The 57,134-nt window shown below is 74.6% G+C and carries 46 protein-coding genes and 1 pseudogene (1 of these 47 running past the window's edge); 26 read left to right on the top strand and 21 right to left on the bottom strand.

All coding sequences use genetic code 11. The features are described from left to right. Window positions 1-830: the 3' portion of an alpha/beta hydrolase fold domain-containing protein gene (locus AB4039_RS07010; protein WP_442270282.1), read on the top strand. 85 nt of this gene lie to the left of the window's left edge; only the last 830 of its 915 coding nucleotides appear in the window; its start codon lies beyond the left edge, outside the window; its stop codon occupies window positions 828-830. Here AB4039_RS07010 and AB4039_RS07005 read toward each other — a convergent pair. Beyond that, complete coding sequence (locus tag AB4039_RS07005; protein WP_266837021.1) at window positions 827-1,546, bottom strand: class I SAM-dependent methyltransferase; 720 nt, start codon at window positions 1,544-1,546, stop codon at window positions 827-829. The genes AB4039_RS07010 and AB4039_RS07005 overlap by 4 nt on opposite strands. A 178-nt stretch (window positions 1,547-1,724) precedes the next feature. Between AB4039_RS07005 and AB4039_RS07000 the strand changes: the two genes are divergently transcribed. Together AB4039_RS07000 and AB4039_RS06995 are read left to right on the top strand one after the other, a co-directional pair. After that, on the top strand, window positions 1,725-3,887 hold the full coding sequence (locus AB4039_RS07000; RefSeq protein ID WP_266837023.1) for a SpoIIE family protein phosphatase: 2,163 nt from the start codon (window positions 1,725-1,727) through the stop codon (window positions 3,885-3,887). Window positions 3,888-4,525: 638 nt separating this feature from the next. Further along, window positions 4,526-5,932 (top strand): APC family permease, encoded by a 1,407-nt coding sequence (locus AB4039_RS06995; protein ID WP_266837025.1) that lies wholly within the window; start codon window positions 4,526-4,528, stop codon window positions 5,930-5,932. Window positions 5,933-6,022: 90 nt separating this feature from the next. Here AB4039_RS06995 and AB4039_RS06990 read toward each other — a convergent pair whose 3' ends face one another. Together AB4039_RS06990 and AB4039_RS06985 are read right to left on the bottom strand one after the other, a co-directional pair. Further along, window positions 6,023-7,819, bottom strand: a complete 1,797-nt coding sequence (locus tag AB4039_RS06990; protein WP_266837027.1) for a glycoside hydrolase family 15 protein — start codon at window positions 7,817-7,819, stop codon at window positions 6,023-6,025. A gap of 91 nt (window positions 7,820-7,910) precedes the next feature. After that, complete coding sequence (locus AB4039_RS06985; RefSeq protein ID WP_266837029.1) at window positions 7,911-8,486, bottom strand: DoxX family protein; 576 nt, start codon at window positions 8,484-8,486, stop codon at window positions 7,911-7,913. Between the two features lie 112 nt (window positions 8,487-8,598). On the opposite strand from AB4039_RS06985, the gene AB4039_RS06980 reads away from it, so the two are divergent. Next, window positions 8,599-9,063, top strand: coding sequence for a MarR family transcriptional regulator (locus tag AB4039_RS06980; RefSeq protein ID WP_266837031.1), 465 nt, complete (start codon window positions 8,599-8,601; stop codon window positions 9,061-9,063). Window positions 9,064-9,079: 16 nt separating this feature from the next. Beyond that, window positions 9,080-9,376: a YkvA family protein gene (locus AB4039_RS06975; protein ID WP_266837033.1), complete on the top strand. Its 297-nt coding sequence runs from the start codon at window positions 9,080-9,082 to the stop codon at window positions 9,374-9,376. Between the two features lie 120 nt (window positions 9,377-9,496). Here AB4039_RS06975 and AB4039_RS06970 read toward each other — a convergent pair whose 3' ends face one another. Next, entirely contained in the window at window positions 9,497-10,144 is a 648-nt protein-coding gene (locus AB4039_RS06970; protein ID WP_442270281.1) for a fasciclin domain-containing protein, read from the bottom strand. Between the two features lie 155 nt (window positions 10,145-10,299). Next, entirely contained in the window at window positions 10,300-11,871 is a 1,572-nt protein-coding gene (locus AB4039_RS06965; RefSeq protein WP_442270280.1) for a molybdopterin-dependent oxidoreductase, read from the bottom strand. 147 nt (window positions 11,872-12,018) lie between these two features. On the opposite strand from AB4039_RS06965, the gene AB4039_RS06960 reads away from it, so the two are divergent. After that, window positions 12,019-13,308: an SUKH-4 family immunity protein gene (locus AB4039_RS06960; RefSeq protein ID WP_266837039.1), complete on the top strand. Its 1,290-nt coding sequence runs from the start codon at window positions 12,019-12,021 to the stop codon at window positions 13,306-13,308. A 37-nt stretch (window positions 13,309-13,345) separates the two neighbouring features. Here AB4039_RS06960 and AB4039_RS06955 read toward each other — a convergent pair whose 3' ends face one another. The 3 genes from AB4039_RS06955 to AB4039_RS06945 all read right to left on the bottom strand — a co-directional run bounded on the left by AB4039_RS06955 (window position 13,346) and on the right by AB4039_RS06945 (window position 18,740). Beyond that, window positions 13,346-16,165, bottom strand: a complete 2,820-nt coding sequence (locus AB4039_RS06955) for an ATP-binding protein (RefSeq protein WP_442270279.1) — start codon at window positions 16,163-16,165, stop codon at window positions 13,346-13,348. A gap of 275 nt (window positions 16,166-16,440) precedes the next feature. Further along, complete coding sequence (locus AB4039_RS06950; RefSeq protein ID WP_442270278.1) at window positions 16,441-17,793, bottom strand: cytochrome P450; 1,353 nt, start codon at window positions 17,791-17,793, stop codon at window positions 16,441-16,443. Window positions 17,794-17,807: 14 nt separating this feature from the next. After that, window positions 17,808-18,740 (bottom strand): terpene synthase family protein, encoded by a 933-nt coding sequence (locus tag AB4039_RS06945; RefSeq protein WP_266837044.1) that lies wholly within the window; start codon window positions 18,738-18,740, stop codon window positions 17,808-17,810. A 542-nt stretch (window positions 18,741-19,282) separates the two neighbouring features. On the opposite strand from AB4039_RS06945, the gene AB4039_RS06940 reads away from it, so the two are divergent. The 4 genes from AB4039_RS06940 (at window position 19,283) to AB4039_RS06925 (ending at window position 21,649) form a co-directional block, all read left to right on the top strand. Beyond that, window positions 19,283-19,555: a hypothetical protein gene (locus AB4039_RS06940; RefSeq protein ID WP_266837046.1), complete on the top strand. Its 273-nt coding sequence runs from the start codon at window positions 19,283-19,285 to the stop codon at window positions 19,553-19,555. Next, on the top strand, window positions 19,552-20,556 hold the full coding sequence (dhaK, locus tag AB4039_RS06935; protein WP_266837047.1) for a dihydroxyacetone kinase subunit DhaK: 1,005 nt from the start codon (window positions 19,552-19,554) through the stop codon (window positions 20,554-20,556). The genes AB4039_RS06940 and dhaK overlap by 4 nt, the downstream gene beginning before the upstream one ends. 62 nt (window positions 20,557-20,618) lie before the next feature. Beyond that, window positions 20,619-21,245 carry a dihydroxyacetone kinase subunit DhaL gene (dhaL, locus tag AB4039_RS06930; protein WP_266837048.1) on the top strand — a complete coding sequence of 209 codons (627 nt, stop codon included), beginning with the start codon at window positions 20,619-20,621 and terminating at the stop codon, window positions 21,243-21,245. Continuing rightward, window positions 21,242-21,649 carry a PTS fructose transporter subunit IIA gene (locus AB4039_RS06925; RefSeq protein WP_266837050.1) on the top strand — a complete coding sequence of 136 codons (408 nt, stop codon included), beginning with the start codon at window positions 21,242-21,244 and terminating at the stop codon, window positions 21,647-21,649. Before dhaL ends, AB4039_RS06925 begins: the two co-directional genes overlap by 4 nt. A 216-nt stretch (window positions 21,650-21,865) precedes the next feature. On the opposite strand, the gene AB4039_RS06920 is transcribed toward AB4039_RS06925, so the two are convergent. Next, the gene (locus tag AB4039_RS06920; protein WP_266837051.1) at window positions 21,866-22,273 is read right to left on the bottom strand and encodes a S4 domain-containing protein; all 408 of its coding nucleotides are present in this window, start codon (window positions 22,271-22,273) and stop codon (window positions 21,866-21,868) included. A 133-nt stretch (window positions 22,274-22,406) separates the two neighbouring features. Here AB4039_RS06920 and AB4039_RS06915 point away from each other — a divergent pair, with 133 nt between their 5' ends. The 4 genes from AB4039_RS06915 (at window position 22,407) to AB4039_RS06900 (ending at window position 26,809) form a co-directional block, all read left to right on the top strand. Continuing rightward, a complete protein-coding gene (locus AB4039_RS06915; protein ID WP_266837052.1) occupies window positions 22,407-22,802 on the top strand; it encodes a helix-turn-helix transcriptional regulator in 396 nt (131 codons plus the stop codon). A 132-nt stretch (window positions 22,803-22,934) separates the two neighbouring features. Continuing rightward, window positions 22,935-23,741 carry a molybdate ABC transporter substrate-binding protein gene (gene modA, locus AB4039_RS06910; RefSeq protein WP_442270313.1) on the top strand — a complete coding sequence of 269 codons (807 nt, stop codon included), beginning with the start codon at window positions 22,935-22,937 and terminating at the stop codon, window positions 23,739-23,741. Window positions 23,742-23,874: 133 nt separating this feature from the next. Further along, window positions 23,875-25,845, top strand: coding sequence for an ABC transporter permease (locus tag AB4039_RS06905; protein ID WP_442270277.1), 1,971 nt, complete (start codon window positions 23,875-23,877; stop codon window positions 25,843-25,845). A gap of 304 nt (window positions 25,846-26,149) precedes the next feature. Further along, window positions 26,150-26,809 (top strand): DUF4328 domain-containing protein, encoded by a 660-nt coding sequence (locus tag AB4039_RS06900; RefSeq protein WP_442270276.1) that lies wholly within the window; start codon window positions 26,150-26,152, stop codon window positions 26,807-26,809. Window positions 26,810-26,835: 26 nt separating this feature from the next. On the opposite strand, the gene AB4039_RS06895 is transcribed toward AB4039_RS06900, so the two are convergent. Beyond that, window positions 26,836-28,902: a SpoIIE family protein phosphatase gene (locus AB4039_RS06895; RefSeq protein WP_442270275.1), complete on the bottom strand. Its 2,067-nt coding sequence runs from the start codon at window positions 28,900-28,902 to the stop codon at window positions 26,836-26,838. Between the two features lie 65 nt (window positions 28,903-28,967). Beyond that, complete coding sequence (locus tag AB4039_RS06890) at window positions 28,968-30,299, bottom strand: DUF6777 domain-containing protein (protein ID WP_442270274.1); 1,332 nt, start codon at window positions 30,297-30,299, stop codon at window positions 28,968-28,970. A 135-nt stretch (window positions 30,300-30,434) separates the two neighbouring features. Here AB4039_RS06890 and AB4039_RS06885 point away from each other — a divergent pair, with 135 nt between their 5' ends. After that, the gene (locus tag AB4039_RS06885) at window positions 30,435-31,709 is read left to right on the top strand and encodes a streptophobe family protein (protein WP_266837061.1); all 1,275 of its coding nucleotides are present in this window, start codon (window positions 30,435-30,437) and stop codon (window positions 31,707-31,709) included. A gap of 67 nt (window positions 31,710-31,776) precedes the next feature. Here the strand turns inward: AB4039_RS06885 and AB4039_RS06880 are convergent, their stop codons facing one another. Genes AB4039_RS06880 through AB4039_RS06870 form a run of 3 tightly spaced genes read right to left on the bottom strand, consistent with a single transcriptional unit; the run spans window position 31,777 to window position 35,747 of the window. Beyond that, complete coding sequence (locus tag AB4039_RS06880) at window positions 31,777-32,730, bottom strand: serine/threonine-protein kinase (RefSeq protein ID WP_442270273.1); 954 nt, start codon at window positions 32,728-32,730, stop codon at window positions 31,777-31,779. Continuing rightward, window positions 32,730-33,365, bottom strand: coding sequence for a hypothetical protein (locus AB4039_RS06875; RefSeq protein ID WP_266837064.1), 636 nt, complete (start codon window positions 33,363-33,365; stop codon window positions 32,730-32,732). Before AB4039_RS06875 ends, AB4039_RS06880 begins: the two co-directional genes overlap by 1 nt. A 9-nt stretch (window positions 33,366-33,374) precedes the next feature. Next, window positions 33,375-35,747, bottom strand: a complete 2,373-nt coding sequence (locus AB4039_RS06870; protein WP_442270272.1) for an FHA domain-containing protein — start codon at window positions 35,745-35,747, stop codon at window positions 33,375-33,377. A 160-nt stretch (window positions 35,748-35,907) separates the two neighbouring features. Between AB4039_RS06870 and AB4039_RS06865 the strand changes: the two genes are divergently transcribed. The 5 genes from AB4039_RS06865 (at window position 35,908) to AB4039_RS06845 (ending at window position 41,125) form a co-directional block, all read left to right on the top strand. Continuing rightward, window positions 35,908-36,936: a cation diffusion facilitator family transporter gene (locus AB4039_RS06865; protein WP_266837068.1), complete on the top strand. Its 1,029-nt coding sequence runs from the start codon at window positions 35,908-35,910 to the stop codon at window positions 36,934-36,936. Between the two features lie 29 nt (window positions 36,937-36,965). Next, a complete protein-coding gene (locus AB4039_RS06860; RefSeq protein WP_442270271.1) occupies window positions 36,966-37,448 on the top strand; it encodes an NUDIX domain-containing protein in 483 nt (160 codons plus the stop codon). Window positions 37,449-37,496: 48 nt separating this feature from the next. Beyond that, entirely contained in the window at window positions 37,497-38,753 is a 1,257-nt protein-coding gene (locus AB4039_RS06855; RefSeq protein WP_266837071.1) for a Tm-1-like ATP-binding domain-containing protein, read from the top strand. 141 nt (window positions 38,754-38,894) lie between these two features. Beyond that, the gene (locus AB4039_RS06850; RefSeq protein WP_442270270.1) at window positions 38,895-40,520 is read left to right on the top strand and encodes a serine/threonine-protein kinase; all 1,626 of its coding nucleotides are present in this window, start codon (window positions 38,895-38,897) and stop codon (window positions 40,518-40,520) included. Next, window positions 40,517-41,125, top strand: coding sequence for a hypothetical protein (locus AB4039_RS06845; RefSeq protein WP_266837075.1), 609 nt, complete (start codon window positions 40,517-40,519; stop codon window positions 41,123-41,125). Before AB4039_RS06850 ends, AB4039_RS06845 begins: the two co-directional genes overlap by 4 nt. 375 nt (window positions 41,126-41,500) lie before the next feature. Here the strand turns inward: AB4039_RS06845 and AB4039_RS06840 are convergent, their stop codons facing one another. Further along, the gene (locus tag AB4039_RS06840; RefSeq protein ID WP_266837077.1) at window positions 41,501-42,790 is read right to left on the bottom strand and encodes an ATP-binding protein; all 1,290 of its coding nucleotides are present in this window, start codon (window positions 42,788-42,790) and stop codon (window positions 41,501-41,503) included. A 244-nt stretch (window positions 42,791-43,034) separates the two neighbouring features. On the opposite strand from AB4039_RS06840, the gene AB4039_RS06835 reads away from it, so the two are divergent. Continuing rightward, window positions 43,035-43,805 (top strand): serine protease, encoded by a 771-nt coding sequence (locus AB4039_RS06835; protein WP_266837079.1) that lies wholly within the window; start codon window positions 43,035-43,037, stop codon window positions 43,803-43,805. Between the two features lie 4 nt (window positions 43,806-43,809). On the opposite strand, the gene AB4039_RS06830 is transcribed toward AB4039_RS06835, so the two are convergent. The 5 genes from AB4039_RS06830 to AB4039_RS06810 all read right to left on the bottom strand — a co-directional run bounded on the left by AB4039_RS06830 (window position 43,810) and on the right by AB4039_RS06810 (window position 49,125). Then, window positions 43,810-44,298: an NUDIX hydrolase gene (locus AB4039_RS06830; protein WP_266837081.1), complete on the bottom strand. Its 489-nt coding sequence runs from the start codon at window positions 44,296-44,298 to the stop codon at window positions 43,810-43,812. Between the two features lie 37 nt (window positions 44,299-44,335). Further along, window positions 44,336-45,985 (bottom strand): apolipoprotein N-acyltransferase, encoded by a 1,650-nt coding sequence (gene lnt, locus AB4039_RS06825; protein ID WP_266837083.1) that lies wholly within the window; start codon window positions 45,983-45,985, stop codon window positions 44,336-44,338. Window positions 45,986-46,107: 122 nt separating this feature from the next. Further along, window positions 46,108-46,623, bottom strand: a complete 516-nt coding sequence (locus AB4039_RS06820) for a hypothetical protein (RefSeq protein WP_266837085.1) — start codon at window positions 46,621-46,623, stop codon at window positions 46,108-46,110. Window positions 46,624-46,944: 321 nt separating this feature from the next. Beyond that, on the bottom strand, window positions 46,945-48,261 hold the full coding sequence (locus AB4039_RS06815; protein ID WP_442270269.1) for a hypothetical protein: 1,317 nt from the start codon (window positions 48,259-48,261) through the stop codon (window positions 46,945-46,947). A gap of 63 nt (window positions 48,262-48,324) precedes the next feature. Further along, window positions 48,325-49,125: an aspartate/glutamate racemase family protein gene (locus AB4039_RS06810; RefSeq protein WP_266837089.1), complete on the bottom strand. Its 801-nt coding sequence runs from the start codon at window positions 49,123-49,125 to the stop codon at window positions 48,325-48,327. Between the two features lie 609 nt (window positions 49,126-49,734). On the opposite strand from AB4039_RS06810, the gene AB4039_RS06805 reads away from it, so the two are divergent. The 5 genes from AB4039_RS06805 to AB4039_RS06785 all read left to right on the top strand — a co-directional run bounded on the left by AB4039_RS06805 (window position 49,735) and on the right by AB4039_RS06785 (window position 56,195). Beyond that, window positions 49,735-50,988: a glycosyltransferase gene (locus AB4039_RS06805; RefSeq protein WP_442270268.1), complete on the top strand. Its 1,254-nt coding sequence runs from the start codon at window positions 49,735-49,737 to the stop codon at window positions 50,986-50,988. A gap of 271 nt (window positions 50,989-51,259) precedes the next feature. Continuing rightward, window positions 51,260-51,793, top strand: a complete 534-nt coding sequence (locus AB4039_RS06800; protein ID WP_266837093.1) for a DUF6643 family protein — start codon at window positions 51,260-51,262, stop codon at window positions 51,791-51,793. 73 nt (window positions 51,794-51,866) lie between these two features. Further along, window positions 51,867-52,694, top strand: coding sequence for an MOSC domain-containing protein (locus AB4039_RS06795; protein ID WP_442270267.1), 828 nt, complete (start codon window positions 51,867-51,869; stop codon window positions 52,692-52,694). Between the two features lie 285 nt (window positions 52,695-52,979). Continuing rightward, entirely contained in the window at window positions 52,980-53,591 is a 612-nt protein-coding gene (locus tag AB4039_RS06790) for an Rv1733c family protein (protein ID WP_266837097.1), read from the top strand. A gap of 144 nt (window positions 53,592-53,735) precedes the next feature. Then, window positions 53,736-56,195 (top strand): right-handed parallel beta-helix repeat-containing protein, encoded by a 2,460-nt coding sequence (locus AB4039_RS06785; RefSeq protein WP_442270266.1) that lies wholly within the window; start codon window positions 53,736-53,738, stop codon window positions 56,193-56,195. Here AB4039_RS06785 and AB4039_RS06780 read toward each other — a convergent pair. Continuing rightward, window positions 56,146-57,134 (bottom strand): annotated as a pseudogene (locus tag AB4039_RS06780) (hypothetical protein); the annotation flags it as partial. The gene AB4039_RS06785 and the pseudogene AB4039_RS06780 overlap by 50 nt on opposite strands.

The following is a 57,134-nucleotide window of genomic DNA, read 5'->3' as shown; positions in this document are numbered from 1 at the left end:
GGGCGAAGGTGGCGCGGTCGGCCCGCCGGCCCGCTTCGCACCTGCCGCCGCGCTCGCTGGGGCGGGTGGCCGAGGTGTCGCGGACCTTCGTCGGGGCCTGGCCTGTGTACGACGTGTCGCCTCGCGGGACCGAGCCGGTGGCGCGGGTCCTGTACGTGCACGGCGGGACCTTCGTCGACGAGCTGGTCCGGCCGCACTGGTCGCTGATCCGGACCCTGGTGACCCGGGCGGGCGCGCGGGTCGTCGTACCGGCGTACGTACTGGCGCCGCGCGGGACCGCCGACCGTACGGTTCCGGTCGCCGCCGACCTGCTGAGCGGTCTGATCGAGAGCGGCGGCGCGGGCGGCACCGTCCTGGTGGGCGACTCGGCCGGGGCCGGGCTGGCGCTGGCGGCCGCCCAGCGGCTGCGCGAGCGCACCGGGGCGCAGCCGTCCCGGATCGTGCTGATCTCCCCTTGGCTGGACGTCAGCATGAGCCACCCGGGCCAGGCGGCCATCGAGCCGGCCGACCCGGTGCTGACCCGCGCGGGCCTGGCCGAGGCGGGCCGGCTGTACGCGGGCACCCTCCCCTTCGACGACCCCCGGGTGAGCCCGCTGCACGGCTCCTTCGAGGGGCTGGCGCCGCTGACGGTGTTCACCGGCACCCGGGACGTGCTGAGCACCGACAGCCGCGAGCTGCTGCGCCGGGCGCGGGCCGCCCGGGTCGAGGTGGAGTGGCACGAGGAGCCGGGCCTGCCGCACGGGTACCCGTTGCTCCCGGTCCCGGAGGGGCGCGCGGCCCGGGAGCGCATCGTCGAGCTCGTCACGGCGGCAGCGGCCGATCCGCTCTAGGCGGTGCAGGTCATGAGCGAGCTGACGGGCCAGGCCCGGTACGCGCTCCAGTAGGCCTCGTCGCGCGCCGGGTCGGCGGGCGGGGTCCGGCTGGGCTGCCAGCCGACGGTGGTGAAGCCGGCGTCGACGGCGGCTTCGGCGAAGTCGGCGTGCGCCCATTCGCGGTACTCGAAGTGCTGCGGGGGCTCGGTGAGGAACTGGGCCTTCAGCAGCGGTGCGTCGCCCTCCGGCACGCGGTCGAGGATGCGGACGCCGTACGGGGACCAGTCCACGCGCGGGAAGGCGCCCGGGTTGCGCACCAGCGTCAGCAGCCGGCCGCCGGGCCGCAGGTTGGCGCGGATCCCGCGGAACATGGCGTGCAGAGCCTCCCGGTCGGGTGCGTGGCTGAACAGGTAGACGGCGGTGGCCAGGTCGAAGGGACCGAGCTGGGGCATGTCGGCGGCGTCGGCGAGGACGTACTCCACCGCGGCCGAGCCGGAGGCCGCCGCCCGGGCGCGGCGCAGGCGGTCGGGGCAGCTGTCGACCCCCACGGCGCGCCGGGCTCCCCCGTCGGCGAGCAGGGTGACGGTGCCGCCGTGACCGCAGGCCACGTCGAGGGCGTCGAGGTCGCGGACCCCGCCCAGGGCGTCCAGCGCGGTGCGGAGCGTGTAGGCGTCGGCCGCGGTGAAGGCGGCCCGGGGCGCCGGGTGCGTGGACGTGTCGTAGGGCTGGTACATGCCGGCATGCCTCCCCGGTACGGGTGCGGGCAACGGCCCGCGCGCCGGTCCGTCCCCCGGACGGGGGAGGCGTTCGGGTCAGTGGTTACGGCGTCCGGTCGCCACGGGCCCGGCGGCGGCCCCGCGGCCGGGCCCGTCCGCCCCGCGGCCTCCCCCGGGGGCCGGGCGCGGAGCCGGGATGCACCGGTCGCCGCCGGGGGCGCATCCTTGCTGTGTGACGGCGAGACCGGACAGCGGTGGCTCCTGCCCCGACGACGCCCGGGACCGGGTGCTCGCGCGCGCGGTCGTGAGCGCCGTGGAGGCCCTCGGCGGGTACGCGGGCGGGGTGTACCTGCGCTCCGAGTCCCCGGAGCTGCTGCGGTTGGCCGTGTGCACGGGCCTGCCGGGTCCGTTGTTCGGCCCCTGGTGGCGGGTGCAGGTGAACCGCCCGTACCCGGTCGCCGAGGCCTACCGCTCCGGTCAGTCCGTACACCTCGCTGACGAGGAGGCGGCCATGCGGCGCTTCCCCCAGCTGATGGCCGGGCTGCCGGTCCCCTTCTCCTCGCTGTACGAGCCCGTCACGGGCGGCCCGGAGCGCTTCGGGGTGCTGTTCGTGCTGCGTCCGGCGACCCCGGGGCGCGCCGTCGGTGAGGCCGACCGGGAGCGGCTGCGCGACGCCGCCCAGGCCCTGGCGGCGGAGCTGGCCGCGCTGGCGGCGGCGGGGGACCCGGTGGTGTGGACCGGCGACCCGGTCGAGATCCCCCCTGCGACCCCGGCCGGAGGCGCTCAGGAGGCCGTGGACCGCCTCGCGCAGGCCCTGCTGTCGGTGGACCGGGAGGGCAGGATCGGCTTCGCCAACTCCGCCGCCGGGGCGCTCCTCGGTTCCGGCGCGCCGCGGCTGCTCGGCCGCTTCCTGTGGGAGGCGGTGCCGTGGCTGGGGCATCCCGCCTACGAGGACCACTTCCGGGGGGTGTTCCTGTCCCCCGTGCCGGTGCACTTCGCGGCCCGCAGCGGCCCGGACCCTGACCGCGACTGGATGACGGTGGGGCTCTACCCCGGGCCGGACGGGGTGACGGTGACCCTCGAACCCGGCGAGGAGCCGGCCCCCGCGCCCGATGCGGCGGCCCGGACCGACACGCCCGCCGACCGGGCGGCGGCCCTGTACCGGCCGGTGGCCCTGGCCATCGCCCTGACGGAGGCGGTCACCGCCCGCCAGGTGTCGGCGGTGGTCACCGAGGAACTGCTGCCGGCCTTCGGCGGCCGCCAGTTGGCGATCTACCTGCTGAACGAGCGGCACCTCTACCTGGCCTGGGAGACCGGCTTCCCGCAGGGGTTCCTCGACCGCTTCGACGGGGTCTCGCTCGACGCCCGGCTCCCCGGCGTGGAGACCCTGACCACGGGCCGGCCGCTGTTCTTCGAGTCGATGGAGCACCTCGCCACCGCCTATCCGGGGATCCCGCTGGACGCGGACGTCGGCGCCCGCGCGTTCCTGCCGCTGATCGCCTCCGGCCGGCCGGTGGGTTCCTGCATCCTCGGGTTCGACGCCCCGCGCGGATTCAGCACGGAGGAGCGTACGGTGCTCACCGCGCTGGCCGGACTGATCGCGCAGGCCCTGGAGCGGGCGCGGCGCTACGACAGCGAGGCGGCGCTGGCCCGGGGCCTGCAGTCGGCCCTGCTGCCGCGCCGGCTCCCGGTCCTCAAGCACGTGGACACGGTGGGCCGGTACCTTCCGGGCACGGTCGGCATGGACGTCGGCGGCGACTGGTACGACGTGATCGAGACGGGTGCGGGGCTGCTGGCGCTCGTCATCGGGGACGTCCAGGGGCACGGGGTGGCGGCCGCCGCGACGATGGGTCAACTGCGCAGCGCGGTACGGGCCTTCGCCCTGAGCGGCAACGCCCCCGACGAGGTGGTGCGGGGGACGAACCAGCTGCTGATCGACCTGGACCCGGGCCAGTTCGCGAGCTGCTGCTACGTCCTGCTCGACCCGGGGTCCGGCCGGGCCCTCGCCGCCCGCGCCGGTCACCCCCAGCCGCTGCTGCGCCACCCCGACGGCCGCACCGAGGTGCTGGACCTGCCCGGCGGGGTCGTGCTGGGCATCGACTCGGGCGGCGACTACCCGGTGACGGAGCTGTGGCTGGAGCCGGGCGCGGTGCTCGCCCTGTACACCGACGGGTTGGTGGAGATGCCGGGCACGGACATAGACGAGGGGGTGGAGCGGCTGCGGGCCGCGCTGGCCGGGGCCCGGCCCTCGCCGCTGACGGAGACGGCGGACCGGCTGGTCGCCGAGGCGGGGAGCACCGCCGACCGCCCCGACGACATCGCCCTGCTGCTCGCCTCCCGTACGGGCGGGGATCCGTAGGCCGGGCGATCCGGTCCGGACCCGCCCGGAAGCGGAATCCGGGCCCGGGCCGGCGGCGGGCGCCCCGGCCGGCTTCGGGGGCGGCCTGCGCCGGGGCCGCCCCGGCCAGGAGTGCCAGGACGACGGCGGCCCCGGCGGCGGCCCGCAACCGGTCTCGCCGGTCGTGCTGCGTGTGCTGCGCCCCGCGGGTCTCCCCGTGCGGTCCGGCCCCTGAGGGGCATCGGTGGATCTTGGGTCCTCCGATCCTTGCGACGCCCCCGTCCGGGCCCGTCGGCCGGGAGGACGATCCCGGCGCGCGCGCCGTCGGCCGTCGGGAGCGGAGGCCCGTCACTCCCCGGGGGCGCTTGAGGCGGCCCGATTCCCTCCGCGGTGGGCAAAGCGGAAGGAAATTCGCGCGATCACCCTGCGGTTCCCGCACCCCGTCGCGGGTCAATGTTTACGCGGTCTTAACGCTCGGATCGGGGCCCGGCGGCCGACCCGCACGATGGAATCCGCAGGTGAACAGCTCTTGACCTGCGGATCTCGCGGAGCTTCCATATCGGCCACGGGAGTCACGCAGCGACTTGCCCACCACCGCCCCGGAGGCGATACCGCTCCCGCGCTCATTCACCGCACATGGCGATCGGAAATCCCGCACGATGACTGACACGATCAGCGCCCCCCAGGCCCTCGCCCCGGCGACCGGGCCGACCCCGCAGAAGCTCAAGCGTTCCATCGGCGTCGTCGGCGGGACACTGCTCACGCTGTCGTGCGTGACGCCCGCCTCGACCCTCTTCGTCGTCGTGCCCGATCTCTTCTCCAGCCTCGGCACCTGGACCGCCCTCACGATCGCCATCGGATCGCTGCTCTGCGTCGGCGTGGCGTTCTGCTACTCGGAGCTGGGCACCCTGATCCCCAGCGCGGGCGGCGAGTACGCCATGGTGTCCACCCTGGCGGGCCGGCTCGCCGGCTGGCTCGTGTTCGTGCTGTCGCTGCTGGTGGTGATGATCGTGCCGCCCGTGATCGCGATGGGTACGGCCGACTACCTCTCCCCCGTGATCGACATACCGGCCCCGGTCGCCGGCGGCGCCGTGATGCTGCTCGCCACCCTCGCCGGTCTGCTCGACCTGCGGGCCAACGCCTGGATCACCGGCATCTTCCTCGTCCTCGAAGTGGTGGCCGCCGCGCTGGTCGCCGTGCTCGGCTTCGCCCACGGCGAGCGGGGCGCGGACGCCCTGGTGCACGGTTCGGTCGCCGTCGAGGGGGGCGGCACCTCCACCGTGACCGCGATGATGGTGGTCTCGGGGCTGGCCATCGCGCTGTTCATCACCCAGGGCTTCTCCACCGCCGTGTACCTGTCGGAGGAGCTGGAGAAGCCGCGCCGCAACGTGCCGCGCACGGTCCTGGCCACCCTGGCCATCTCCACCGCGGTCATCCTCGTGCCGGTCATCGCGATCACCCTGGGAGCCCCGGACCTGGACGCCCTCGCCTCCGGCGACCTCGGCGCGATGGTGACGGCCTGGTCGAACTCGGCGGTCGGCACCTTCGTCAGCCTCTGCGTGGCCCTGGCCATCATCAACGCGGGCATCGTCATGGTCATCCAGAACTCCCGGGTGCTGTTCGCCTCCGCCCGTGACAAGGCCTGGCCCGAGCCGGTCAACCGCGGCCTGTCCCGCCTGGGCCGCTTCGGCTCCCCGTGGGTGGCCACCCTGCTGGTCGGCCTCCCCGGCGCCGCGATGTGCTTCGTGAACCTCGACACCCTCTACGGGGTGACCGGCGTCTCGGTGACCGGCATGTACCTGCTGGTCGCGGTGGCCGCGCTGTTCAGCCGGCGCGGGGCGCACGGGCAGGCCTCCGCCTGGCGGATGCCGCTGTGGCCGGCGGTGCCGATCGCGCTGATCCTCGTCCTCGCGTACATCCTGACCCAGCAGGAGACGCAGTACCTGCTGTGGACCGGCGGCATCACCGCGGTGGCCACCCTGTACTGGGCCCTGTACCTGCGGCCGCGCAAGGATTCGCGCTGGCTGGTGAGCATTCCGGACACCGAGGAGGGCCTGGAGGACTGATCCCCGGTCCCCTCCCCGTCCCGCCCCCGGGGCCGTCGCGACGCGCGACGGCCCCGCGGACGTTCTCCGGGCGTCGGTTCCCGGAGCCGGTCAGCCCGTCGCGGTACCCTCTCCGGACAGGGTGAGGGCGGTGTTCACCAGGCCCACGTGGCTGAAGGCCTGCGGGAAGTTTCCGAGCTGGCGTCCGGCGATCGGGTCGTACTCCTCGGCCAGCAGTCCCACGTCGTTACGCACGTCCAGCAGCCGTTCGAAGAGGGTGCGCGCCTCCTTCTCCCGGCCGGTCAGGTACAGCGCGTCCGCCAGCCAGAACGAGCAGGCCAGGAAGGCTCCCTCGTCCCCGGGCAGCCCGTCCACGGAGGGGCCTTCTGTGCTGTAGCGGCGGACCAGACCGCTGCGGCCCAGTTCCGCCCGGACCGCGTCGACGGTGCCGATGACGCGGGGGTCGTGGGGCGGCAGGAAGCCGACCCTGGGGATGAGGAGGGTGGCCGCGTCCAGCTCGCGCGAGCCGTAGTACTGGGTGAAGGTACCCCGCTCGGGGTCGAACCCGTGCTCGCAGACGTCGCGGTGGACCTCGTCGCGCATGGTCCGCCAGCGCTCCACGTTCCCGGGCATGGACGGGTCTCCCTCCAGGGCCCGCACGGCCCGGTCGGCGGCGACCCAGGCCATCACCTTGGAGTGCACGAAGTGGCGGCGGGGGCCGCGCACCTCCCACAGTCCCTCGTCGGGGCGGCGCCAGTTGCGCTCCAGGAAGTCGAGGAGGGCGAGCTGGATCTTCCAGGCGTGCCGTTCCTTGGCGAGACCGGTGGTCCGCGCGAGGTGCAGAGAGTCCAGGACCTCTCCGTACACGTCGAGCTGGAGCTGGTCCACGGCGGCGTTCCCGACGCGGACGGGCGCGGAGCCGCCGTATCCGCGCAGCCAGGGCAGGTCGCTCTCGGGGATCCGGCGCTCGCCTCCGAGGCCGTACATGATCTGGAGGTCGGCCGGATCGCCCGCGACGGCCCGCAGCAGCCAGTGGCGCCAGGCGCCGGCCTCGTCGAGGTAGCCGGTGGACAGGAGGGTGCCGAGGGTGAGGGTGGAGTCGCGCAGCCAGCAGTAGCGGTAGTCCCAGTTGCGGACGCCGCCGAGTTCCTCGGGCAGCGAGGTGGTGGCCGCCGCCACGATCCCGCCGGTGGGGGCGTAGGTGAGGCCCTTGAGGGTGATCAGGGAGCGGACGACCGCCTCCCGGTAGGGCCCGCGGTAGCGGCAGCGCCCGGACCACTCCTGCCAGTCGGCGAGGCTCTGCTGGAGCGCCTCGTACGGGTCGGTCTGCTCGGGGCGCGGTTCGTGCGAGGCGTGCCAGGTGAGCACGAAGGCGACCCGGTCTCCGGGGCCGACGGTGAACTCCGAGCGGGTGCTCTTGTCCTCGCCCCAGGTGTGGACCGGCGGGTCGCTGCGGAACCACACCGAGTCGGGTCCGGCCACGGCGACCCGGTCGCCGTCGCTGCGCCGTACCCAGGGGACCACGTGGCCGTAGTCGAAGCGCAGCCGCAGGGTGCTGCGGACGGTGACCCGGCCGGTGATCCCCTCCACGATGCGCATCACCTCGGGCGCGGTGTCCCGTTGCGGCATGAAGTCGGTGACCTTGACGGTGCCTTCCTCGGTCTCCCAGTGGGATTCCAGGACCAGCGAGCCGTCCACGTACGCCCGGCGGGTGCAGCGCTCGCCCTCGGCGGCGCTCTTCGGGGCGATGCGCCAGTGGCCGTTGTCCACTTCGCCGAGGAGGGCGGCGAAGCAGGCGGCGGAGTCGAAGCGGGGCAGGCACAGCCAGTCGATGGACCCGTCGCGGCCGACCAGAGCGCTGGTCATCAGGTCGCCGATGAGTGCGTAGTCTTCGATGGGTTGTGTCATTTCTCCGCTGTTCCCCCGATCGGCCGGAGCCAATCAGGGTGTCCGGACGGATCCCTCCGGGGGAGGGACCCGTCCGCCGCGGAAGAGGCGGCTAGTTCCGCACGAGGAGCGTCACGGCCGCGAGGACCACTCCGAGGGCCAGGGCCTGGGCGCCCAGGGCGAGCCGGTGGGTGCGCAGCGCGGGGACGGGCAGCAGCCGGTCGACGGCGAAGCGGCCCGGGCCCGTGAGGGTGAGGGCCGCGGCGGCCACGCCGAGGAGGAGTTCGTACTCCATGCCCTTGGGGGCGAAGAAGGCTCCGGTGCCGTGGACGGCGGCAGCGTTGATCATCGTGCCGAGGACCGCGGCACCGGCGAGCGGGGTGAGCAGGCCGACGGCGAGGGCGAGACCGCCCAGGGTCTCGGTCAGGCCGGCGACGGCGGCCATGGTCTCCCCGGCCGGGTAGCCGCTGGCGGTGAAGAACTGGCCGGTGCCGGTGATGCCGCCCCCGCCGAACCAGCCGAAGAGCTTCTGCACTCCGTGGGCGGCCACGGTCAGGCCGAGGACCACGCGCAGGAGCAGCAGTCCGGCGTCGTGGGGGGCGGTGGAGGCGGTGGGGGCGGTGGGGGCGTCCTGCACGGCCGGTGCCGTGGCCCGGGCCTTCGTCGTGGTGGCGGAGGCGCTGGTCATGGGGGGGGTTCCTTCCGGTCGGTACGGTCCGAGGGGAGTTGTTCAAATTCGAACCGACAGTCCCGACCCTAACCACTGATTCAAATTGGAACAACCCGTGTAGGCTGACCCCATGGCTGAAACGAGATGGCTGGACGACCGCGAGATGCGGGCCTGGAGCGGCTTCCTGGCCGCTTCCGCCCTGGTGAACCGGCGCCTCGACCAACAGCTCAAGGACGACTCCGGCCTCTCCCATCCGCAGTACGAGATCCTCGTGCGGCTCGCCGCGGCGCCCGACCGCGAACTGCGCATGACCGAACTGGCCAACGGCCTGATCAACTCCAAGAGCGGTCTGACCTACCAGGTCACCCAGATGGAGAAGGCCGGACTGGTCCGCCGCCGCAGCTGCCCCTCCGACGTCCGCGGGGTCTTCGCGGTCCTCACCGAGGCGGGCCTGGCGCGGCTGGAGGCGGCCGCACCCGGACACGTGACCACCGTCCGGGAGATCCTCGTCGACGTCCTGACGCCCGAGCAGCTCGACGCGCTGGCCGCCGGCCTCGGCGAGGTCAGCCGTCGACTGCGCGAACAGGGCGCCTGACGGGTAAGAGTCCCTCATGGACGGAAATGCCTGGCTGATCCTCGCCGCGGTCCTCGCCCTCGGGCTGGCGGTCGCGGCGGGCGTCCTGCTGGTCCGGGTGTTCGCGGCGCGCAGGCTGCTGCTGGACGCGGGGATCCCGCTGCGCGACAAGGCGCTGTTCTGGGTGGCCGTCGCCTACACCCTCTCGCCCGTGGACCTGATTCCGGACCCGGTGTACCTCGACGACATCGGCGTCCTGCTGCTGGCGCTGCGCTCCCTGCAGGCGGCCGCCTCGGCCGCCGCCGCCAGGAGGCCCTCCGACCGGGCCGCCTGACGGCGCGGGGCGCCCGCCGTCGCGGGCGCCGAGGACGCCGCGCGGCCCATTCCCCGGGACCACACGGCGTCCGTCCACGGGGCGCGGCGCGCATGGCGCGCGCGGCGCCGCTCCGGGGCGCTACTTCGGCATCAGGACGGTGTCGACGATGTAGACCGTGGCGTTCGCGGTGGGGACGTTGCCGCAGACCACGTTCGAGGTGTCGTTGACCTTGTAGGACCCGTCCGAGCCGGCGGTCGTGATCCGGCCCTTCTCCAGCGTGTCGAAGGAGCCGTTCTCCAGCTGCTTCGGGGTGATCGACTGGCCGACGACGTGGTACGTGAGGATCTTGGTCAGCGTGGCCTTGTCGGCCAGCACCTTGTCCAGGTCGGCCTTCGGGATCTTCGCGAAGGCGTCGTTGGTCGGGGCGAACACCGTGATGCCCTTGGCGTTGTTCAGGGTGTCCACCAGCCCCGCCTTCTTGACGGCCGTGACCAGCGTGGACAGCGCCGGGTTGTTGGACGCCGCAGTGGCCACGGGGTCCTTGGCCATGCCGTCGAAGCTGCCCGCGCCCTCCTTGGGCACACCGGCGCAGGCCGGGCCGAACGGCTGGTCCATCGCGGCCGCGGGCATCGAACCCGCGCTGCTCGGGGCGGTCCCGTCGGCCGCCGCCTGACTGCCGGAGCCGGTGTCGGCGCCGGAGTCGGAGGAGCAGGCGGCGAGGGCGAAGGGCAGGACCGCGGCGGCGGCGACCGCGACGGCGGTACGACGGAAACGAGGGGTGTTCATGACGGGGGTTCTCCTTGGGATGTCTGCCGCCGGAGGCGGAGGTTCGGAAGGGTCTACGGGAGGGAGGAGTGGAGGGGGGCGGAAGGTCGGAGAGGTCGGGAGGTTTTCGGGGGCCGCGGGCGGCCTCGGATCGCCCGGGGGCGGGGGACGGGGGCTCAGTCGACGCCGACCACGACCGAGTGCCGGCCGCTCGCGCCGTCCGGGACGGTCCGCGTGCGCTCCTCGGTCTGGACGGTTCCCGTCCGGTCGGTGGCGCGGACGGTGAGGGTGTGGCCGCCGGGGGCGGCACGCCAGGGGTAGGACCACTGCCGCCAGGTGTCGGCGGTGTCCTCGGCCGCCAGGTCGGCCTGCTCCCAGGGCCCTTCGTCGACGCGGACCTCGACCCGGTCGATGCCGCGGTGCTGGGCCCAGGCCACCCCGGCGACGGTGACCGGGCCCGTGCGCAGCCGTGCGAAGGGCTTGGGGGTATCGATGCGCGCCTGCGTCTTGACGGGGGCCCTGCGGGCCCACTTCCGCTTGACCCAGTACGGGTCGTAGGCGTCGAAGGTGGTGAGCTCGATGTCCTGGATCCACTTGCAGGCGGACACGTATCCGTAGAGGCCCGGTACGAGCATCCGTACGGGGAAGCCGTGCTCGAAGGGCAGGGGCTCGCCGTTCATGCCCACGGCGAGCAGTGCGTCCCGGCCGTCCATGACCTCCTCGACGGGGCTGCCCAGGGTCATGCCGTCCGTGGACCGGGCCACCAGCTGGTCGGCCGGGCCGCCCCGGGACGGGGGGCGTACGCCGGCCTCGCGCAGCAGGCCCGCGAGGGGGACGCCGAGCCAGCGGGCGGTGCCCGCGTAGGGTCCGCCGACCTCGTTGGAGACGCAGGTCAGGGTGATGTCGCGCTCGATCAGGTCCCGGCCCAGCAGGTCGGCGTAGGTGTAGGTGCGGGGCCGGGCCACGCCCCGGCCGTGGATGCGCAGCCGCCAGGTGTCGGCGGACAGCCTGGGGACCACCAGGGCGGTGTCGACCCGGTAGAAGTCGGCGTTCGGGGTGGTGAAGGGGCTGATCCCGGGAATGCGGAGGGAGGCTCCCCGGGGCAGCGCCGCGGCGGGTGAGGCGGGTGCGGGCAGCCGAACGGCGTCCCGGGTGGCGGCCGCGTCCCGGCCCCGCGAGGCTCCGAGGCGGCGCCCGAGGGCTCCGGCCGCCGTGGCGGTCAGGGCTGTGGCCCCGGCGGCGTACAGGAAGAGCCGGCGGCTCCGGTCGGCGCCGCCCGGGGCGGGCTCCGGCCGCGGGGTGGTCAGCAGGCCGGTCAGGAGGTACAGCAGTCCCGCCCCGGCCAGCGCCCCCGCCACCGAGGGCAGGACGTCGGCCGGGCCGGTGGAGTCGGGCCGGGTCAGGGCGGCCGCGCCGCCGACCGCTCCGAAGAGCAGCACCCCGGCCGCGCCGGTGCGCCGGTGGCGGAGGGCGAGGAGGCCGAGGGCGACGGCGAGGAGGCCCAGGACCACCAGGATCCCCAGCTGGAGGACCAGCTTGTCGTCGGTGCCGAAGTGACGGACCGCCCAGTCCTTCAGGGCGGGCGGCGTCCGGTCGATGGCCGCCCCGCCCACCGCCGTGACGGGCCCCGCCTCGGGGCGTACGGCGACCGAGACCAGCTCGGCGGCCGCCAGCGCCGCGCAGCCGGAGAGCAGGCCGCCGAGCGCCGCCGGGGCGGTGCGGGCGAAGGTGCTGCGGTTGATCCTCACGACGGGTCTTCGGGGCCGCCGGTCCGGCGGATTGGCCGATCCGCCGTTCGAGTGAAAGCACGCCCTCGGTTGACGTCGGCGGGCGTGCCGGGGGGGCGGGGCGGCACCCGGCGGAGCGCTGTCGGTGGCCGGTGGCAGCATGACCCCATGCTTCGTGACGATCTTGACACCGTTGTGTCCCCCGGTTCCGCCGTCTCCCCCTTCGCCTCCCCCGCGGCCCTGCTGGAGGCCGGACCCGACCGCGCCCGCGCCCTCGCCGGATCGGCCGGCGGAGTCGGGCGCGAGGTGTTCACCCAGGCCGAGGCCGTGTTCGGGCGCGAGGAGGTCTCACGCGCCGAGTTCGCTTCGTGGCTGCACTGCGCCGCGAAGGTACTGGGCCGGGACGCCTACGCCGACGAGGTCGCCGCCGCCGAGCCCGGGATGCCGTGGCGGACGGTGTGGGCCTGGTGGCGTCCGGTCGGTGCCCACCGGGCCGATCCGAACCTCAGCGGGGACCGCAGCGCCGAGGTCTTCGACGACGCGCGGGGCACCGGCGGCGGGCCGCTGCTCAAGCTGTGGTCGACATGGACCGCCGACCGCTGGTTCGACCTGGCCACCGGCGCGCCGTGCCCGGCTCCGGCCGGGGGGACGTACGCGCCCCGGACCGAGGAGGCCGAAGAGGCGGAACCGTTCCTCTTCGACGGCGACGAGGAGGCCTGGGCGCTCCGGTGCCCCGGAACGTGGGAGGAGCCCGTCGCACTCGGCGGGGGCCGGTACCTGTTCGTCGAGGCGCGCGGCGTGCTGGTCGCCGAGCGCAACCCGGCGGTGGCCGACTGGCCCGCCGGCGGAGCCGACACCGCTTCCTGGGAGGAGGGGGGCGGCGAGCCGTGGTTCCTGGACCCGGCTCCGGCCGACTCCCCGCTGGACGCCGCCCGGGTGAACGGGGTCTTCGACGCCCGGCACGTGCGGCGGCTGGCGGAATCCGCGCTGCCCGCCGCCCTGACGCACGCCCCGACCCGGGAGCTGCTGACCCGTGTCGGCATGCCCCGCCACTGGGCCGCGGGGGTGACCTCCTTCGAGCTGGACTTCGGGGACGAGGGCCCCGTACGGGCCCCCGAGGACCCGGAGGGCCTGCTGTGCCTGGGCTCCTTCGAGCTGGCGTACGGGGACGAGGCCCGGGTACTGGTCGACGCGGAGACGGGCCGGGTCCTCGTGTCCCGCAACGAGGAGGAACCGTTCGCCCTCGCCCGCGACACGGAGACCTTCGTCAGGCTGCTGGAGGCCGTCCGCCGGTACATGGGGGCCTGCTGGGACCCGTACCCGTGCGAGGACGGCATCGGGGACTTCCACGAGGAGATCGCCGCACTGGAGCCGGCCGCCCTGGAGCCCGGCCCCGCACAGGAGCTGTGGGAGCACGTCTTCGCGTCGATCACCGAGCTGAGCGTGGACGGCTACTGAGCACCGGCGGGGGCCGGCCGGTGGTCCCGGGCCCCCGTCAGTCTCCGAGGGCCCGGCCCAGTCCGAGCCGGTCGGTGCCCAGTTTGGTGAAGACCGCGGACAGCAGTTCCGAGACCGCCCGGGTGTCGGTGTGCAACTCCTTCGCGATCGCCGCGTTGTCCAGGCCCCGGGCGGCATGGCGCGCCGCCGCGTGCTCGGCGAGCGTCAGGCTGTCCTGCTCGGAGGTGTACAGCCGGCGGGGACGCAGCCCGGCCGAGGCGAGCTGGGCACGGGCCCGGTCCACCAGGACCTCCGCACCGCAGGCGGCGGCGGTTTCCATGCCCCGGTAGAGCTGCTGCGCCGCCTGGTGCGGGTCGCCCAGGGTGTGCAGGGCCGTCCCGTGGTCGATCAGCGCGTGCGCCAGTTCGGCGGCGGCCGGGGACTGGTCGAGGTGGTCCACGGCCTCCTTGAGCAGGACCGCGGCACGGGCGGGCTCGGCTGCCGCCGCCGCGACGCGCAGGGCGTGGCCGATCACGCTGGACGCTCCGAACCCACGGGCGCGCACGACCGCTTCGGCCGCCGTGGCGGCGGCCAGTTCGGTGTCGTGGGTGAGCTGGGCGAGGGCCAGGTCGAGCTGCCAGGGGCTCCACGACGGGTTCCGCGTGCCGCGCAGGTCGAGCCGCTTCCCGGCGGCGGAGAGGTGGTGTTCCGCCTCCTCGACGCGGCCTTGGGCCAGGAGCAGCTTGCCCCACACGGCTTGCGGGTCCGGGTAGACGACCGCCCGGGGAAATTCGTCGGCCAGCTTGTAGGTCCGGGCGACCTGCCGGGCCTCGGCGACGTTCCCGCGGGCGAGCAGCGTCTCGATGAGGGTGCCGATCGCGTACCACTGGGCCGGGATGTCGTGCCCGATGCGGTCGGCGATCTGCAGGCCGTTGCGTACGAAGTCCTCGGCCTCCGCCAGGCGTCCGCGCCGGTAACGGATGTAGCCGAGCAGGGTGTAGACGAACGACAGGTGGGCGCCGCGCCAGCCCTTCGCCTCGAACTCCACGATGGCGGCGTTGAACAGCTCCTCGGCGCGGCCCGGCTGGTCGCAGTACATGAGGGTGAGGGCCACGACGGCCGGGACCTCGAAACCGAAGTCCTGGTCGGTCCAGCTCATGCCTCCGTCCAGCGCCTGCTCCGCGTACTCCAGGGCGGTGGCGACGGGTTCGCCGCGCAGGGCGGCGTCCCAGGCGCGCAGGCCCAGGATGTGCCGCTCGGCCGGGCCCCGGCCGACGATCCGCTTCGCGAACTGGACGAGCAGCCGGGACCGGGCGGGCGAGTTCTCCTCGTCGACCCGGACGGAGTTCCACTTGAACTGTTCGGCCTGCATGCGCAGCCGGGTGCGGGAGCTCGTCGCGTGGCGGGCCTCCTCGGCGAGGAGTTCGGCGGCCTGCGCCAGCTGCCCGGTGTGGCCGAGGGCCTGGGCGAGCCGGTACGTGATCGCCTCGCGGAGCTCCGGCACGGTGTTGGGTTCCTCCAGTGCCGTCCTGAGCTGGTTGATGGTGGTCACCGGGTCGTGCAGGAGGTTGGCGGAGCCGAGTTCGAAGAGCACCTCGGCCCGGTGTTCGGCCTCGGGCGGTTCGCGCAGTGCCCGTGCCAGGTAGCGCCGCGCGGCGTCGGGCGCTCCGGCGGAGAAGCTCTCGCGCGCGGCCCGGCGCAGCTGCTGCACCACCCAGGGGTCGCCCTCGGGGTGCATCTCCAGCAGGTGGCGGGCCGCGGCCGTGGGGCCGTGCCCGTCGTCGACCAGGGCCTGCGCGGCCATCCCGTGCATGCCGACGCGCACGCCGGGCGGGATCGAGCGGTAGACGGCGGTGGCGATGAGGGGGTGGAAGAACTCCACGACCTCCTTGCGCTGCACGCTGGTCAGGACGGTGAGGATGCGCGCGTTGTGCAGCTGGTCGATGGCGTCGGCGGCCTGTGCCTCGCCGAGCGCCGCGACGCCCCCGACGATGCCGATCGGGACCGCGTTGCCGAGGACGGCGGCGGCCCAGGCCAGCCGGACGGTGGAGGGCCCGAGCTGTTCGAGGCGCTCGATCAGGCCGCTGCCCTTGACGGCGGAGGCGAGGTCGCGCAACTGGGGGATGTTCTCCTGGTGCGGTTTGAGACCGCGGTCGCGGCCCTTCATGCCCAGTTCGACGACCTCGAAGGGGTTGCCTCCGGTGATCGCCCAGCATTCCCGGCAGAACACGTCGTCGGCGCTGTCGCCGAGGGCCTCGCGCACGATGCGGGCCACGGCGCTCGTGGTGAGCGGGGCCAGTTCGTGCGGGCGGGTCCCCTGGCGGCTCATCAGGGCGCGCAGCGGGGCGGCGTCCGAAGGGATCTCGTCGGGCCGGCAGGCCACCATGATCAGCATGGCCAGTTCCTCGGCCCGCGCCGCGAAGGCGGCCAGCCATGCCAGGGATTCGGCGTCGGCCCAGTGCGCGTCGTCGAGGATCAGGACCACGGGCGCGCCGCTGCGTACCGCTAAATGCGTCACGACCCAGTCCAGGCCGTCCCGGACGCCTTGCGGGTCGGGCGCCGTACGGCCCTTGGCGGAGGCCGTCAGGCCGAGTGCCGGGGCGACGATGCCGTACCAGCTGCCGAGGACGTCGCGCCGCTCCTGCTCGCTCAGGGCGGCGAACGCCGGCTGGATCAGCTGGCGCATGACGTGGAACGGGACCTGCTTCTCCTGCTCGCCGCCCCGTGCGAAGAGGACGGTGCAGCCGCGGTCGCCGGCGTGCCGACGGGCCTCGGCGAGCAGGGTGGTCTTGCCTATGCCGCCCGACCCGGCGAAGGTCAGGACACCTCCGCGGCGGGCGGGCGAACCGGTGTCCGAGACACCGAAGAGTTCGTCCACCGCGCGATGGATCGCCAGAATTTCGGTATCCCGTTCGAGGAGGGGCGCGGGGGCCCACCCTCTCGGTTCCGTGACATGTGACATTCCTGCCCCCTCCTGCGCGTGCGGCCGAGTGTACGGCCCCGGGGGCGAGATGTTGCTGCTTAAACTTAATATTGAGGCATCTCGCCACTCTTACGGGGACAATGCTGTACTATCGGTCGGCTTCATTGCGGTGTGATACTCGGTGTTTGACGTAAATCCGTCTAGAAGCGAACGAGAACGATCAGATTTCGTCAACGTCGGGCTATAGGAATCATCGGGAGTTCACTCGGCTGGGGAATGCCCGCCGGAACCTCACGCACCGTGACGCCCGGGGCCGGGGTCAGGTGCCAGCGCGACGACACGGTGGCCAGGGCCGTCAGGATCTCCGCCACCGCGAACGTGTCGCCGATGCACTTGTGCTGACCGGCCCCGAACGGGACGTACCGGTGGTCGCGCGGCCGCTCCCCCGCGCCCTGGCGCCAGCGGCCCGGGTCGAAGACCGTGGGGTCCGGGAACAGCGCGGGGTCGCGGTGCAGCGCGTACGGGCTGTAGGCCAGTTCGGCCCCGGCCGGAATGGCGATCCCGCCGAGCGTGAGCGGGGCGAGGGCGCGCCGGGTGAACAGCAGCGGCGAATGCAGGCGCAGCGCCTCCTGGAACACGTCGTGCGCGTACGTCAGCCGCGCCAGGTCCTCGGCGCGGACCGGGCCCTCGCCCACGACCTCGTCGACCTCGGCCTGGAGCCGCTCCTGCACCTGCGGGTGACGGCCGAGTTCGTGGAAGGTCCAGGCCAGGGTGGTCGCCGAGGTCTCCGTACCGGCGAACATGATGGCGATCACCTCGTCGCGCACCTGCTCGGGAGTCATCCCCGCGCCCGTCTCGGCGTCCACGCTCGACAGCAGCAGCGACAGCAGGTCGTGCCGCTCCTCGCCGTCGGACCCGTACTGCGCGATCACCTGGTCGATGATCCCGCGCAGCCGCGCGGCGGCGGCGTCGAACCTCCGGTTGAGGGGAAGGGGCAGCCGGTCCAGCGACTTGGGCATGACCGCGCGTACGAGCATGCCCTCCAGGACGATGGGCAGCGAGCGGTGGACCTCCTCCACGGCGGGCCGGCTCAGGTCCCCCGAGAAGATCATCTCGGCGACCGAGGAGAGGGCGTAGCGGCGGGTCTCGGTGACCATCGAGACCTCGCGGCCGGACGTCCACGACGAGGACATCGCCGTGGCCTGGCGGCCCATCACCTCGGCGTACTCGGATATGTGGTTGCGGTGGAAGGCCGGCTGCATCATCCGGCGCTGCTTGCGGTGGAAGTCCCCGTCGGTGGTGACGATGCCGTTGCCGAACATGGGGCGCAGCCGCTCGAAGACCCGGCCGCGCCCGAACCGCTGCGCCTGCTGGACCAGTACGTCGTGGACGTGCTCCGGGCTCGTGAGGACGAGCACGGGCCAGGTGCCGATGTCGAGGCGCACGACCTCGCCGTGCTCCCGCAAGGACTCCAGGAAGGCGATCGGCCGCCGCCACAGCTGCACCGCGTGGCCCAGGAGCGGTAACCGCCCCGGGGCCACGGGTGCGGGGACCACAGAGCCGGGCTGCTCCGCCTGTGCCATGGACCGACTCCCTGTCATGCCACCGAGACCAGGCCGGGGCGGGTGTACGCAGACTCCAGCCCGGCCGCGAACCGTTCGTCGCTGTACCGCGTGCACTCGTAACGCTGCCACAGATCCGCGCCGATGATCCAGTCCTCGTAGCTGCGCACGATCCGGGAGACCGCGTCGCGCACCTCGGGATCGGTCTCGCCGCGGGCGTCCAGGGTCTCGGTCAGCAGCCTCTCGCCGGCGAGGTACTCCTCGATCCGGTCCTGTATGCGGCCCTCGACCGCCCGGACCGCCGCGGAGAGCGAGCAGCCCTCCCAGGCGGCGATGAGGGAGACGAGGTTGTTGTTGTCCCCGCAGGAGTGCTCCTTGGGGAGGGAGAACACGTCGTTGCCCCAGGAGATGACGTCCAGGGCGCTCGCGACGAGCGACCGGAACTCGGGCAGGTCGTGGACGCGCTGCGGCACGTCCAGGCCGAGGCCCGCCTCCACCATGTCCATCATCGGCAGTATCTGCGAGCTGTGACGGCGCATCAGGATGTAGTCCTGGACCGCCGGGCGGCCCTCGTCCCCGCGATTGCCGGCCTCCTGGTCCAAGGAGTGCAGCATGAGCGGGACATGGGCCCGGTAGCGGGCCGCGGGCCCCTCGGGCATACCGTCCAGGATCCGGTCGCACACGTCGACGAACCCCTTCACCAGCGGGTTGCGGCGGGCCCGCGCGCCACCGCCCGATCCCGTCGCCAGGTGCTCGGTTATCGCGTCGGCCACCGGCCGCCAGGCGGCGACCTCGCCGGTCCTGATGAGGTGGTCGTGCTGGTCGTCCAGGACGAACGACCACGCCATCCATTCGGCGAGCAGGACGACCGTTTCGTACGGCACCTCCCCGCTCACCCGGCCGGCGAGATGACCGAACCCGATGCCCGCGAATTGGTCCACGGCATCGGTGACGAGTTCGTGGCGCACCGCCCATGTGGCGGCCTCGGCGTTTGCGCGGGCGGCCAGGGGATGCTTGGAATTCCCGAAGGGAAGGTGAAAATCAGGAACAGAGAAAGAGTCGAGCTGGGTCATTGATCCCCCCATAAAAGAGTCCGATTCGCCAATACCCGCCCACCTGAACGATCGCGACGGTCGCGATCATGTGAAGACACCCCTTCTGCTGCGGCATTGTCGCGACGGCCCCGACCGTGACCGCCGAAATGAACCGGCCATGGAGCGACCAGATCCCGCCGACACACGACCACATCAGGCCACCGTTGAACTAATTAACTCGCAGGCCGCTGCGCACTGTCAATGTAGGACGAGAGGAGAAGATGAATTCATCCGGAAAATACCGAAAGTGTATTCGTGCGGAATATGCGAACGGCATACCCGGCGCCGGGCGGGGGCCCGCGGCCTACACTGCGAGTGGACACGGCCGCCCGGGAGAGGTGGGAACGTGATCGGATACCGACCGCGGTCCGGACGACGACCGGGAGGCCGACGGCCCGGGAACGTACCCGCAGGACGTGCGGGACGGCCTCGACGGGGAGCGGTTCGAGCTCCTCCTCCGCACGGTCCGGTCCACCTGCGCACTGCCGGAGGAAGGTGACAGGACCATACTGGGGGTGCCCGGGGACCGCGGACTCGCCCCCGACCTGCGGCGCGAGTACCTCTCCCTCATGGCAGTCATGATCACGGGCCATCTCGACCACCACCTGATCGAGGTCGTCGCCCCCGACGGCGGCAAGGGCTGGGCGGTCGTGGAGAACACCGTCGACCTCACCGGGAGAGAACCATGAGGATGCTGATCAACACCGCGGACACGGTCGTCGCCGACGCCCTGCGCGGAATGGCGGCCGCACATCCCGAACTGGACGTGGACGTCGAGAACCGGCTCGTCGTACGCCGCGACGCCCGCGAGGGCGGGCGGGTCGGACTGGTGTCCGGCGGCGGCTCCGGGCACGAACCCCTGCACGGCGGCTTCGTCGGGTACGGGATGCTGTCGGCCGCCTGCCCCGGGGAGGTCTTCACCTCGCCGGTGCCGGACCAGATGCTGCGCGCGGCCGGCGCCGTCGACTCCGGGCAGGGGGTGCTGTTCGTCGTGAAGAACTACACCGGCGACGTGCTCAACTTCCAGATGGCCGCGGAACTGGCCGAGGACGACGGCCTGCGGGTCGAACAGGTCCTGGTCAACGACGACGTGGCCGTCACGGACAGCCTCTACACGGCGGGCCGGCGCGGCACCGGTGGCACCCTCTTCGTCGAGAAGATCGCCGGGGCGGCCGCCGAGGAGGGCGCCCCGCTGGACCGGGTCGCGGCGATCGCCCGTCAGGTCAACGAGTCCTCGCGCAGCTTCGGAGTGGCGCTCAGCGCCTGCACCACCCCCGCCAAGGGCAGCCCGACCTTCGACCTCCCCGACGGGGAGCTGGAGTTGGGCATCGGCATCCACGGCGAGCCCGGCCGGGAACGCCGCGCGATGATGACCTCCCGGGAGATCGCGGAGTTCGCGGTGGGCGCCGTACTGGAGGACCTGGCGCAGTCGGGCCCGGCGGACGCACCGGTTCTGGCCCTGGTCAACGGCATGGGGGCGACCCCGCTGCTGGAGCTGTACGGGTTCCACGCGGAGGTGGCCCGGGTGCTGGAGGCCCGCGGCGTGCCGGTGGCACGGTCCCTCGTCGGCAACTACGTGACCTCGCTCGACATGGCGGGCTGCTCGGTGACCCTGTGCCGGGCCGACGACGATCTGCTGCGCCTGTGGGACGCGCCGGTGCAGACCGCCGCCCTGCGCTGGGGCCGCTGAGACGCGGGTGACCGTAGGGTGGCGGTGGAACCGTCCGAGCGGGTGCGAGACGAGGAGATCCGGTGCGTGACGCAGACTTCTTCCGACGCTGGTTGGACGCCGCCGCGGCGTCCGTGGAGCGGGAGGCCGACCGGCTGACGGAGCTGGACTCCCCCATCGGGGACGCCGACCACGGGAGCAACCTGCTGCGGGGGTTCGTCGCCGTCCGCGCGGCACTGGCCGGGGCCGACGCGACGGCCCCGCCGGGCACGCTGCTGCAACTGGCCGGGCGGACGCTGATCTCCACCGTCGGCGGCGCCTCCGGTCCGCTGTACGGGACACTGCTGCGGAGCACGGGCAAGGAGCTCGGGGAGGCCGCCGAGGTCTCCGACGAGCAGGTGCGCGGGGCGCTGGACGCCGGGGTGGGCGCGGTGGCCCGGCTCGGCGGGGCGGCGCCGGGCGACAAGACCATGCTGGACGCGCTGGTACCGGGGGTCGAGGCCCTCGCCTCCTCCTACGGTGACGCCGCGGACGCGGCCGAGAACGGCGCGAAGGCGACCACGCCGATGCTCGCGCGCAAGGGCCGGGCCAGTTACCTCGGGGAGCGCAGCATCGGGCACCAGGACCCGGGCGCCACCTCGTCGGCGCTGCTGCTGCGCGCGCTGGCCGACGCCTCCGGGGGCTCCGGCGACGCGGGCGGTGCGGCATGAGCGGCGGGCCGGTGGTCGGGATCGTGCTGGTCTCCCACAGCGCGGCGGTCGCGGAGTCGGTGGCGGAGCTGGCCCGGGGGCTGGCCGCGGGCGGAGCGGTGGCTCCCGTGGCCCCGGCGGGCGGCGCCGTCGACGGCGGGCTGGGGACGAGCGCGGAGCTGGTCCTGGCGGCCGCGGCGTCGGTGGACCAGGGGGCGGGGGTGGCGCTCCTGGCCGACCTGGGCAGCTCCGTGCTGACGGTCAAGGCCCTGCTGGAGGACGAGGAACTGCCCGCCGGATCCCGGCTGGCGGACGCACCCTTCCTGGAGGGGGCGGTGGCGGCGGTGGTGGCCGCTTCGGCGGGCGCCCCGCTGGACGCGGTGGTCGCGGCCGCCGCCGAGGCGTACGCGTACCGCAAGGCCTGAGCCTGCGCTGTCCGCCCCCGGGCCGGGCCGGCTCCCGCTCCCGCACCGCACACTCCACAGCCGAACCGGGCGGGGCGGAACCGGTCTTAGGGCGGGCCGGGCGCGCGCGGAACTCACACGGACCGCCCACCGGGCGGAACCGGCCGCCCGGTGGGGCCCGCCGGGCCCCGGCCCGGGGGACGCACTGCCGGGCACCACCGGGTCCACCGCCGGAGGCTACGGGCGCCCGCGCAGGGTTTCGATCTCGCGGCGCTCGCGCTTGGTCGGGCGGCCCGCCCCGCGGTCGCGGATGCCGACCACGGCCGCCTCCACCGGAGTGGGCGGCGGCGGGCTGTTGTCGATGAAGCACTCCGCCGCGACGGGCGCCCCGACCCGCTTGGTCACCGGCCGCCGCACCACGACGACGCGCTCGCGCCCCGCGTGGTAGAGCCGCACCTCGTCCCCCGCGCGCACGCTCTGCGCGGGCTTCGCGCGCTCGCCGTTGACCTTGACGTGGCCCGCCCGGCAGGCGGTGGCGGCGACCGACCGGGTCTTCGTCAGGCGCACCGACCACATCCAGGCGTCCACCCGTGCCGTACCGGCCGCATCCGTCGAACCCGTCGTCCTCGCGTCTGCATCAGCCATGCCCAGACTTTACCGACCGGAAGGCCGGGAAACGGAATGAGTTTGGCGGATTCCACAATGGGGATGGCATCTGCGATGGAGATCGTCCCAAACGAATTGCAAATGCGCCAGAAGTGCCCCTACCTTGTCGCCCATGCAGTCCTACACCATCGGACAGGCGGCACGTCTGCTGGGCGTCAGCCCGGACACGGCGCGCCGCTGGGCCGACGCCGGCCGGGTCGCGACCCATCGCGACGAGGGCGGCCGTCGCCTGATCAACGGCCGTGACCTCGCGGCCTTCTCCGTCGAGGTGGGGCAGGGCGCCCACGCCGAGGACGGAGAGCCCTACACCTCCGCGCGCAACGCCTTCCCCGGGATCGTCACCGCCGTCAAACTCGGCGACGTGGCCGCCCAGGTGGAGATCCAGGCCGGTCCCCACCGCCTGGTCTCCCTGCTCACCCGTGAGGCCGTCGAGGAACTGGGCCTGGAGGTCGGCATGCGGGCCACCGCCCGCGTGAAGTCCACCAGCGTGCACATCGACCGCACCTGATCCACCCGCCGCCCCGCCCTCCCGCCCGCTCGTCCCCACCCGCTCCGCCCGTCACCGGCGCGGGTCACCACCACGCGGTCCCGGCACCCGGCCGGCCGCCGACCCGACCGAGGAGCCCGAACCGTGTACAGCATCCTGAACCGCCGCACGGCCGCAGCCGCGCTGAGCGCCGCCCTGCTCGTCCCGCTGTCCGCCTGCGGCAGCGACGCCGGGAAGAAGGACGACGCCGCGGGCTCCCCGTCCACCTCGGCCCCGGCCGCGGCCCCGGCCAAGGACGTGAACCTCACCGTCCTCGCCGCCTCCTCCCTCACCGACGTCTTCAAGACCGCCGGCGAGGCGTACCAGAAGTCCCACCCCGGGACGAAGGTCACCTTCTCCTTCGCCGGTTCGCAGGAGCTGGCCGCGCAGGTCAAGCAGGGTGCGCCGGCCGACGCCCTGGTCACCGCCGACACCAAGACGATGGACGGCCTCAAGGGCGAGACCAACGACGCCACGGTCATCGCGAAGAACCGTCTCGTCATCGCGGCGGGCAAGGGCAACCCGTTCAAGATCGACGAGCTGAAGGACCTCGCCGACTCCAAGATCAAGGTCGTCCTGGCGGCGCCCGAGGTCCCCGTCGGCCGCTACAGCAAGCAGATCCTCGACGCCCAGAAGGTCGAAGTGAAGCCGGTCTCCCAGGAGGCGAACGTCCGCGCCGTCCTCTCCAAGGTCGAGCTGGGCGAGGCCGACGCCGGTCTCGTCTACAAGACGGACTCCGCCAAGTCCGGTGACAAGGTCGTCACCGTCGACATCCCGGACGACCAGAACGCCGTGGCCTCCTACCCGGCCGCGACGCTCAAGCAGTCCAAGAACAGCGCGGCCGCGGCCGCGTTCGTGGCGTGGCTGAGCACCCCGGAGGCCCAGAAGATCCTCCAGGACGCCGGCTTCCAGAAGGCGTAACCGGCCTGACGTTCGATGGGGCTGCCCGGTCCGGGGGGACGGGCAGCCCCTCGTCCGTGCCCGCAGAAGCCCCCGTCCCCGTCCTTCCCGCCGTCAGGCCCTCCCGCCCCGCGCCGCTTCGACCAGGAACCCGATGAGCAGACTCCGCACCCGCACCCGGCCTCCGCTGGCACTCGCCCTGCCCGCGCTGCTCGCCGTCGCGTTCCTGCTGCTGCCGCTGCTCGGGATCCTCTCCCGTACGCAGTGGGGCGAACTCGGTACCCACCTCACCAGCCCCGGCGTCGTCGAGGCGCTGAAGCTGTCGCTCGTGGTGTCGCTGTGGGCGCTCGGCCTCTCCCTGCTGCTCGGCGTACCGCTCGCCTGGCTGCTGGCCCGGGTCCCCTTCAAGGGCAAGGCCCTGGTGCGCTCGCTGGTGCTGCTGCCCATGGTGCTGCCGCCGACCGTCGGCGGTGTGGCCCTGCTGCTGGGCTTCGGGCGGCGCGGACTCCTCGGCCCCTGGCTGGAGGACACCTTCGGCATCACCCTGCCGTTCCACACCTCCGGTGCCGTCGTCGCGGCCACGTTCGTGGCGATGCCCTTCCTGGTGATCAGCCTGGAGGGCGCGCTCGGCGGGCTCAAGCAGAGCTACGAGGAGACCGCCGCCTCCCTCGGTGCCCCGCCGGTCCGGGTGTTCTTCAGCGTGACCCTGCCCATGGTGGCCCCCGGTCTGGTGGCCGGGGCGGCCCTCACCTGGGCCCGCGCACTGGGCGAGTTCGGCGCGACCATCACCTTCGCGGGCAACCTGCCCGGCACCACCCAGACGCTTCCCCTCCAGGTGTACCTGCTGCTCCAGGACAAGCCGGAGGCCGCCACCTCGGTGTCACTGCTGCTGCTCGCCATCGCCATGGGCGTGCTCATCGCCCTGCGCGGACGCTGGACCGGCACCCCGGTCGCCGCGAAGGACGCCGGGGCGGGACAGCCGGCCGAGGAACCCGCGCCGTCCCCCTCGGGGCAGGACGCTCCCCCGTCCGACGGAGCCGCCGCCGACGCACCCGGTCCCGGCGGGAAGGCCGCGCGGGCCGAGGGCGGCGGATGGCCCCTGCACGCCGAGGTGACCGGCTTCAACGAGCTGACCCTGGACGCCGAACCGGGCACCACCATCGCCGTCGTCGGCGAGAACGGCGCCGGCAAGACCACCCTGCTGCGGGCCCTCCTCGGGCTGACCCCGCGCGCACACGCCCGGCTGCGCCTCGGGGACACCGACGTCACCGCCCTGCCCCCGCACCGGCGCCAGGTGGCCTGGGTGCCGCAGGACGGGGCGCTGTTCCCCCATCTGACCGCCCTCGCCAACACCGCGTACGGACTGCGCGCCCGCGGGGCCGGCCGCGCCGAGGCCCGCCGCGAGGCGCAGGCCTGGCTGGACCGGCTCGGCGTCGGCCACCTCGCCCGGCGCAAGCCGGCCCAGCTGTCCGGCGGGCAGGCCCAGCGCGTGGCCCTCGCGCGGGCGCTCGCCGCCCGTCCCCGGCTGCTGCTGCTCGACGAGCCCCTCGCCGCCCTCGACCAGACCACCCGGGCCCACGTGCGGCACACCCTGCGGACGCACCTGGCGGGCTTCGACGGGGTCTGTCTGATCGTCACTCACGATCCCGTCGAGGCGGTGTCGCTGGCCGACCGGGTCCTCGTCCTCTCCGACGGGCGCACCCTGCAGGACGCGGCCCCGGCCGAGGTGACCCGCCGGCCGCGCTCGCCCTGGGTGGCCCGGATGCTGGGCCGCAACGCCTGGCCCGGCACCACCTCCGCCGACGGGCTCGCGCTCGGCCCGGGCGGACGGCTCGTGGTGGCGGAGGCCCTGCCCGAAGGGGCGGAGGCGCTGGCGATCATCGCCCCGGAGGCGGTGTCGGTACACCGGGAGCGCCCCGGCGGCAGTCCGCGCAACGTCTGGCCCGGCACCGTACGGGAGATCACCGCGGTCGGCAGCCGGCTGCGCGTCCTCGTGGGGTCCGCCGAGGTCCCCGACCTGGTCGCGGAGGTCACTCCTGAGGCCGCCGCCGAACTCCGGCTGGCCGACGGCACCGCGGTCTGGACGAGCGTGAAGGCGACCGAGGTCACCCTCGTACGCCTGTAGGGACCGCCCGCCCGGTGCCCTCCCGCATCCCTTTGGACGCGCGGGAGACGGGCTGACATATGTTCGACCCTGCCCGGCCGGCCCGTCAGCGGGCCGGCCCGCTCCAGCCGTTGCCGTCCGTACCCGTGGGGGGTCCTCCGTCATGTCCTTCAGCGCGCCCGGCTCACCTCCGCCTCCGCCTCCGCCTCCGCCGGGGCAGCCGCCGTACGGGGCCGCCCCGCGACCGGAGTACCCCGGGCAGCCGGGACCGGCCTTCCCCTCCTACCCGGCCCCCGCCTACCCCGCCCCGCAGCCGGCCGTTCCCGTGCTGCGTTCCCCCCGGGGCCTCGCGACGGCCGTGACGGTGCTGCTCTGCGCGGCGGCCGTCGCCGCCCTGCTGGGGTGCGTCGCCGACCTGTACACGTGGTCGCTGATGAAGGACGTACAGGCCGACCCCTTCGCGGTGCAGCAGCACACCCTCCAGGGCGCGGACCTGCTCACCACCCTCACCGGCGGCTTCCAGGGCCTGACGCTGCTGGCCACGGCGGTCGTCTTCGTCATCTGGTTCCACCGGGTGCGGACCAACGGCGGGATCTTCAACCCGGGTGCCTTCACCCGGTCCGCGGGCTGGGCGGTGGGGGCATGGTTCATCCCCTTCGGCAACCTCTTCCTCCCCTACCGGGTGGCGGCGCAGACCTGGGCGGCGAGCGTGCAGCTGGGCCCGGACGGCTCCTTCCGGCGCGTCTCCACGGTGCCGCTGACCTCGTGGTGGATCCTCTGGGTCCTCTCCCGCGTCCTCGACACGACGGCCACGCTGCTCGGCAGCCGGGCGGACACCCCGCAGGCCCTGCGCACCGCGTCCGCCCTGGGCGCGTTCGCCGGTCTGACCACCGTGGCCGCGGCCGGGCTCGGCATCGTCTTCGTGCTCAGGCTGACGGCCCTGCAGAACGTGAAGGCCGCGCAGGGGCCGTACGCCGCCGCCTGAGCCGGACCCCCTCGGGACGGGCGCCTTCAGTGCCCGTCCCCCTGCGGAACGGCGAACTCGCACCACACGCACTTCCCGCCGCCCCGGGGTTCCACGCCCCAGCCCTCCGCGAGCCGCTCCACCAGCATCAGGCCGCGGCCCGACACCGCCCAGTCGTCGGCCTCGCGGCGGCGCGGCAGGGCACTGCTGAAGTCCTCGACCTCGATCCGGATCCGGCCCTCGGCCGTCAGCCGCAGGCTGACCAGGCCGCCGCCGTCGGTGTGCACGAGGGCGTTGGTCATCAGCTCGTCCGCCACCAGCTCGATCTCGTCGGCGCGCTCCCGGGCCCCCCAGGCGGCCACCGCCGCCCGGATCAGGTGGCGGCCCATCACCAGGYTGTCGGGATCCCCGGGAACGAGGCGCTGGTGCAACGGGCCGCCACCGCGCGGGGCGGGGGTGCCGCGCCGGCGCAGCAGGAGCAGGGCCATGTCGTCCCCGCCGCCCGCGTCCCCGACGAGGTCGCACAGTACGTCGGCCAGTTCCTCGACGTCGACGGGACCGTCGCGGGCCGCATCCATGAACTCCCGCATCCCGGTCTCCAGGTCACCGCCGGACCGTTCGAGCAGCCCGTCGGTGCAGAGCAGCAGGGTGTCCCCGGGGTGCAGCTCCAGACTGGTGACGGGGTAGCCCGAGCCGGTGCCCGCCTGCTCGCGCGCGGGCAGGCCGAGCGGCAGCCCGCCCGCCACCTGGACGCGGTGGCAGGTGCCGTCGCCCCGCCGGACGAACGGGTCCAGGTGGCCGGCCCGGACCAGGTGGAGGGTTCCGGTGTTCAGGTCCACCTCGGCATAGGTGCAGGTGGCGAAGCGTTCGGTGGCCAGGTCCCGCAGGAAGGCGGAGGCGCGCGCCATCGCCGCACCGGGGGTGTGGCCCTCCATGACGTAGGCGCGGAACACGATCCGGAGCTGGCCCATGACGGCCGCCGCGTCCGTGTCGTGGCCCTCGACGTCCCCGATCATCACCCCGACCCGGCCGTCGCCGAGCGGGACCACGTCGTACCAGTCGCCGCCGATGTCGCGCCCCATCCGCGCCGCCCGGTACCGGACGGCGATCAGCGCGCCCGGTACGTCCGGGATGTGGCGGGGCAGCATGGCCCGCTGGAGGCCTTCGGCGAGGTCGTGTTCCTGCTCGAAGAGGATCGCCCGCTGGAGGCTCTGCGCGATGCCGCTGCCGAGGGCGACCAGGACGTTGCGCTCCTCCGCGGTGAAGTCCCCTTCCCGCCGGTACAGCAGGCCGAGGGCGCCGACGGGCCGCCCCTGGGCGATCAGCGGGAGGTAGACGCCGCTGCGCACGGCGAGCGGCTCGATGTACGGCCACAGGCGCGGATAGCCGCGCTGGAACTGCTCCCGGGAGGCGATGAACACCGGTTGCAGGGTCCGTACGGCCTCGCTCATGGGGAACTGTGCGTCGATGCGCGTGTACTCGATCTCGGGGACGTACGAGCCGAGCTGCCCTTCGGCGACCAGGTGGATGCGGGCGCCGTCGACGATCCCGAGCATGACGCTGACGGCGCCGAGGTGGCCGAGGGCCTCGGGGTCCTTGAGGACGTCGGTCACGTCGTTGACGGTGCGGGCGTGCGCGAGGATCGCGGTGGTCCGCTCGACGACCCCGGTCATCCGCCGGCGCCCCTCGTCCCCGTTCCCGGCGGCGCCCGGCTCGTTGGGGTCCGTGGTGGCGTCGCGGAGGATGCCGATGATCCGGTACGGGCGGCCGTGCGGGTCCCGCAGGACGTGTCCCTGGACGTGGGTCCAGGCGGCGCCGCCGTCCCGGCGCAGGGTGCGGAAGTAGGCCCCGTAGTGGCTGCGCCCTTCCCGCAGGGCCTCCTCGACGCGACGCTCCAGCCGGGCGCGCTCGCCGGGCGGGACCCTGCCGAGCAGTCCCGCGGGGGTGCCGCCGAACTCCTCGGGGCGCAGATCGAGGACCCCGAGGGCGGTGGCGTCCAGATGCATGCGGCCGCTGTCGAGGTCCCAGTCGAAGGTGCCCATGCGATTGAGCGCGAGGCTCAGATCCGGCCGCGCGGGCCAGTCGACCTCGTGGGTCCGTCCCCGCTGGTCCATGCAGCCAGGGTCTCACTGTCCCCCGTCCCCGGCATGCCGTCTCCGGTCGCGCCGCACGGCGGGGCCTAGCCTTCCCCGTTCGCCTCCGCTTCCCCGGATCCGTCCCCGGACCCGGACGGGGAGGCGGGGGCCAGGCCCGCGGACGGGGCGGTGGAGGGGCCGGGCGGGGTGGTGGGACCGCTCGGGGTGCTGCGGTCGGTGAGGGCGGGCGGCTTGGACGCGGGTCCCGAGGGGGTGGACGTGTCCCCGGGGCCGCCCGACGGGCTCCCGGACGGGGTGGTCGCCGTGGCGGTGTCCTCCGGCGTTCCGGTGCCCGGGGTGCCGGTCACGGGCGGTGGGGTGGGGCCGGAGGGCGGCGGGGAGGTGGCCGGCGAGGGCGTGCCGGTCGGCGGGGTGGGGGTGGGCGGCGGCGGTACCGGACGGTCCGGTTCCGGGGCCGCGCCCCGGTCGCGCTCGTACCAGCGGCCGCTCTCCCGGTCGTAGATCACGATCTTGTGCACCACCGTCTTCGACGGTGCGATCACCACGGCCTCGCCGGGCCGGTACGAGGGCCAGGGCTGTCCGGAACGCTTCGGGTTCGCCGGCAGCGGCACGGGGGCGCCGAGCGGGTTGCCGCATGCGCAGCGGACCCGCGGGACCCCGCGGTCGTCCACCAGCACGGCCGTTCCCGCCTGCAGGACCGCCTGGTAGGGGACGGCCCTGCCGTCGCGGTAGCCGTGGTTGGTGACCCGGGTGTCCGTGCGCAGCCGTACGGGGGTCAGGGCGCGCAGGTAGCCGGAGACGGCTCGGGGTTCGAGGCCGAGGGCGGAGGCGAAGGCGGCGTTCTTGGCGGGCTCGGCGGACAGCGCCGCGATCTGCCTCGGCACGTCACAGCTGGCGACGTCCTTCGTGCCGCCGTAAAGGCCGGGGGCGGAGCCGCTGACGCTGCGGGTCGGGGTGGTGCCGGTGCCCGCCGGGGACGGGGTCGGGTTCGGGGCCGGGCTGTACGGCGGCGGGGTGGCCTCCCGCGCGGCCGTGGACTCGGTGAACGGGGCCGGGCCGGTCACCGCGGCCGGCTGGAGGAACACCTCGGCCCCGGCCCGCTGCGTGGAACCCCCGCCGCCCGGCCGGGTCAGCACCACGACCAGAGCGGCCACGGCGGCCAGCGCCACGGCCGCCGCCGCGATCCGGGGACCGGACCGCCACCAGGGCCGCGACCCGCCCGGCGGCTCCCCACCGGGAGGCCCACCGGGCGGTGCCGGGGGCGGCGGCCCGGGGGGACCCGGCGCCGCCCCGCCGGAGAGCGGCCCGGAAGGGGGCCCGGTGGGCTTCCCGGACGCGGGCCCGGACGAGGACGCGTCCGGCGGTGACGGCTGATGGGGCTGCGGCGGCCGTTCGCCGGAGGGCTGCGTGGTCACGGGCTCTTCTCTCCCGGCGGCGGAATTCCCGAAAGCTCCTACTGATCCGGCTCCGTACGCGTTCGTACACTCCTGCGGACCATTGTGTGCGTGCTCCCGGTGGTGCCCGCAAGCCGGGGGTGCCACGGTGAGCGGGTGATCCGCTCCTCCGTCAGGACCTCCGAGCACGCCTCCCCCAAGGCCTGGCGCGACGCGCTCGTCGCCGCCCTGGCGGGCTTCGCCGTGATGACCGCGGTGGCCGCGGCCGGGCTCGCCTGCGCGGGAGCGGGCGATCTGCCGGAGGGCGCCTTCCCCCGGGTGCTCGCCGCGGTCGTGGTGATGGCCGCCGGCGGCGCGGTCGAGGGCTCCGCCGAGGCGGGCCCGCTGGCCGGGGCGGACGTGAGCCTGTCGGTGATGCCCCTGTCGGTCAGCCTGGCCGGTGCGCTCACCACGGGTTTCCTCTTCCTGCGTCCGCTGCGGGGCCGGGCGGTGGTCACGCCCCGGGAACTTGGGTTGCGGGCCGCCCGGCTGACCGTCCTGTGGCTGCTCCTGCTCACCCTGTCCGGCCTCCTGGCCCGGCAGGACTTCGGGCTCTCCCCCGGGGACTCACCGCTCGGGGACCTCGGCGAGCTGCTCGGGGCCGCACCGACGGTGGGCTTCCGGGCCGACCTGCCCGCCACGCTCCTCTTCGGGCTGCTGTGGATCCTGGGCCTGCTGCTGATCACCCTGCTGGTCTCGCGGGGCGCACCGCTCCCGGCCGCCCTGGTCCGCTTCCACGCGGCGGTGCGCCCGGCCGCCCACGCCACCGCCGTCCTGCTCGTCGCGTACGTCGGGCTCGGCCTGGCCGTCGGCCTGGTGACGGCCGCCACCCGGGGCCACGCCGCCCGGACCCTGGCCGTGCTCCTGCTCGGCCTGCCCAACCTGGCCTGGCCGGCCCTCACCGTGGGCTTCGGCGGTGCGTGGCAGGGCCGGGTGGAGGGGCCGTTCGGCCTGCCCGTGCCGCAGGTGCTGGACCGGGTCCTGCGCGGCTCCGAGCCGTCGACCATCGACGTGGCCTCGCTCGCGGAGCAGGACGCGCGGGCCTGGTGGCTGGTGCCGTTGGCGGCCGTCCTGCTGCTCGGCACCGGGGTGCTGGCCGCCGTGCGCTCCCCCGCGCACGTGCGGCTCCACCGGCACGCCCTGCACCTGGCGGTGGCGCTCGCCCTGGCCACCCTGACGGTGTGCCTGCTGGCCCGGGTGGAGGTCCGGTTCGGCCTGTCCCTCCTGGGCATCGGCGACGCGGCCGGCCTCTCGGGCACCGCCGAACTCACCCCGCACCTGTGGCGCACGACCGGACTCGCCCTCCTCTGGGGCGCCGTGGCGGGCTTCCTCGGCGCCCTCCTGTCCCGCCCCGTCCGGCGCCGGAGCACGCGGGCCCCCGCGTCACCGTGAGGCCGTGACCGCCGGGCCGCCGCCCGGGGCGGGCCGGGAGCCTGGTGGGCCTACGGCGCCCGGGGGCCTACGGGCGCCCGGAGGGGCCGCGGAACACGGGCAGGGCCCAGTGCGGTGGCGGCGGGCAGGCAGCGGCGGCGGCCGGAGGGCGGCCGGCCGTGGCGCGGAGGGCGGTGGTGAAGGCCAGGCAGGTCCCCCAGCGGTCCTCGGGGGCCTTCGCGAGGGCCTTGGCGAGTACCGAGTCGACGGCGGGCGGCAGGTCCGGGCGGTGCGAGGACGGCAGGGGCGGCGGATCGTACTGGTGGGCCCAGAGCAGGGCGAGGTCGTCGTCGCGGCGGAACGGCGGGCCCCCGGTGAGCATCTCGTAGACCACGCAGCCCAGCCCGTACACGTCGCAGCGGCCGTCCACCGGCTTCCCCGAGATCTGCTCCGGGGCGACGTAGTCCAGGGTCCCGACGAACTGGCCGACGGTCGTGAACCCGGTCAGCGAGAGGGACTTCTTCGTGAGGCCGAAGTCGGTCAGGTACACGTGCTCGGGGTGTTCGCCGTCCGTGCCCTCGGCGACCAGGACGTTGCCGGGTTTGACGTCCCGGTGGACGAGGTCGTGGGCGTGGGCGGCGTCGAGTGCCGAGGCCAGCTGACCCGCGATCCGGGCCGCCGCCGCCACGGACAGCGGCCCGGTGCGGTCGAGGAGGGCCCGCAGGTCCTGTCCGGGGACGTACCGCATGGCGATGTACAGCAGGCCGTCCGCCTCACCGGCCTCGAACACCGGCACGATGTGCGGGTGGTCGATGGCCGCCGCCACCCTGGACTCGTGGGCGAAGCGCTGCCGGAAGGTGTCGTTGCGGGCCAGTTCGGGGGCCAGCACCTTCAGCGCCACCGTGCGGTCCAGCCTCAGGTCCCGGGCCCGGTAGACGACGGCCATGCCGCCGCGCCCGATCTCGTCCTCCAGCAGGTAGCCGGCGATCCGCCTGCCTGCGGGTCCGGACGGCCGCCCGGCCCGCGGGTCTGCGGCTCCCATCAGCGCCCGCCCGGTTCGGGCGGGGGCCGGTCCACGATCCTGGTGGGCTCGTGGGCCGGTTCCGCCGCGCCGGCACCCGGGGCGGCGCCGGAGTCCTGCGGCCGCGGGTCCCGGGGCTGCGGCGCGGGCGGGGCGCCCGGTCCCGAGACGACTGCGTAGGGGGCCAGGCGGCTCCCGTCCGCGTACATCCACTGATCCGCCGCGGCGTCGTAGAGCCACGCGGACTCCCCGTCGATGACGATCCCGGCCCGCAGGCCCCGTACGGCCTCCCGGAACACGCCGGTGTCCGCCCGGTCCGCGGCGAGGTCGCGGACGGCCCGCCGGTAGCGGTCGAGGGCCTCGGCCGCCTCGGCGAGCAGCGGCCCCGGGTCCTGCGCCGGGGCGGTCGGCCGGCCGGCGGTGGGCGGCGGCCGCGGCACGGCCACCAGCAGCCGGCCGTCGACCCAGGCGGACCAGCCGTTGGCGCACAGCACTTCTCCCCACTCCCCGCTCCGGGACAGCAGGCGTACGGGGAGGAAGGCGTCCAGGGCGGTGGTCGGCCGGGTCGCGTCGGGCGCCTCCCAGGCGGGCAGCCCGTCGGGCGGGACCACGTGCGTGGGCCGGAACACGGCGCCGGGGCCGTCGGGGGTGGTCATCGGCCGGGCCTACTTCCGCATGATCGCGGGCTCGTGCCGCCGCAGCAGCCGCGCGACCAGTACGCCGAACAGGACGGACAGGGCCACCAGCATGCCCATGTTGAGGAGCCAGACCCCGGCGGAGTGCGCGAAGAGGGGGTCGTCGGTGAGCGGGCCGGGCACGATCCGGGCGAGGTCGATGGTGCCGGCCATCGCGCCGAGCGCCCAGCGGGAGGGGACGAACCAGGCGAGCTGCTCGATCACCGGCACCCCGTCGAGCTGGAGCAGCGCCCCGCAGAAGACCACCTGGACGATGGCGAGGAGGACCAGCAGCGGCATGGTGACCTCCTCCTTCTTCACCAGGGCGGACACGAGCAGACCGAGCATCATCGCGGTGAAGGACAGCAGGGCGACGGCGAGGGTGATCTCGACGAGCGGCGGCAGGAACACCCCGGTGGCGCCCGGCGGTACGAGCCGCACGCCGAAGAGGCCCACGAGGGTCAGGACGACGGCCTGGGCCACGGTGATCGTGCCCAGCACCACCACCTTGGACATCAGATAGGCGGACCGGGACAGTCCGACGGCGCGTTCGCGCTGGTAGATCACCCGTTCCTTGACCAGCTCCCGGACGGCGTTGGCCGCTCCGGTCAGGACGCCGCCGACGCACAGGATGAGCAGGGCGTTGATCGCCGTCTCCTGGGTGAGGGCGCTGCCGGCCAGGGCGCGGGCCATGGCGCCCATCACGAACGGCAGGGCGATCATGATGGCGAGGAAGGTGCGGTCGGCGCCGAGCGCGGCGGCGTAGCGGCGGACCAGGGTGGAGAGCTGGGATCCCCAGCTCTGCGCCTTGGGCGGCGCGGGGGCGAAGCCGGCCGGGCCCTGGCCGGCCTGCCCGTCGGGGGCTCCGCGGGGTCCGCGGGGTGCTCCGGCTCCGTAGGCGCGGTACTGCGGGGAGGCGGCGTACTGGCCGGCCCAGTCGCGGTCCCGTTCGTTCTCGAAGGCCTCGAAGGCCTCGGGCCACTGGTCGAAGCCGAAGAAGCCGAGGGTCTCGCCGGGCGGCCCGTACCAGGCGACGCGGCCGCCGGGGGCGAGCACCAGCAGCCGGTCGCACACGTCCAGGCTGAGCACGCTGTGGGTGACGACGATGACGGTGCGGCCGTCGTCGGCGAGGCCGCGCAGCATGTGCATGACGGAGCGGTCCATGCCGGGGTCGAGGCCGGAGGTGGGTTCGTCGAGGAAGAGCAGGGACGGCTTGGTCAGCAGTTCCAGGGCGACGGAGACCCGTTTGCGCTGGCCGCCCGAGAGGCTGTGGATGGGCTGGTCCGCGCGCTGTCCGAGACCGAGTTCGCCGATCACCTCGTCCACGCGGGCCTGGCGTTCGGTCTTGGCGGTGTCCTGCGGGAAGCGCAGTTCGGCGGCGTAGGTGAGGGCGCGGCGGACGGTGAGCTGGGCGTGCAGGATGTCGTCCTGGGGGACGAGTCCGATGCGGCTGCGCAGTTCGGCGTAGTCGCGGTAGAGGTCGCGGCCGTCGTAGAGGACGGTGCCGTGGTCGGCGGGGCGCAGTCCGGTCAGGGCGCCGAGCAGGGTGGACTTGCCTGCGCCGCTGGGTCCGACGACGGCGAGCAGGCATTTCCCGCCGACGGGGAAGGAGACGTCGTCGAGGAGCGTCTTGCGGCCGTGGTCGACGGCGACGGCGAGCTCCTGCACGTCGAGGGAGACCTCGCCGCTGTCGACGTATTCCTGGAGCCGGTCGCCGACGAGGCAGAAGGCCGAGTGGCCGATGCCGACGATGTCCCCCTCGGCGATCCGGGCCCGTTCGACGGGGGCGCCGTTGAGGTAGGTGCCGTTGTGGCTGCCGAGGTCGGCGATCTCGTAGGTGCCGTCGGCGAGGGCCCGCAGTTCGGCGTGCCGGCGGGAGACGACGAGGTCGTCGACGACGAGGTCGTTGGCGGGGTCGCGGCCGATGCGCAGGGCGGTGCGGGCGGCCAGCGGGCGGACGGTGGTGGGCCGGCGGAAGGTGCCGGTGCGCTCCGGGTGGGCGACGGGTGCGGCGGACGGGACGGTCAGGGGCGGGGGCGGGGGCGTGCGGATGGAGAGGACGGCGCGCGGGCCGTCCTGGGCGCTGCCGAAGCGCAGCTCGCTGCCGGGGCCGACGCTCCATTCGTGGATGCGGTGGCCGTCGGCCCAGGTGCCGTTGGTGCTGTCCTCGTCCCGGACGGTCCAGTGGTCCCCGTCGGGGCAGAGGACCGCGTGGTGCCAGGAGACGCGGGCGTCGTCGAGGCAGATCTCGCAGAGGGGGTCCCGGCCGACGTGATAGGTCCGGGGCGGGCTCATCTCGGTCGAGCCCCCGGCGGTCTCCAGGACGAGTTCGGGCGCGGTGTCCGCACCGGGGCGCTGGACCATGCACAGATCTTCCCACGATCGACCGGTCCCGGCGCGGGCAGCATCACCGCAGGTCAGAGGGGTCTTATGGAGAATGACAACGGTCCCCGTTGCAGCCTTTGCCGATCTCGCCGAGGTGCGCTTCACTTCACGCGTCGGAACCGAACCAACGGGGGACGCCATGACCGGGCACGACCACGCGCACGACCACGACCGGGAGCCCGACCACGGCCACGGCCACTCCGGGCACAGCCACGGGGTCGACCCGGACGCGGACCGCCGCTGGCTGGCGATCGCGCTCGCGCTGATCGGCGGGTTCATGGCCGTCGAGGTGGTCGTCGGCGTGATGGCCCAGTCCCTGGCCCTGATCTCGGACGCGGCACACATGCTGACCGACGCCGTCTCGATCGTCCTCGCGCTGATCGCGATGCGGCTGGCGGCGCGCCCGGCGCGCGGCGGTTTCACGTTCGGCCTCAAGCGGGCCGAGATCCTCTCCGCCCAGGCCAACGGGCTGACCCTGTTGCTGCTGGCGGCCTGGCTGGCCTACGAGGCGGTACGGCGGCTGATCGACCCGCCGCAGGTGGAGGGCGGTCTGGTGCTGGTCACGGCGCTGGCCGGCATCGTCGTCAACGTCGGGGCGGCCTGGTGCATCTCGCGGGCGAACCGGTCCTCGCTGGCCGTGGAGGGCGCCTACCAGCACATCCTGAACGACCTGTTCGCCTTCATCGGGACGGCCGTGGCCGGCCTGATCGTGCTCACGACCGGTTTCGTGCAGGCGGACGCGATCGCCACGCTCGTGGTGGTGGTGCTGATGGTGAAGGCGGGCTACGGGCTGGTGCGCGAGTCGGGGCGGATCTTCCTGGAGGCGGCCCCGGCGCACCTGGACCCGGACGCGGTCGGCGACCGTCTCGTCGGACACCCGCCGGTGACGGAGGTGCACGACCTGCACATCTGGACGATCACCTCGGGGCAGGCCGCGCTCTCCGCGCACGTGCTGGTGTATCCGGAAGGCGACTGCCACGCGGTGCGCCGGGAGCTGGAACGGCTGCTGGAGAAGGAGTACGGGATCACTCACACCACGCTCCAGGTGGACCACGTCCAGGAGGCTCTGCTGTCGGTCGGCCGGGCGGGCGAGGAGCCGGGCGGCGGTGACCCGCACTGCGCGGACGCGCACGGCCCGGTCCACCGGGAGGGTCCGCACGCGCACTGAAGGCCGGCCGGCGGGGCATACATGAAGCCATGACGGAGCCGAAGAGGCACAAGCGCAGCGCCGGCCTGCTGTTGTTCCGCCGCACCGGCGGCGGGGGCGTGGAGGTCCTCCTCGGCCACATGGGCGGCCCCCTGTGGGCGGGGCGGGACGCCGGCGGCTGGGCGATCCCCAAGGGCGAGTACGGGCCGGACGAGGCGCCCCGGGACGCGGCCCGCCGGGAGTTCACGGAGGAGCTCGGGCTGGCGCYGCCGGAAGGCGACTACCTGCCGCTCGGCGAGGTGCGGCTGACCAGCGGGAAGCTGGTGACCATCTGGGCGGTCGAGGCGGACCTCGATCCTGCGCTGACGGTGCCCGGGACGTTCACGATGGAGTGGCCTCCGCACTCCGGGCGGGAGCAGGAGTTCCCGGAGCTGGACCGGGTGGCCTGGTTCTCCCCGCCGATGGCGCGGAACAAGCTGATGGTTCCTCAAATCCCTTTCCTGGAGCGCCTTTTGGTGCTACTGGAGGGTTGACTCGACCTTTACTTGCCAACAAACCCCACCTGCGTGGACATTGCACATATGACGAGCGTCGTGCTGGTGGGAACCCTGGACACCAAGGGTGTCGAGTACGGCTGGCTGCGCGAGAGGCTGCTGCGCGCCGGCGTCGAGGTGGTACTGGTCGACACGGGGATCATGGGAGAGCCCCGGGTGGACGCGGACGTGCCGCGCGAAGAGGTGGCCCGGGCGGCGGGCGCGGACCTGTCCGACCTGCGGGCCGCCGCCGACCGGGGCTCGGCCGTGACCACGATGGCCCGGGGCGCCGAGGTGGCCCTCCTGCGCCTGCACGCCGAGGGGCGGCTGCACGGGGTGCTCGCGATCGGGGGCAGCGGGGGCACCTCGATCGCGACGCGCGCCATGCGGGCGCTGCCGCTCGGCGTGCCGAAGGTGATGGTCTCCTCGATGGCGTCCGGGGACGTGGCCCCGTACGTCGGGTCCGCGGACATCACCATGATGTACAGCGTCGTGGACATCGCCGGGATCAACAGCATCTCGGCGCCGGTGCTGGCGAACGCCGTGGAGGCGGTCGCCGGGATGTCCAGGGCGTTCCAGCACGCCTCCTTGGAGCTGCGCCGCCCGGCCCGGCTGGGGGCGGGTGCCCGGCCGCTGGTCGCGGCGAGCATGGCGGGGGTGACGACGACCGGTGTGGACGCGGCCCGGGAACGGCTGACCGAACTCGGCTACGAGGTACTGGTCTTCCACTCCAGCGGTACGGGCGGGCGGACCCTGGAGACCCTGGCCGGGCAGGGGATCTTCGCGGGGGTGCTGGACCTGACCCTCAGCGAGCTCGCCGACGACCTGTGCGGCGGCATCCTCACGGCGGGGCCCGACCGGCTCAGCGCGGCCGGGCGGGCGGGGATCCCGCAGGTGGTGAGCCTGGGCGCGCTGGACATGGTGAAGTTCGGGCCGCTGGAGACCCTGCCCGAACGGGCCCGCTACCGGAGGATCCGCGTCCACAACCCCTCGGTCACGGTGATCCGTACGACCGAGTCCGAATGCGCGGAGCTGGGCCGCCGGGTCGCGGCGAAACTGCGCGCGTCGACGGGGCCGACGGCGGTCTGCCTGCCCCTGCGCGGGCTCTCCACGCTCGGCGCGCCGGGCGGCCCGTACCACGACCCCCGTGCGGACGGGGCCCTGTTCTCGACGCTGCGCGAGGGCCTGCGCGGGAGCGCCGCCCGCCTCTACGACTACGACACCCACATCAACGACCCGGCCTTCGGACGGGCCGCCGCCGACCGGTTGCACACCATGATCGGCGCGGTCTCGGCCGCCGCCTGATCCCCGCCGGGTGTCCGGGTCCTGGACACGCGGCGGGGTTGGGAACCGGCCGTGGCGGAAACCGTGTCCTGGAGGGTGCCGGTCGGGGGACGACCGGCCGGCCCCCTCGGAGGCCGGCGACGCCACGGACGGGGGCGGACGATGGACAACGGCTGGACGGTGCCCGGCTACAGCGAGGTCCGCGAGCTCGGTGCGGGCGCCAGCGGCCGGGTGGTGCTCGCGGTGCACGCGGCCACCGGTACGGCGGTCGCGGTGAAGTACCTGTCGGAGCGGCTGCGCCGGGACCCGGCCTTCGTCCGGGAGTTCCGGGCGGAGGCACGGCTGCTCGGCGGTCTCGGCTCCCCCTACGTGGTGGGCCTCTACGAGTACGTGGAGGCGCCCGACGGCGCCGCGATCGTGATGGAGCTGGTCGACGGGATCTCCCTGCGCGCGGTCCTCAGGGAGTCCGGGCGGGCGGAGCCGGAGGCGGCCCTGGTCGTGCTGAAGGGCTCCCTCCTGGGGCTGGCCGCGGCCCACCGGGCGGGCGTCGTCCACCGGGACTACAAGCCGGAGAACGTGCTGGTCGCTGCGGACGGTTCCTCGAAACTGGTCGACTTCGGGATCGCGACGGGCCGCGGCACCACCCCGGGCGTCGCCGGCACCCCCGCCTACATGGCGCCCGAACAGTGGCAGGGCGAACCCGCCTCGCCGACCGCCGACGTGTACGCGGCCACCGCGACCTTCTTCGAGTTCCTGACCGGGCGCAAGCCGTACGACGGCACGAACCTCGCGGAGCTCGCCGTCCAGCACGTCGAGGCGCCGGTGCCGGAGACGGAGGCCCCGGAACCGGTGCGTCCGCTGATCCGGCGCGGCCTGGCCAAACGGCCGGACCAGCGGCCGGAGAACGCCGAGGCCTTCGTCGCGGAGCTGGAGGAGCTGGCGCTGACCGCGTACGGGCCGGGCTGGGAGGAGCGCGGGCAGCGCAAGCTCGCCGCGCTGGCCGCCCTGCTGCCGCTGCTGTTCCCCTCGGCGGGCGCCGCCGCGGCGGGCACCACCGCGGTGGCCACGACCTCGATCGGGCAGGGCGCCGGCTGGGCCCCGGGGCGCGCCGGCTGGTTCGCGGCCGGGCTGGCCCTGGTCCTGGGGGCCGCGCTGGTGCTGACCACCGACGCCGTCGGCGCCGCACCGTCCGGGGCGTCCGCACTGAGCGCTTTCGCCACCACGAGCGCGGCCCCGCCGGGCTCCACGCCGCCCGCCCCGGGTCCGTCCGCGTCCCCGTCGGGCTCCGTCCCCGCCTCCCCCGGCGACTCCCCGGGCCCCTCGGCCCCGCCGAGCCCTTCGTGGTCCCCGACGCCGACGGCCTCCCCCTCGACGAGCCCGAGCCCCACGCCGACCCCGACGGGGAAGCCGACCGTGTCCTGGTCCCCGACGCCCACGCCGACGCCGACCCCCACCCTGCGGGTGACCGCCGTGGACGTCTCCCTCAAGACGGGTGTCTACCGGGGCGACGCCGCCGTCTCCGTGACCGCCGCGGGGAGGGGGGCCGTCAAGGTGGTCCTGCAGTGGTACCTGGGCTCCGCCCAGGGCGCCTTCACGGTGCCCGACGGCACCGACTCCTTCTTCGTCAAGGCCGGCTCCCCGACCCAGGTGGTCCGCTCCCACACCTTCCCGCGCGGGTACGGCTGCTACGGCGGCGTCCGCGTCATCACCGAGCCGGCCGCCGGGAGCGGTCCGGCGTACGACTCGAAGCCGCTGGTGCGCTGCCAGGACCAGGAGCCCCCACGATGAGCGGTCCCCGCGCCCCGCACGGCGACGACGACTACAGCGCCACCGTCCTCGGCAGCCACTGGTTCACCGGGCCGCCGTCGCCCGAGGACGCGGCCCCCGACCGGGTCGAGGGTTCCGTGCTGCGCTTCGGGCCGGGTGTGACGGCGGCGATGCCGGCGCCGTTCCCGCTGCGGCCCGCGGCGCCCGCGCCGGTCCGGCGCCGGGGCCGGGGCCGGGGCTGGCGGCGGTACGCCCTCGCCGCCGTGGTGCTCGCGCTGGTGCTGGCGTATCTGGGCTGGCAGCGGTTCGGGCCCGCCGTCGTCGTCCGGGACGTGGCGGTCACCACCGACCCGGCGGGTCCCGGCTGCGACCGGGCCGCCGACGTGGTGGCCGTCGTGCACACTGACGGGCGGCCCGGGACCCTCACCTACCGCTGGGTCCGCAGCGACGGCACGCGCTCGGAGGAGCTGACGGAGCGGGTGCCGCGCGGGCACGAGGAGGCCACGCTGCACCTGCTGTGGACCTTCCGGGGCACCGGGCGTTACGCGGCGCGGGCGGAACTCCAGCTGGTCTCGCCCGTCGAGCGCTCCGCCGCGGTGGACTTCACATACAGCTGCCGCCCGTAGCGGGCGGCCGGAAGGCACCGGCCGGAAGGCACCGGCCGGAACGCCGGGGCCGGGTGGCCGGGTGGAGCGGCCCGGGAGCCGTCCTTCCGGCCGGGTCGCACCTGGCCGTCCGGCCGAAGCCGGGGACGGGGGCCCGCTGGTTGACTCGGGGGGTGGGCGAGGGCTTACAGGACGCCCTCGGGCACCCCTGCGTGTCGCGTTCCAGCCGGCGAACACCCCAACCGGAACGCGGCCGTCCCGCACGGATGCCCAGTCCGCGCGGGAGGCCCGCAGCCGCTTTGGGGAGGGGCTGCGGGCCGTTTCGCGTACCGGGCGGGGTGTCGGTCGCCCCGGTTCCACGGATGGCCGTCCCCCGCCGCAACCGGGGGACGGAGTTCAGAAGCGGGCGTGGGCGGCGATGTCCGCCTGGAACTCGCCCGTCATCGCCGGGGTGACCGTCGGGCGGCACTGCGCGACCGCCGCCAGGTAGTCCGCCGTCGTCGCCCCGGGCGGGGCGGCCCCCAGACCCCGCGCCACCGCCGCCTCCAGGTCCCGTTCGAAGGACACCTGCGCCGCGATCCGGGCCGCGTGCTCGATGTCGGCGGGGGTGAACAGCTCGCTGGCCTCCACCAGCGCCGCCACGTCCACCCCCGCGCGGCCCGCCGTGTACCGCGACCAGATCGCGGCGCGCGCCCCGGCGTCGGGGGTGCCGATCGGGATCAGGTAGTCGAAGCGGCCCGGCCGCAGGAAGGCCGGGTCGAGGGAGCGGATGGAGTTGGTGGCGCAGACCAGCAGCCGCTCGTCGCCCTCCCGGAAGCCGGGTATCAGCTTGAGCAGTTCGTTGGTCACCCCGTGGATCCCGCCCGGCTGCGCGGGCTCGGTGCGCACGGGGGCGATCTCCTCGACCTCGTCGATGAAGACGAGCACCCGCTCCAGCTCGGCGATCCGCGCGAAGGCGTCGCGCAGCGCGGCCGACAGGTTGCCCTCGTCGGCGAGGCGCGAGGGCAGCAGTTCCACGAAGGGCCAGCCCAGGCGCGAGGCGATGGCGCGGGCGAAGGTGGTCTTCCCGGTGCCGGGCGGCCCGAAGAGGGTGATGGCCCGCGGGGCCCGCACCCCGTGCGAGGCGGCCCGTTCCGGCTCGGCGAGCGGCAGCACCACGCGCCGCTCGATGAGGTCCTTCTCCTTCTCCATGCCGGCGACCCGGTCCCACAGGTCGCTCTGGAGGAACCGGCCGCCGAGGTCGTCGAGCAGGCCGGCGGCCGGTCCGTGCAGCGGCTCGGTCTTCTCGAAGTAGGCGACCGCGGGCTGGCGGGTGTAGCCCGCGTTCAGCAGGCCCTCGCCGAGCAGGTCCTCCTCGGGCAGGACGTAGGCGATCCGGCCGACGCGGGCTGCGATCAGCCGCCGCTCCAGCTCGACCAGCAGGGCGCTGGCCAGGCCCCGGCCGCGCCAGCCGGAGGCGATCGCGATGCGCATCACCCAGGCGCGCTCTCCGGTCACGCAGGCGAGGGCCGCGCCGATCGGGACGCCCTGGTGGACGGCGACCACGCAGGGCTGCCGGTCGGTGAGCGCGCTGATGCACTCGGCGAGGGAGAAGACGGACTCCTGGCCGAGTTCCGCCGTGGTGTCGATCAGGTGGACCACCGCTGCGAGATCGCTCTCGCGGTAGTCGTGGATGAGCCAGTTCACCGGGTACCGCCCCTCGTTCGTGCTCCTGCGGCGAGGCTAGGGGCGGGCGGGCCCGGCGATCACGCTCCGCGGTGCACAACAGCGGGTCCGGAAACCCACCGCGGCGTCCATAGACTCGGCGGACTCGGCGGTGGCCGGATCCCGCGGCGCTCCCCCGCCGGGATTCACAGCGGATTCGTGATTCACAGCGGATTCATACGGAGCACCGGGCTCCGGACACAGTTTCCCCGGGGAGGCTCGGTGCATGATCCAACGCATCCTCCTCCGACAGGCCGGCCGTCCCCGCGCCCGGCGGGCGTCCCGGATCCTGCTCGCGGTGACCGCGATGGCCGCCCTGCTGAGCGTGGACATGCCGAACGCTGCGGCCGTTCCCCCGCTCGGCGTGACCGGTACGGCCCTGCCCGACGCGACGGTGGCCCGGGTGGGCGCGCTGTTCGCGGGTGCCCTCGACGGCGGGCACTTCTGCACCGCCGCCGTGGTGCACAGCGCCGACCGCGACGTGATCGCCACGGCCGCGCACTGCCTCGACCACCCGGACACCACCGTGTTCGCCCCGGGCTACCGGGACGGGAAGGCCCCGTACGGGGTGTGGAGGCTGACCGGTGTGAACGTGGCCGGGGACTGGACGGACGGCAAGGACCCCGACGACGACATCGCCTTCGCGACCGTCGCGCCGTTGGACGGGGCGCAGATCGAGGACGTCGTCGGCGGATTCCCCGTCGTCACCGAGCAGCCCGACGACGTGACGGTGACGATCCTCGGATACCCCAGCACGCTGGACGCCCCGCTGCGCTGCTCCAACGCCACGAGCCTGTTCTCCGAGACCCAGCGGCGCATCGACTGCCCCGATCTGAGCGGCGGCACCAGCGGCAGCCCCTGGCTGGTGGACGGCGCGCTGGCGGGTGTCCTGGGCGGCTACGAGGGGGGCGGCACGGTCCCGGAGGTCTCCTACAGCGCGGTGATGGGCGACCAGGCCCTGGAGCTCTACCGCGAGGCGGCCGTCCCGGCGGGCTGAGCCGCTACCGCTCCGCGGGGCCGGCGGGAGCCTCGAACCAGGTGGGCTCGTCACGCTGTGCGCGGCGTACCCGGTCCAGCGCGAAGGGCTCCAGCGGCGGCAGCTCCTCCGGGTCGAACCAGGCGACCTCCAACAGCTCCCCGTCGGCGGCGCGGGCCTCGCCGCCGGTCGCGCGGCAGCGGAAGGTGATGTCCTGGAACTGGCAGACGTCGCCGTTCGGGTAGGTGATCGGATCGAGCATCTGGACGAGCACGACCCGTTCCGGCACGCACCGCACGGCGGTCTCCTCGTACACCTCGCGCACCGCCGTGTCGGCGGGCTGCTCCCCCGGCTCGGCTATCCCGCCGACGACGGACCAGCGGCCGGTGTCGGCGCGGCGGCCGAGCAGCACCCGGCCGCGGTCGTCGAAGACGACTGCGGTCACCCCGGGCAGCAGGAGCAGCAGCTGCCCGGCGCCCGCCCGGATCGCGCGGATGAATTCGGGAGTGGTCATGCCCCGACCTTACGAGGCCGCTCGCCGGTCACCGTCGTCATGCGGCCTGGCGGGCGCGAATGCGGCGGAAGAGCACCGTCCCCAGGCCGGCCGCGGCGACCAGGACCAGCGCGTACTCCGGCAGCGGGCCCAGCCGGGTGGCCGGGGTCTGCGTGGAACGCAGCGGGATCTCGGCCACGAGCGCGTCGGCGGTGAACATCTTCGTCTGCGACACGATCGAGCCGTCGGGGCGGATGACGGCACTGACCCCGCTGGTGACGGGAACGAGGACGCTGCGGCTGTGCTCGACCGCGCGGATCCGGTCCATGGCGAGCTGCTGGTAGGTCATCTCGGTCCGGCCGAAGGTGGCGTTGTTGCTGGGAACGGCGATGACCTGGGCGCCGGCCTTGACGGTCGAGCGGACGGCGTCGTCGAAGGCGGCCTCGTAGCAGGTGACCATGCCGATCCCGCTGCCCCCCATGTCGAAGACGCCGGGCTCCTTGCCGGGGCCGAAGTCGCGGCGGACGCGGTCCACGTCGGAGCTGAAGAGCCGGACGAAGGAGCGCATCGGGATCCGCTCGCCGAAGGGCTGGATCTTGCGCTTGTCGTAGGTGGCGGTGGGGCCCTTGACCGGGTCCCACAGGATCATCGTGTTGCGCAGCGGGCCGGTTTCGGGGGCCAGTACGGAGCCGATCGCGACGGGTACGCCGATGGCCTTCACCGCCCGGTCGATCACGGCGTAGGCGTCGGGCTGGGTGAAGGGGTCGATGTCGGAGGAGTTCTCCGGCCACACCACGAAGTCGGGCTTGGCGACCCGGCCGGCCTTGACGTCCTCGGCGAGCTGGAGGGTGCGGTTCGCGTGGTTGTCCAGGACCTGGCGGCGCTGGGCGTTGAAGTCGAACCCGGCGCGGGGCACGTTGCCCTGGATGACGGCGGCCACGGCGGTGCCGTCCTCGGCGGCGTCGGAGACCAGCGGGCGGGCGGCGAGGGCCGCGCCGATCGGGGCGACGACGGCGACCGCGGCGAGCGCGGCGGTGGTCCGGCCCGGGTGGCGGCGGGTGATGCGGGCCGCCTCGTAGAGCCCGAATCCGCACAGCGCCACGCCGAAGGAGAGCAGCGGGGTCCCGCCGACGGCGGCGAGCGGGGTGAAGACCCCCTCGGCCTGGCCGAAGGCGAGCCGGCCCCAGGAGAAGCCGCCGAAGGGGGCACGGGCGCGCAGGGCCTCGGCCGCGACCCAGACGGCGGCCGCCCACAGCGGCCGGCCGGGGAGCTTGCCGACGAGGGCGATGCCGAGGCCGGCCAGGCCGATCAGCAGGGCTTCGAGGGTGACGAGGGCCAGCCAGGGCACGGGGCCGACGCCCTCGCTGGTCCAGACGAGCAGCGGCAGCAGGTAGCCGAGCCCGAAGAGGAAGCCGAGCCCGAAGCCCGCCCGGGCGCGGCGGCCGTGCAGGCAGCCGGCCAGCAGGGCGAGGGCGAAGGGGGCCAGCCACCACAGGGGGCGGGGCGGGAAGCTGAGGTAGAGCAGCACTCCGGCGACGGCGGCGAGGGCGGCCCGCAGCAGCCGGCCCGCCTTCCGCTTCCCCGGGCCGGCGGCGGCCGCGGCCTCGGCTGCGGCCGTGGCTGCGGCCGTGGTCTCGGTACCCGCTTCGGCTCGTCCGGCGGGCTGCGAGGGCCCGCTCCCGGCGGCGCTGGTGACACTGCTGCTCATCTGGCGGAGTGTACGTCCCCGTGTCCCAAGGGTCGGTAAGGAGACACCGCACACCACACACCGGGCGCGGTGCGGCAGGGGCRGACGGGTGGCGAAGCGGGTGGGGTGGCCTGGCCGGCGGGCTAGCCGGCGAGCGCGCGCAGGTGCGTGCGGATGACGCGGACGGCGTTCTCGGCGTCATCGACGGTGACCGTGAAGAGCTTGCCGTCGCCGAGCCGGAGCTCGACGCCCTCGCCGCGCCGGACGATGATCGCGGTGCCCTTGTCCGGTCGCCAGCGGTAGCCCCAGCCTCCCCACTGCTGTGGGGTGATGCTGGGCAGGAACTCGGCGGCGACGACGTCGGAGAGCCGGATCGTGCGGCGCGGCAGTCCCATGTGGCCGCAGCGCACGTCGAGGCGTTCGGAGTCGACGGTGACGGCCACGTGCACGAACGCGAGGGTGCCGTAGAGGATCAGCATCCCGGCCGCGAGGCAGCCGATCACCGACATGAGCAGCGGCACCGTGCCGGAGGTCCAGGCGTTGTCGACGGCGAGCTCGATGCCGAGCGCGAGACACGCCGCGCCGGCCGCGGCGAGCAGCCACTGGACGCGGTTGGAGGCCCGTCCCGTCCACAGCGGACCCGGGGGGTGAACCGTCATGTCCAGCAGCGTACCCACGTTCCGCCGGAGCACCACCGGCCCTGCGCCACTCGGCGCAGCGGGCGCGGAGGGCGGTGGACCGGGGGTGGCCGTGGTCCGGCGGGCGGCTCGGGCCGCGCGCCGCCACGAGCGGGGTCCCCCTGTGCCCGGTACCCCGCCTGTGGTGGGGTGGTGCGATGGATCAGGGCCGAAGGCGGGGGCGATGGGACGACGGGGCGCGGACGCGGCACCGGCGACCGGACCACGACCCGGGACCGGACCGGGGGTGGCCTGACGAGGGGGCCGGATCCGGCCGTCCCCGCTGCGGGCCGCGTGCCGGGGTCAGCCGCAGCCGCACCCTCCGCAGCCGCCGCCACAGCCGCCCCCGCACCCGCTTCCCCCGCAGCCTCCGCCGTCGCCTCCGCAGCCGCCGGTGGCCGCGGCGCCCATGCCGGTGCCGGCCGCCGTGCCCCGGGTGGTCCGCCTGCTCCACGGGGGCGGGTCGTACGTACGGGTCCGCTCCCGTTCCCGACGCCGCTCCAGGGTCTTCTCGTAGGAGACGCCGGCCGGGATCCACCGGTCGAGCCCGTGCCGTCGGCGCGGCAGCAGGGCGGCCGCCGTGACGGAGGCGTAGATGCCGGCTCCGCCGTGGACCGCGTACTCCAGGACCACCTCGGCGCCGTCGTACGGGGCCCCGTACAGGACGGCCTCGAAGGGCTCGGCGCGGGCGTCTATGTCGTGCAGTCCGCGCGGGAGGGATCCCTCCGCCCCGCGCGCGAGCAGCCGTACGGAGCCGAGCGTGTCCTCGCGGCGCGGCCGGTACGGGATCAGCGGCCGCCCGGCGATCGTGTCGGCGTCCGGGTAGAGCCACAAGTGCCCCGACGGGGCGGCCCGCACACCGACCCTCAGCACGGGCTGCGGTGCGTGGTGCAGACGCCGCGCGGCCAGGTCGGCGCTCCAGCCCGCGCCCAGCAGGGTGCTCCCGAGGACCAGCAGGGGCAGGGCGAAGCACTGCTGGCCGACGGCGTCGTAGGGGTGGGGGCCGCCGTGCGCGCCGAAGTCGCCCAGGATCCCGTCGAGGAGGATGCCCGCGCCGACGAGGCAGAGGAAGGCACCGCCCAGGAGGCGCCCGTTGCCGCGCCGGTCGTGCCCGGTCGGCAGCCGGGTGGGGACCGGGAAACGGGCCGGGCCGGCCGCGGCGCGGGCCAGCAGGGTCTGTCTGCGGCGGGCCCGCAGCCGCAGGGCCGCCCCGGTCAGCGCCCACAGTGAGAGCACGCAGACGAGGAACAGCCCGGTCCGGCCCGCGGTGTCGGCGGCGGGGCGTGCGGGAAGGGTGACGGCCGGCTCCACGGCGAGCAGCGTCGCGGACACGACGGTCGCCCCCGGCAGGTACCGGTACCAGAGCGGCAGCGCCGCGAGCAGCACCGCGTCGGGATAGGCCCGCCACGCCGTCCCGGCCGGTGGGCCGGGTGCGTCGTTCCAGAGGATCAGGGTGAGCGAGAGGGCGACGAGGAAGCCGAGGATCCGGCTTCCGGCGCCGGGGGCGAAGACGGCCGGGGCACGTGCCGCGCGCCAGCGCTCGGCTGCCTCGACTCCCCACGTAGCGATGTCAGTTGCCGGCGTCGCCCCGGTGGGCAGGTGCTTGGCGTAGGCGGTCACCGGCTCAGTATGGGAGCGCTCTGGCCGCGGCGGAACGGGGATGTGCGCCCGGCCGTCGCGGGGTCAGCCCGCGACGGGTGCGCCGTGTTCCCGCCCGGCGAGCAGTCGGCCCTCGGCGTAGCGCAGGGCCGCCGCCGACAGCACGGACGTCCTCCCGCTGTGCAGGACGGTCAGCCGGCCGGTGGGGGGCAGACCGGGTGCGGGCTCGACGCCGATGCGGCGCAGGGCCTGGACCGCGACCGCCTCGGCCGAACCGTGGTAGGTCAGCTCGGCGCCGCCGGTGCGCGCGGCGAGGGCGGCCCGGATGGTTTCCTCGACCAGCTCGTAGTGGGTGCAGCCGAGGACCACGTCGGTGACGTCGACCGGGGTGAGTGCCGCGGCGGCCTCGACCGTCCTGACGATGGCGGCCTCGTCGGCGGCCTCGACGGCGTCGGCGAGCCCGGGGCAGGGCACCTCGGTGACCCGGGCCCCGCCGGCGAAGTCACGGATCAGCCCGCGCTGGTACGGGCTGCCGGTGGTGGCGGGGGTGGCCCAGATCGCCACGCGCCCGCCGGCCACGGCGGCGGGCTTGATCGCCGGCACGGTTCCGATGACGGGGATGCCGGGCTCCAGGTCGGCCCGCAGGGTGTCCAGGGAGTGCACGGAGGCGGTGTTGCAGGCGACGATCAGCGCGGCCGGGCGCAGGGCCGCGGCGGCCCGGGCGACGCCGCGGGCGCGCTCGGTCAGGTCGGCGGGCGTGCGCGGGCCCCAGGGCATCCCGTCGGGATCCGAGGACAGCAGCAGGTCGGCGTCGGGCCGCAGCCGACGCGTGGCGGCGGCCGCAGCGAGGAGGCCGATTCCGGAGTCCATGAGGGCGATCTTCACCTGGTCACCTTAATCGACGCCGCGCCCCCGTCCGGGCCGCACACCCTCCGCCGGACGGGCGGCCCCGACGCCCCGAGGGTCACCGGGACGGCGCGGGAGCCCGACGGCGCGCAACGCCGAAGGCCCGCCGCCGCGGCCCGCACCGGGCCCTCCGGACACCCCCGGCCCGGTCGACGAGCGCACCCCGCAACACCGGGCACCGGCACCGGCACCGGCACCGGCACCGGCACCCCGAAGCGGACGGGGCCTGGACGGCCACCCGGGCGGACCCTGCTCCCGGGCCCAGGGGCGGCGAACCGAAGCGGGCCGGACCCAGGCGGACGGGACACGGCCGGACGAGCCACCGCCGGACGAGCCACGGCCGGACGGACCACGGGCGGACGGGACACGGCCGGACGGACCACGGGCGGTAGGCCCGGCCCGGCCGGACGGACCGTGGGGGCCAGGCCCGGCCCGGCCGGACGGACCGTGGGGGCCAGGCCCGGCCCGGCCGGGTCCCCGGCGCACGCCCCACTCCCCGCGCCCCGCCCCCGCGCCGCGCGCCCCGCGGAGGAGCGCCGTACCGGCGGGGTGCGCGACAGGTTCCGCGGGGTTCGGCAGACTGCGGACATGGGCCTCCTCATCGCCGCGTACGCCTCCCTCGCCGCCTGGCTCTGGCTCACCTTCGCCCAGGGCATGTTCTGGCGCACCGACGTCCGTCTCCCCCCGCGCTCCGCCCCCGCCCGCTGGCCCTCCGTCGCGATCATCGTCCCCGCGCGCGACGAGGCCGAGGTGCTCCCCCTCAGCCTTCCGTCCCTCCTCGCCCAGGACTATCCCGGCGAGGCCCGGATCGTCCTCGTCGACGACGGCAGCGGCGACGGCACCGCCGCCCTCGCCGCCCGTCTGGCCGACGGGCAGCCGGGCCTGCCCCTCACCGTGGTCTCGCCCGGAGACCCCCCGCCCGGGTGGACGGGCAAGCTGTGGGCCGTGCGCCACGGCATCGCCCACGTCCGCACCGAGCACACCCGCGCGCACGTCAACGGACACGGGCCGGGGCACGGGCCCGCGCAAGGCGCCCCGGAAGGCGGCGGCGAAGGCGGCCCGCACCGCCCCGGGCCGGAGTTCCTGCTCCTCACCGACGCCGACATCGCCCACGAGCCCGACAGTCTCCGCGAACTGGTCGCCGCCGCGACCTCCGCCGACCTCGACCTCGTCTCGCAGATGGCCCGCCTGCGCGTGGTGAACGTGTGGGAGCGGCTCGTCGTGCCGGCGTTCGTGTACTTCTTCGCCCAGCTGTACCCCTTCCGCCGGATCAACCGGCCCGGCGCCCGGACCTCCGCGGCCGCCGGCGGCTGCGTGCTGCTGCGCACGGAGGCGGCCGTCCGGGCCCGGATCCCCGACTCGATCCATCAGGCCGTCATCGACGACGTCGCCCTCGCCCGCGCGGTCCGCCGCGCCGGCGGCCGGATCTGGCTCGGCCTGGCGGAGCGGGTGGACAGCGTGCGCCCGTACTCCGGCCTCGGCGACCTGTGGCGGATGGTGTCGCGCAGTGCGTACGCCCAACTGCGCCACCGGCCCCTGCTGCTGGCCGGGACGGTGGCCGGGCTGGTCCTCGTCTACCTGGTGCCCCCGGTCGCCCTCGGCGCGGGGCTCGCCGCCGGGCGGCCCGCCGTGGCCTGGGCCGGGGGCCTGGCCTGGCTGCTGATGACCGGCACCTACCTGCCGATGCTGCGCCACTACCGCCAGTCGCCGCTGCTCGCCCCGCTGCTTCCGCTTACCGCGCTGCTGTACCTGCTGATGACCGTCGACTCGGCGGTCCTGCACTACCGGGGGCGCGGGGCCGCGTGGAAGGGGCGCACCTACGCCCGGCCCGGTGATGCCTGAATCGTCCGGGTTCCGGCCCGCGGGCCCGGTCCGCGCGCGGGCTGAGGGAACGTCATCCGAGGTCATCGCATTGTGACCGTGCGTCAGCACCAGATAGGTGCAACACCCAACCGGTGAGTACGAGTAGGAACAAGCCGGGGTGCAAGTGACGAATCGTGCAGGTGAACTTCAAGTGAAAGCTGAGGCCCTGACCTGCGAATATGCAGGTCAGGGCGGTGTTGACGACACCTCGCTATGGACCCGGTGAAGTCGTGGGCTTAACTTAGGTCCCATGACCTCCCCCCGCTCCACTTATGGCGGCGGTTACTACTCCGCGCCCTCCTTCAAAGACACCCCCATCTACGACTCCCTCGTAGCCGAACGCGGCACTCCGCAGATCGCCCCCATCCGCGTTCCGGCCGCCTACGAGTCGCCCAGTGCCGGCTATTCGAGCGGTGGGTACCTGCCGGCCCTCCCGTCCGCCCTTCCCGCCCTGCCGTCCGCGCCGTCCGCGCCGCAGCAGCAGGGGTCCCCGGGGTACGGGTACCAGTACCAGCAGCAGGCCGCACCCCAGCAGCAGATGCCGATGGCGATGCCGGTGCCGCTCCAGAACGCACCCGCGCCGTACATCCCGCAGCAGCAGCCGATGGCGGCCCGCGCGGGATACGTCCAGCAGCCCCAGCCGCAGCAGCAGCCGCGCCCGGCCGCCATGGGCACCGGCTACGAGGCCATGCGCCCGGCGGCCCCGCGTCCGGTGGCGGCCCCCGCGCAGGTCCCCTCGTACGAGGATCCGTACGGCCGCCAGTTCCAGGGGCGCGGCTACTGACCCGGCCCCACGCCGCCGGGCCCCGCGGAAAACGCGCTGGGGTTCCGGCACGGAGAGCTGGCAAAATGCACCCATGCCGAATCTGTACGTCCAGTCGCTCCACGTCCATCCCGTCAAGTCGGTAGCGGGGACTGCTCCCGACGAGGTGGCCGTAGAGCCCTGGGGCCTGTCCGGGGACCGCCGCTGGGCGGTGGTCGACACCGCGGGCACGGTCATCACCCAACGCCAGCAGGCGCGACTGGCCTTGGCCTCCGCCCGTCCACTGCCGGACGGGCGGATCGCGCTGTCCGGGCCCGGGATGGCGGAGCTGGTGGTGGACGTGCCGGAGCCGGGCCCGCTGGAGCCCGTCGTCCTGTTCGGCAAGAAGATCGACACCGTCGTCGCGGCGAGCACCGCCGCCGACTGGTTCAGCGCCTACCTCGGGCAGCCCGCGCGGCTGGTCCACCTCGACGATCCGGCTGTGCGCCGTCCCGTGGACCCCGACTACGCGCTCCCCGGCGAGACCGTCAGCCTGGCCGACGCCTATCCGCTGCTGCTGACCACGACCGCCTCGCTCGACGCCCTCAACGAGCTGATCGCAGGGGGCGGCCACGCGCAGGAGGGGCCCCTGCCCATGAACCGGTTCCGCCCGAACCTGGTGGTCGGCGGCCCGGCGGGGCCGTGGGCCGAGGACGGCTGGCGGCGGATCGCGATCGGTGACGCCGTCTTCCGCGGCGTGCGCGAGTGCGGGCGCTGCATCGTCACCACCACCGACCAGGAGACGGCGGAGCGCGGCCGGGAGCCGCTGAAGACGCTGGCCGTGCACCGGCGGATCGGGAAGTCCCTCGCCTTCGGAAGGCAGCTGGTCCCGGTGGTCCTGGGTACGGTGCGGGTGGGCGACGAGGTGCGCGTGCTGGAGTGATCCCGGACGGCCCCGCACAGCCCCGGAGCACCCGGCAAAGCCCCGCGCGCCGCTGACCACGGCGGGTGGAATGACACCTTCGAGGGGCTCCGGGTGCCCGATGGAACCAACGGGCGGGGCGGGGCCGTTGGAGCAGACAGGACGTGTGAACACCCACCGCGACCGTCCGTATCGGATCGGGTGACACGGGTCTCGCGCGTCCCGGAATGCGCGTCCGCCGGGCATGCGGAAGGCTTGGACGCGCAGACAGACGGATGGCTGGCGCAAGTAGGGGGAGCCGGGACCGTGCGGACAGCAATGGGTGTGTGGCGTTGGCGGCGCAATCCGCTGCGCAGGCCGACCGATCTCTTCGAGGCGTGGGTGGCGTTCGCCGCGCTCGTGTGCGTACTGCTGGTGGCTCCGGCCCTCGGCTGCGCGGCGGGCCTGAAGGTGGACGGCACGCTACAGCGGGCCGCGCGCGAACAGCGGCACGAGCGGTATCTGGTTCCGGCGGTGGTGGTCCGGCCGACGCCGGATCCCGTCGCCGGTTCGGCCACCGATCCGGGCGCGGGGCGTCAGGCCCCGGAGCGGACACGGATCGTGGCTTCCTGGACCGCGCCCGACGGCAGCAGCCACGAGGGCACGGTCCCGGCGGCGGAGGAACCGCCCCTGGCCGGCGACCGGTTCCGGATATGGACCGACATCCGGGGGCGGCTGGTGGGGCAGCCCCTCGACCCGTCCGCCGCCTCCTTCCACGCGGGTGTGGCCGGGCTGGCCGCCGCGCTGACCGCGGCCGCGCTGGCGGAGACGCTCCGGCGGCTGGTCGTACGCCGGCTCATGCATCGGCGGTACACCCGTCTGGACCGAGCGTGGGCCGCGGCCGGGCCCGACTGGGGCCGGGCGGGCGCGGGCAGCTGACCTGGCAACTCACCGGCCCCGCGCGCGCTACCGTGGAGCCGGAGTCCGGTCCGGCCGCTTCAGCCGCAGGGCACGGCTCCGGCAGCTCCGGCCGCTCCGGGAACTTCCGCAACACGAGTACGAGGGTGGGGGCACGACAGCGCGATGGCTCAGGGCACGGTCCAGGTGACGCACGGCGGGGCCTCGCGGTGGCGGCGGCGCTCCGGTGAGTATCCGACGCTGAGCGCCGCGCTCGCCGCCGCGGGCGACGGCGACGTCCTGTCCATCGCCCCCGGCACCTACCGGGAGAACCTGGTCCTGCGTCATGCCGTCACCCTGCGCGGGGCCGAGGGCGCCGTGGCCGGCTCGGTGCGGATCGCCCCGCTCGACGGGGTCGCGCTGACGGTGCGCGCCTCGGCGGTGGTCCAGGACCTCCACCTGGAGGGTGCGGACCGGGCGGCGCCCGCGCTGCTGGTCGAGGACGGCTGTCCGGAGCTGAGCGACCTGCGCGTGCACACCCGCTCCTCGGCCGGCATCGAGGTGCGCGGCGGGGCCCGGCCGCTGGTGCGCCGGTGCACGGTGGAGAATCCGGCCGGGGTCGGCATCTCCGTCCTGGACGGCGGCGGCGGGGTGTTCGAGGAGTGCGAGGTGGTGGCCGCCGGGCAAGCCGGCGTCTCGGTGCGCGGCGGGCACCCGCGCCTGGAGCGCTGCCGCATCCACCACGCCACGGGCGCGGGCATCGCCGTGACCGGGGAGGGCTCGGGCCTGGAGGCGCTGGGCTGCGAGGTGTACGAGATCAAGGGCAGCGGGGTGCAGATCGCGGCGCGCGCCGCGGCCCGCCTCACGGACTGCGCGGTGCACCGCACCTCCGCCGACGGGGTCACCCTCGACACCGACGCCGTGCTCACCCTCGCCGGCTGCGACATCCACGACATCCCGGAGAACGCGGTCGATCTGCGCTCCCGTTCGGTGCTGACCCTCAGCCGCAGCACGGTCCGCCGGTTCGGGCGCAACGGCCTGTCGGTGTGGGATCCCGGTACCCGGGTCGATGCCGAGTCCTGCGAGATCCACGACAGCACGGGTGACTACCCGGCGGTGTGGATCAGCGACGGGGCCACGGTCTCCCTGGACTCCTGCCGGGTGCACGACGTGCCGGACGCCCTGTTCGTACTGGACCGGGGTTCGCGCGTGGACGTCGTCGACAGCGACCTCTCGCAGGTCCGCAACACGGCCGTCTCCGTCAGCGACGGCGCCGACGCGCAGCTCGACGACTGCCGCATCCGGGACGCCGGCACCGGGGCGTGGTTCCGTGACCACGGCAGCGGCGGCACCCTCGCCAACTGCACCATCGAGAACGTGCAGTCCGGCGTGATCGTGACCAAGGGCGCCGATCCGGTGGTGGAGCGGTGCACCGTCGGTTCGGCCGCCGAGGCCGGTTTCTACGTGTCGGCGGGCGGTCGGGGCACGTTCACGGCCTGCCGGGTGAGCGGCAGTTCCGGTTTCGGCTTCCACGTCATCGACGGCTGCCGCACCACGCTGACCCGCTGCCACACCGAGCGCTGCGCACGCGGCGGGTACGAGTTCGCGGAGGACGGCCCGCTCGCCGAGGGGTGCACCGGCGACGAGTCCGGGGCGCGGCTCGGCGCGCGGGCGGCCGCGGGCGACGCGCTCGCCGGGGCGCAGCCGGGGATCCGTACGGCGTCGGCCGGGCCGGGTCGGGCGGAAGGGCCCGCCGAGGTGCCCGGGCAGCGGCCTGCGGACCCGGCGCATCCCGCGGCGGCCGACGCCGCCGCCGCGGGTGCGGGCCGCGGGTCGGGCGAGGTGCTGGGACAGCTGGACGCCCTGGTCGGTCTGGACAGCGTCAAACGCGAGGTCCGGACCCTCACCGACATGATCGAGGTCGGGCGGCGGCGGCAGCAGGCGGGCCTGAAGGCGGCCTCGGTGCGCCGGCACCTGGTCTTCACGGGCTCCCCCGGCACCGGCAAGACGACGGTGGCCCGGCTGTACGGGGAGATCCTGGCCTCCCTCGGGGTGCTGGAGCGGGGCCACCTGGTGGAGGTGTCCCGGGTGGACCTGGTCGGTGAGCACATCGGCTCGACGGCAATCCGTACGCAGGAGGCCTTCGACCGGGCGCGCGGCGGGGTGCTGTTCATCGACGAGGCGTACGCGCTCGCGCCGGAGGACTCGGGGCGGGACTTCGGGCGCGAGGCGATCGACACGCTGGTGAAGCTGATGGAGGACCACCGGGACGCCGTGGTGGTGATCGTCGCCGGGTACACGGAGGAGATGGAGCGCTTCCTGACCGTCAACCCGGGGGTGGCGTCGCGTTTCTCCCGCACCATCACCTTCGGCGACTACGGGCCCCGGGAGCTGCTGCGGATCGTGGAGCAGCAGGCGGAGGAGCACGAGTACCGGCTGGGTGAGGGCACGGGCGAGGCGCTGCTGGCGTACTTCACGGAGCTGCCCAAGGGTCCGGCGTTCGGCAACGGCCGCACCGCGCGCCAGACCTTCGAGTCGATGGTGGAACGGCACGCGGGGCGGGTGGCGCAGCTGGCCGAGCCGAGTACGGACGAGCTCACCCTGCTCTTCCCGGCGGATCTGCCGGCTCTGTCCGCACCGTGCTGATCCGCGGGCCGGGAACCTCCCGGCTGTCGTGTACGTCGGCACGCGCGGCGGCGTCCAGTCGCGCGAGGAGTGCGTCGCGTTCGGCGGTGAAGGCCGGATCGGCCTGGTAGTCGCCGTGGCCGAGGATCGGCGCGGGCAGCGGGTACCGGGGGCTGCGCCCGTAGGCGAGCGGGTCGCGCAGGGGGCCCCGGTCGACGGGTCCGCCGACGGCGGCGCCGGTCTCGACGGGCCCTCCTATGGGGTCGGTGGCCCGCCACAGGTTGCGCCAGCAGTCGAGGTCGCGGTGCAGGGCGGCCAGCCGGCCGGGGCCGAAGAAGTCGGGGAACCAGCGGCCGTAGAGCCGGGCCAGCGGTGATCCGTAGGTCAGCAGCCCGACGCGGCCGCGTACTTCGGGCGGCAGTTGCCAGACGGCGGCCGCCGCGAGCACGCTGCCCTGGGAGTGTCCGGAGATGACGAGGCGGCCCCCGGTGCGGGCGGTCCAGCCGGTCATCCGCCAGGTCAGGTCGGGGACGGCCCGCTCGGCGTAGCAGGGCGGGGCGAAGGGGTGGGCGGCGCGCGGCCAGAAGGTGCCGACGTCCCAGAGGATCCCGACGGTCCGGCGGGCGGCGGGGTCGCGGTAGGCGCGCCGGCCCCACGCGACGAAGGCGGCGACGCCGAGCCCTATCAGCCAGGACCCGGTGTCCTGGGCGGCGCGGGCGGCACCGGCCAGCAGCGGGTGGGCTCCCCGGGCGGCCTCGGCGGGGACCCGTCCGCTGATCCAGGCTCCGGCGAGGGCGACGGTGCCCAGCAGCAGGGTGATCCCGGAGACGGCCCCCACGAACCACGGCGCGGAGTCGGTGAGCGCGGCGGCCGCCCGCGCCCCGGCGATCCGGCGGCTGCGGTCGGGGTCGGCGGGCTCGCCCGGGTACTCGGCGGCGAGGCCCGCGGCCAGCCGGCGCC

Source organism: Streptomyces sp. M-16 (genome assembly GCF_052114405.1).
Lineage (GTDB): Bacteria > Actinomycetota > Actinomycetes > Streptomycetales > Streptomycetaceae > Streptomyces.
This window is presented reverse-complemented; position numbering and strand designations above follow the sequence as displayed.

Excerpts from the sequence above, each read along its gene's own strand:
- AB4039_RS06795 (WP_442270267.1), top strand. The coding sequence starts at position 51,867 with ATGCCGAATCTGTACGTCCAGTCGCTCCACGTCCATCCCGTCAAGTCG.
- lnt (WP_266837083.1), bottom strand. The coding sequence starts at position 45,985 with ATGAGCAGCAGTGTCACCAGCGCCGCCGGGAGCGGGCCCTCGCAGCCC.
- dhaK (WP_266837047.1), top strand. The coding sequence starts at position 19,552 with ATGAGGATGCTGATCAACACCGCGGACACGGTCGTCGCCGACGCCCTG.
- AB4039_RS06915 (WP_266837052.1), top strand. The coding sequence starts at position 22,407 with ATGCAGTCCTACACCATCGGACAGGCGGCACGTCTGCTGGGCGTCAGC.
- AB4039_RS06820 (WP_266837085.1), bottom strand. The coding sequence starts at position 46,623 with ATGACGGTTCACCCCCCGGGTCCGCTGTGGACGGGACGGGCCTCCAAC.
- AB4039_RS07005 (WP_266837021.1), bottom strand. The coding sequence starts at position 1,546 with ATGTACCAGCCCTACGACACGTCCACGCACCCGGCGCCCCGGGCCGCC.
- AB4039_RS06800 (WP_266837093.1), top strand. The coding sequence starts at position 51,260 with ATGACCTCCCCCCGCTCCACTTATGGCGGCGGTTACTACTCCGCGCCC.
- AB4039_RS07000 (WP_266837023.1), top strand. The coding sequence starts at position 1,725 with ATGCACCGGTCGCCGCCGGGGGCGCATCCTTGCTGTGTGACGGCGAGA.
- AB4039_RS06785 (WP_442270266.1), top strand. The coding sequence starts at position 53,736 with ATGGCTCAGGGCACGGTCCAGGTGACGCACGGCGGGGCCTCGCGGTGG.
- AB4039_RS06855 (WP_266837071.1), top strand. The coding sequence starts at position 37,497 with ATGACGAGCGTCGTGCTGGTGGGAACCCTGGACACCAAGGGTGTCGAG.
- AB4039_RS06905 (WP_442270277.1), top strand. The coding sequence starts at position 23,875 with ATGAGCAGACTCCGCACCCGCACCCGGCCTCCGCTGGCACTCGCCCTG.
- AB4039_RS06830 (WP_266837081.1), bottom strand. The coding sequence starts at position 44,298 with ATGACCACTCCCGAATTCATCCGCGCGATCCGGGCGGGCGCCGGGCAG.
- AB4039_RS06950 (WP_442270278.1), bottom strand. The coding sequence starts at position 17,793 with ATGGCACAGGCGGAGCAGCCCGGCTCTGTGGTCCCCGCACCCGTGGCC.
- AB4039_RS06925 (WP_266837050.1), top strand. The coding sequence starts at position 21,242 with ATGAGCGGCGGGCCGGTGGTCGGGATCGTGCTGGTCTCCCACAGCGCG.
- AB4039_RS06880 (WP_442270273.1), bottom strand. The coding sequence starts at position 32,730 with ATGGGAGCCGCAGACCCGCGGGCCGGGCGGCCGTCCGGACCCGCAGGC.
- AB4039_RS06850 (WP_442270270.1), top strand. The coding sequence starts at position 38,895 with ATGGACAACGGCTGGACGGTGCCCGGCTACAGCGAGGTCCGCGAGCTC.
- AB4039_RS06995 (WP_266837025.1), top strand. The coding sequence starts at position 4,526 with ATGACTGACACGATCAGCGCCCCCCAGGCCCTCGCCCCGGCGACCGGG.
- AB4039_RS06875 (WP_266837064.1), bottom strand. The coding sequence starts at position 33,365 with ATGACCACCCCCGACGGCCCCGGCGCCGTGTTCCGGCCCACGCACGTG.
- AB4039_RS06865 (WP_266837068.1), top strand. The coding sequence starts at position 35,908 with ATGACCGGGCACGACCACGCGCACGACCACGACCGGGAGCCCGACCAC.
- AB4039_RS06960 (WP_266837039.1), top strand. The coding sequence starts at position 12,019 with ATGCTTCGTGACGATCTTGACACCGTTGTGTCCCCCGGTTCCGCCGTC.
- AB4039_RS06975 (WP_266837033.1), top strand. The coding sequence starts at position 9,080 with ATGGACGGAAATGCCTGGCTGATCCTCGCCGCGGTCCTCGCCCTCGGG.
- AB4039_RS06805 (WP_442270268.1), top strand. The coding sequence starts at position 49,735 with ATGGGCCTCCTCATCGCCGCGTACGCCTCCCTCGCCGCCTGGCTCTGG.
- AB4039_RS06845 (WP_266837075.1), top strand. The coding sequence starts at position 40,517 with ATGAGCGGTCCCCGCGCCCCGCACGGCGACGACGACTACAGCGCCACC.
- AB4039_RS06870 (WP_442270272.1), bottom strand. The coding sequence starts at position 35,747 with ATGGTCCAGCGCCCCGGTGCGGACACCGCGCCCGAACTCGTCCTGGAG.
- AB4039_RS06990 (WP_266837027.1), bottom strand. The coding sequence starts at position 7,819 with ATGACACAACCCATCGAAGACTACGCACTCATCGGCGACCTGATGACC.
- AB4039_RS06920 (WP_266837051.1), bottom strand. The coding sequence starts at position 22,273 with ATGGCTGATGCAGACGCGAGGACGACGGGTTCGACGGATGCGGCCGGT.
- AB4039_RS06970 (WP_442270281.1), bottom strand. The coding sequence starts at position 10,144 with ATGAACACCCCTCGTTTCCGTCGTACCGCCGTCGCGGTCGCCGCCGCC.
- AB4039_RS06980 (WP_266837031.1), top strand. The coding sequence starts at position 8,599 with ATGGCTGAAACGAGATGGCTGGACGACCGCGAGATGCGGGCCTGGAGC.
- AB4039_RS06835 (WP_266837079.1), top strand. The coding sequence starts at position 43,035 with ATGATCCAACGCATCCTCCTCCGACAGGCCGGCCGTCCCCGCGCCCGG.
- AB4039_RS06985 (WP_266837029.1), bottom strand. The coding sequence starts at position 8,486 with ATGACCAGCGCCTCCGCCACCACGACGAAGGCCCGGGCCACGGCACCG.